At 72.2% G+C, this 54,770-nt stretch carries 57 protein-coding genes (2 of these 57 running past the window's edge); 23 read left to right on the plus strand and 34 right to left on the minus strand.

The features are described from left to right. Positions 1-639 carry the 3' portion of a class I SAM-dependent methyltransferase gene (locus tag ACZ5VC_RS11910; protein ID WP_469119915.1) on the plus strand. The gene continues 207 nt to the left of window position 1, outside the view, so the window shows 639 of its 846 coding nt (coding positions 208-846); the start codon falls outside the window, past its left edge; it ends in the stop codon at positions 637-639. Here ACZ5VC_RS11910 and ACZ5VC_RS11915 read toward each other — a convergent pair. From ACZ5VC_RS11915 to ACZ5VC_RS11930, 4 genes are all read right to left on the minus strand, one after another. After that, a complete protein-coding gene (locus ACZ5VC_RS11915) occupies positions 617-1,054 on the minus strand; it encodes a VOC family protein (RefSeq protein WP_469119916.1) in 438 nt (145 codons plus the stop codon). The genes ACZ5VC_RS11910 and ACZ5VC_RS11915 overlap by 23 nt on opposite strands. A 77-nt stretch (positions 1,055-1,131) precedes the next feature. Beyond that, positions 1,132-2,022, minus strand: coding sequence for an SDR family oxidoreductase (locus tag ACZ5VC_RS11920; RefSeq protein WP_469119917.1), 891 nt, complete (start codon positions 2,020-2,022; stop codon positions 1,132-1,134). 44 nt (positions 2,023-2,066) lie between these two features. Beyond that, a complete protein-coding gene (locus ACZ5VC_RS11925; RefSeq protein WP_468707789.1) occupies positions 2,067-2,390 on the minus strand; it encodes a plasmid stabilization protein in 324 nt (107 codons plus the stop codon). Between the two features lie 151 nt (positions 2,391-2,541). Then, positions 2,542-2,715: a CsbD family protein gene (locus ACZ5VC_RS11930; RefSeq protein ID WP_468707790.1), complete on the minus strand. Its 174-nt coding sequence runs from the start codon at positions 2,713-2,715 to the stop codon at positions 2,542-2,544. A gap of 187 nt (positions 2,716-2,902) precedes the next feature. Here ACZ5VC_RS11930 and ACZ5VC_RS11935 point away from each other — a divergent pair, with 187 nt between their 5' ends. After that, positions 2,903-3,250, plus strand: a complete 348-nt coding sequence (locus ACZ5VC_RS11935) for a DUF3040 domain-containing protein (RefSeq protein WP_469119918.1) — start codon at positions 2,903-2,905, stop codon at positions 3,248-3,250. A 40-nt stretch (positions 3,251-3,290) separates the two neighbouring features. Here the strand turns inward: ACZ5VC_RS11935 and ACZ5VC_RS11940 are convergent, their stop codons facing one another. The 4 genes from ACZ5VC_RS11940 to ACZ5VC_RS11955 form a co-directional block, all read right to left on the minus strand. Next, positions 3,291-5,087: a thiamine pyrophosphate-requiring protein gene (locus ACZ5VC_RS11940; protein WP_469119919.1), complete on the minus strand. Its 1,797-nt coding sequence runs from the start codon at positions 5,085-5,087 to the stop codon at positions 3,291-3,293. 129 nt (positions 5,088-5,216) lie between these two features. Continuing rightward, positions 5,217-5,813: a 3'-5' exonuclease gene (locus ACZ5VC_RS11945; protein WP_469119920.1), complete on the minus strand. Its 597-nt coding sequence runs from the start codon at positions 5,811-5,813 to the stop codon at positions 5,217-5,219. Positions 5,814-5,894: 81 nt separating this feature from the next. Continuing rightward, positions 5,895-6,563, minus strand: coding sequence for a GntR family transcriptional regulator (locus tag ACZ5VC_RS11950; protein WP_469119921.1), 669 nt, complete (start codon positions 6,561-6,563; stop codon positions 5,895-5,897). Between the two features lie 56 nt (positions 6,564-6,619). Then, positions 6,620-7,819 carry a CaiB/BaiF CoA transferase family protein gene (locus ACZ5VC_RS11955; protein ID WP_469119922.1) on the minus strand — a complete coding sequence of 400 codons (1,200 nt, stop codon included), beginning with the start codon at positions 7,817-7,819 and terminating at the stop codon, positions 6,620-6,622. A 198-nt stretch (positions 7,820-8,017) separates the two neighbouring features. Here ACZ5VC_RS11955 and ACZ5VC_RS11960 point away from each other — a divergent pair, with 198 nt between their 5' ends. Continuing rightward, the gene (locus ACZ5VC_RS11960) at positions 8,018-9,193 is read left to right on the plus strand and encodes an acyl-CoA dehydrogenase family protein (protein WP_469119923.1); all 1,176 of its coding nucleotides are present in this window, start codon (positions 8,018-8,020) and stop codon (positions 9,191-9,193) included. 254 nt (positions 9,194-9,447) lie between these two features. Continuing rightward, positions 9,448-9,822 carry an SAV_915 family protein gene (locus tag ACZ5VC_RS11965; protein WP_469119924.1) on the plus strand — a complete coding sequence of 125 codons (375 nt, stop codon included), beginning with the start codon at positions 9,448-9,450 and terminating at the stop codon, positions 9,820-9,822. 104 nt (positions 9,823-9,926) lie between these two features. Here the strand turns inward: ACZ5VC_RS11965 and ACZ5VC_RS11970 are convergent, their stop codons facing one another. The 6 genes from ACZ5VC_RS11970 to ACZ5VC_RS11995 form a co-directional block, all read right to left on the minus strand. Further along, a complete protein-coding gene (locus ACZ5VC_RS11970; protein WP_469119925.1) occupies positions 9,927-11,243 on the minus strand; it encodes a radical SAM protein in 1,317 nt (438 codons plus the stop codon). A gap of 22 nt (positions 11,244-11,265) precedes the next feature. Continuing rightward, complete coding sequence (locus ACZ5VC_RS11975) at positions 11,266-12,372, minus strand: M29 family metallopeptidase (RefSeq protein WP_469119926.1); 1,107 nt, start codon at positions 12,370-12,372, stop codon at positions 11,266-11,268. Between the two features lie 79 nt (positions 12,373-12,451). Next, positions 12,452-12,616, minus strand: coding sequence for a hypothetical protein (locus ACZ5VC_RS11980; RefSeq protein WP_469119927.1), 165 nt, complete (start codon positions 12,614-12,616; stop codon positions 12,452-12,454). Positions 12,617-12,750: 134 nt separating this feature from the next. Further along, on the minus strand, positions 12,751-12,915 hold the full coding sequence (locus ACZ5VC_RS11985) for a hypothetical protein (RefSeq protein WP_469119928.1): 165 nt from the start codon (positions 12,913-12,915) through the stop codon (positions 12,751-12,753). A 93-nt stretch (positions 12,916-13,008) separates the two neighbouring features. After that, positions 13,009-14,229, minus strand: a complete 1,221-nt coding sequence (locus ACZ5VC_RS11990) for an MFS transporter (RefSeq protein WP_469119929.1) — start codon at positions 14,227-14,229, stop codon at positions 13,009-13,011. 80 nt (positions 14,230-14,309) lie between these two features. Further along, positions 14,310-14,807 (minus strand): SRPBCC family protein, encoded by a 498-nt coding sequence (locus ACZ5VC_RS11995; protein ID WP_469119930.1) that lies wholly within the window; start codon positions 14,805-14,807, stop codon positions 14,310-14,312. A gap of 188 nt (positions 14,808-14,995) precedes the next feature. Between ACZ5VC_RS11995 and ACZ5VC_RS12000 the strand changes: the two genes are divergently transcribed. Continuing rightward, complete coding sequence (locus ACZ5VC_RS12000) at positions 14,996-15,976, plus strand: ArsR/SmtB family transcription factor (protein ID WP_469119931.1); 981 nt, start codon at positions 14,996-14,998, stop codon at positions 15,974-15,976. A 61-nt stretch (positions 15,977-16,037) separates the two neighbouring features. Here ACZ5VC_RS12000 and ACZ5VC_RS12005 read toward each other — a convergent pair whose 3' ends face one another. Next, positions 16,038-16,946 (minus strand): UbiA family prenyltransferase, encoded by a 909-nt coding sequence (locus ACZ5VC_RS12005; protein ID WP_469119932.1) that lies wholly within the window; start codon positions 16,944-16,946, stop codon positions 16,038-16,040. A gap of 77 nt (positions 16,947-17,023) precedes the next feature. Here ACZ5VC_RS12005 and ACZ5VC_RS12010 point away from each other — a divergent pair, with 77 nt between their 5' ends. The 6 genes from ACZ5VC_RS12010 (at position 17,024) to ACZ5VC_RS12035 (ending at position 23,078) form a co-directional block, all read left to right on the plus strand. Then, the gene (locus ACZ5VC_RS12010; protein WP_469119933.1) at positions 17,024-18,085 is read left to right on the plus strand and encodes a type III polyketide synthase; all 1,062 of its coding nucleotides are present in this window, start codon (positions 17,024-17,026) and stop codon (positions 18,083-18,085) included. An 8-nt stretch (positions 18,086-18,093) separates the two neighbouring features. Beyond that, on the plus strand, positions 18,094-18,645 hold the full coding sequence (locus ACZ5VC_RS12015; RefSeq protein ID WP_469120221.1) for an isoprenylcysteine carboxyl methyltransferase family protein: 552 nt from the start codon (positions 18,094-18,096) through the stop codon (positions 18,643-18,645). Beyond that, on the plus strand, positions 18,642-19,667 hold the full coding sequence (locus tag ACZ5VC_RS12020; RefSeq protein WP_469119934.1) for an NAD(P)/FAD-dependent oxidoreductase: 1,026 nt from the start codon (positions 18,642-18,644) through the stop codon (positions 19,665-19,667). Before ACZ5VC_RS12015 ends, ACZ5VC_RS12020 begins: the two co-directional genes overlap by 4 nt. A gap of 90 nt (positions 19,668-19,757) precedes the next feature. Beyond that, positions 19,758-21,281, plus strand: coding sequence for an FAD-dependent oxidoreductase (locus ACZ5VC_RS12025; protein ID WP_469119935.1), 1,524 nt, complete (start codon positions 19,758-19,760; stop codon positions 21,279-21,281). Positions 21,282-21,392: 111 nt separating this feature from the next. Continuing rightward, on the plus strand, positions 21,393-22,409 hold the full coding sequence (locus ACZ5VC_RS12030; RefSeq protein ID WP_469119936.1) for a DNA topoisomerase IB: 1,017 nt from the start codon (positions 21,393-21,395) through the stop codon (positions 22,407-22,409). A 129-nt stretch (positions 22,410-22,538) separates the two neighbouring features. After that, positions 22,539-23,078, plus strand: a complete 540-nt coding sequence (locus tag ACZ5VC_RS12035; RefSeq protein WP_469120222.1) for a DUF5709 domain-containing protein — start codon at positions 22,539-22,541, stop codon at positions 23,076-23,078. 110 nt (positions 23,079-23,188) lie between these two features. Here ACZ5VC_RS12035 and ACZ5VC_RS12040 read toward each other — a convergent pair whose 3' ends face one another. From ACZ5VC_RS12040 to ACZ5VC_RS12055, 4 genes are all read right to left on the minus strand, one after another. Continuing rightward, positions 23,189-24,679, minus strand: coding sequence for an aminotransferase class I/II-fold pyridoxal phosphate-dependent enzyme (locus ACZ5VC_RS12040; RefSeq protein ID WP_469119937.1), 1,491 nt, complete (start codon positions 24,677-24,679; stop codon positions 23,189-23,191). 139 nt (positions 24,680-24,818) lie between these two features. Continuing rightward, entirely contained in the window at positions 24,819-25,292 is a 474-nt protein-coding gene (locus ACZ5VC_RS12045; RefSeq protein ID WP_469119938.1) for a hemerythrin domain-containing protein, read from the minus strand. Positions 25,293-25,411: 119 nt separating this feature from the next. Beyond that, positions 25,412-26,449, minus strand: a complete 1,038-nt coding sequence (locus tag ACZ5VC_RS12050; protein ID WP_469119939.1) for an NAD-dependent epimerase/dehydratase family protein — start codon at positions 26,447-26,449, stop codon at positions 25,412-25,414. 40 nt (positions 26,450-26,489) lie between these two features. Beyond that, positions 26,490-27,455: an LLM class F420-dependent oxidoreductase gene (locus tag ACZ5VC_RS12055; protein ID WP_469119940.1), complete on the minus strand. Its 966-nt coding sequence runs from the start codon at positions 27,453-27,455 to the stop codon at positions 26,490-26,492. A gap of 157 nt (positions 27,456-27,612) precedes the next feature. Here ACZ5VC_RS12055 and ACZ5VC_RS12060 point away from each other — a divergent pair, with 157 nt between their 5' ends. The 5 genes from ACZ5VC_RS12060 (at position 27,613) to ACZ5VC_RS12080 (ending at position 31,140) form a co-directional block, all read left to right on the plus strand. Further along, positions 27,613-27,834 (plus strand): DUF6381 family protein, encoded by a 222-nt coding sequence (locus ACZ5VC_RS12060; protein ID WP_469119941.1) that lies wholly within the window; start codon positions 27,613-27,615, stop codon positions 27,832-27,834. 44 nt (positions 27,835-27,878) lie between these two features. After that, positions 27,879-28,313 (plus strand): rho GDP-dissociation inhibitor, encoded by a 435-nt coding sequence (locus ACZ5VC_RS12065; protein WP_469119942.1) that lies wholly within the window; start codon positions 27,879-27,881, stop codon positions 28,311-28,313. A 2-nt stretch (positions 28,314-28,315) separates the two neighbouring features. After that, positions 28,316-29,026: a UdgX family uracil-DNA binding protein gene (locus tag ACZ5VC_RS12070; protein WP_469119943.1), complete on the plus strand. Its 711-nt coding sequence runs from the start codon at positions 28,316-28,318 to the stop codon at positions 29,024-29,026. A gap of 57 nt (positions 29,027-29,083) precedes the next feature. Beyond that, the gene (locus ACZ5VC_RS12075) at positions 29,084-29,746 is read left to right on the plus strand and encodes an HAD family hydrolase (RefSeq protein ID WP_469119944.1); all 663 of its coding nucleotides are present in this window, start codon (positions 29,084-29,086) and stop codon (positions 29,744-29,746) included. 119 nt (positions 29,747-29,865) lie between these two features. After that, positions 29,866-31,140, plus strand: coding sequence for a cytochrome P450 (locus ACZ5VC_RS12080; protein WP_469119945.1), 1,275 nt, complete (start codon positions 29,866-29,868; stop codon positions 31,138-31,140). A gap of 47 nt (positions 31,141-31,187) precedes the next feature. On the opposite strand, the gene ACZ5VC_RS12085 is transcribed toward ACZ5VC_RS12080, so the two are convergent. The 4 genes from ACZ5VC_RS12085 to ACZ5VC_RS12100 form a co-directional block, all read right to left on the minus strand. Continuing rightward, the gene (locus ACZ5VC_RS12085; RefSeq protein WP_469119946.1) at positions 31,188-31,937 is read right to left on the minus strand and encodes a metallophosphoesterase family protein; all 750 of its coding nucleotides are present in this window, start codon (positions 31,935-31,937) and stop codon (positions 31,188-31,190) included. Then, positions 31,934-32,194, minus strand: coding sequence for a BON domain-containing protein (locus tag ACZ5VC_RS12090; protein ID WP_468707819.1), 261 nt, complete (start codon positions 32,192-32,194; stop codon positions 31,934-31,936). Before ACZ5VC_RS12090 ends, ACZ5VC_RS12085 begins: the two co-directional genes overlap by 4 nt. Then, positions 32,191-32,829: a nucleotidyltransferase family protein gene (locus tag ACZ5VC_RS12095; protein WP_469119947.1), complete on the minus strand. Its 639-nt coding sequence runs from the start codon at positions 32,827-32,829 to the stop codon at positions 32,191-32,193. The genes ACZ5VC_RS12090 and ACZ5VC_RS12095 overlap by 4 nt, the downstream gene beginning before the upstream one ends. A 174-nt stretch (positions 32,830-33,003) precedes the next feature. Beyond that, entirely contained in the window at positions 33,004-33,699 is a 696-nt protein-coding gene (locus ACZ5VC_RS12100; RefSeq protein ID WP_469119948.1) for a type 1 glutamine amidotransferase domain-containing protein, read from the minus strand. A 94-nt stretch (positions 33,700-33,793) separates the two neighbouring features. Between ACZ5VC_RS12100 and ACZ5VC_RS12105 the strand changes: the two genes are divergently transcribed. Next, entirely contained in the window at positions 33,794-34,759 is a 966-nt protein-coding gene (locus tag ACZ5VC_RS12105; RefSeq protein WP_469119949.1) for a LysR family transcriptional regulator, read from the plus strand. 117 nt (positions 34,760-34,876) lie between these two features. Continuing rightward, positions 34,877-35,032 (plus strand): hypothetical protein, encoded by a 156-nt coding sequence (locus tag ACZ5VC_RS12110; protein ID WP_469119950.1) that lies wholly within the window; start codon positions 34,877-34,879, stop codon positions 35,030-35,032. 121 nt (positions 35,033-35,153) lie between these two features. Here ACZ5VC_RS12110 and ACZ5VC_RS12115 read toward each other — a convergent pair whose 3' ends face one another. Beyond that, positions 35,154-35,774, minus strand: a complete 621-nt coding sequence (locus ACZ5VC_RS12115) for a TetR/AcrR family transcriptional regulator (protein ID WP_469119951.1) — start codon at positions 35,772-35,774, stop codon at positions 35,154-35,156. 161 nt (positions 35,775-35,935) lie between these two features. Between ACZ5VC_RS12115 and ACZ5VC_RS12120 the strand changes: the two genes are divergently transcribed. Then, on the plus strand, positions 35,936-37,489 hold the full coding sequence (locus tag ACZ5VC_RS12120) for an APC family permease (RefSeq protein ID WP_469119952.1): 1,554 nt from the start codon (positions 35,936-35,938) through the stop codon (positions 37,487-37,489). A 74-nt stretch (positions 37,490-37,563) separates the two neighbouring features. Here the strand turns inward: ACZ5VC_RS12120 and ACZ5VC_RS12125 are convergent, their stop codons facing one another. The 7 genes from ACZ5VC_RS12125 to ACZ5VC_RS12155 form a co-directional block, all read right to left on the minus strand. After that, positions 37,564-38,802: a glycosyltransferase gene (locus ACZ5VC_RS12125; RefSeq protein WP_469119953.1), complete on the minus strand. Its 1,239-nt coding sequence runs from the start codon at positions 38,800-38,802 to the stop codon at positions 37,564-37,566. Positions 38,803-39,071: 269 nt separating this feature from the next. Then, entirely contained in the window at positions 39,072-39,860 is a 789-nt protein-coding gene (locus ACZ5VC_RS12130) for a glucose 1-dehydrogenase (RefSeq protein ID WP_469119954.1), read from the minus strand. Next, positions 39,857-41,914 carry an acetate--CoA ligase family protein gene (locus ACZ5VC_RS12135; RefSeq protein ID WP_469119955.1) on the minus strand — a complete coding sequence of 686 codons (2,058 nt, stop codon included), beginning with the start codon at positions 41,912-41,914 and terminating at the stop codon, positions 39,857-39,859. Before ACZ5VC_RS12135 ends, ACZ5VC_RS12130 begins: the two co-directional genes overlap by 4 nt. Continuing rightward, positions 41,911-43,107 carry a Glu/Leu/Phe/Val dehydrogenase dimerization domain-containing protein gene (locus tag ACZ5VC_RS12140; RefSeq protein WP_469119956.1) on the minus strand — a complete coding sequence of 399 codons (1,197 nt, stop codon included), beginning with the start codon at positions 43,105-43,107 and terminating at the stop codon, positions 41,911-41,913. The genes ACZ5VC_RS12135 and ACZ5VC_RS12140 overlap by 4 nt, the downstream gene beginning before the upstream one ends. Beyond that, positions 43,107-44,735 (minus strand): thiamine pyrophosphate-binding protein, encoded by a 1,629-nt coding sequence (locus ACZ5VC_RS12145; RefSeq protein ID WP_469119957.1) that lies wholly within the window; start codon positions 44,733-44,735, stop codon positions 43,107-43,109. Before ACZ5VC_RS12145 ends, ACZ5VC_RS12140 begins: the two co-directional genes overlap by 1 nt. After that, complete coding sequence (locus ACZ5VC_RS12150) at positions 44,735-45,892, minus strand: acyl-CoA dehydrogenase family protein (protein ID WP_469119958.1); 1,158 nt, start codon at positions 45,890-45,892, stop codon at positions 44,735-44,737. Before ACZ5VC_RS12150 ends, ACZ5VC_RS12145 begins: the two co-directional genes overlap by 1 nt. Positions 45,893-46,013: 121 nt before the next feature. Continuing rightward, on the minus strand, positions 46,014-47,312 hold the full coding sequence (locus ACZ5VC_RS12155) for a DUF6777 domain-containing protein (protein ID WP_469119959.1): 1,299 nt from the start codon (positions 47,310-47,312) through the stop codon (positions 46,014-46,016). A gap of 359 nt (positions 47,313-47,671) precedes the next feature. On the opposite strand from ACZ5VC_RS12155, the gene ACZ5VC_RS12160 reads away from it, so the two are divergent. Then, positions 47,672-48,973, plus strand: coding sequence for a streptophobe family protein (locus tag ACZ5VC_RS12160; protein WP_469119960.1), 1,302 nt, complete (start codon positions 47,672-47,674; stop codon positions 48,971-48,973). Between the two features lie 81 nt (positions 48,974-49,054). Here the strand turns inward: ACZ5VC_RS12160 and ACZ5VC_RS12165 are convergent, their stop codons facing one another. Both ACZ5VC_RS12165 and ACZ5VC_RS12170 read right to left on the minus strand, forming a co-directional pair. Next, positions 49,055-50,611: an oxidoreductase gene (locus ACZ5VC_RS12165; RefSeq protein WP_469119961.1), complete on the minus strand. Its 1,557-nt coding sequence runs from the start codon at positions 50,609-50,611 to the stop codon at positions 49,055-49,057. 510 nt (positions 50,612-51,121) lie between these two features. Continuing rightward, entirely contained in the window at positions 51,122-51,508 is a 387-nt protein-coding gene (locus ACZ5VC_RS12170) for a VOC family protein (protein WP_469119962.1), read from the minus strand. 235 nt (positions 51,509-51,743) lie between these two features. On the opposite strand from ACZ5VC_RS12170, the gene ACZ5VC_RS12175 reads away from it, so the two are divergent. The 3 genes from ACZ5VC_RS12175 to ACZ5VC_RS12185 are packed head-to-tail and all read left to right on the plus strand — an operon-like array spanning position 51,744 to position 53,850. Then, a complete protein-coding gene (locus ACZ5VC_RS12175; protein WP_469119963.1) occupies positions 51,744-52,217 on the plus strand; it encodes an RrF2 family transcriptional regulator in 474 nt (157 codons plus the stop codon). A 41-nt stretch (positions 52,218-52,258) separates the two neighbouring features. Further along, entirely contained in the window at positions 52,259-53,440 is a 1,182-nt protein-coding gene (locus tag ACZ5VC_RS12180; protein ID WP_469119964.1) for an MFS transporter, read from the plus strand. After that, the gene (locus ACZ5VC_RS12185; protein ID WP_469119965.1) at positions 53,437-53,850 is read left to right on the plus strand and encodes a RidA family protein; all 414 of its coding nucleotides are present in this window, start codon (positions 53,437-53,439) and stop codon (positions 53,848-53,850) included. The genes ACZ5VC_RS12180 and ACZ5VC_RS12185 overlap by 4 nt, the downstream gene beginning before the upstream one ends. Before the next feature lie 223 nt (positions 53,851-54,073). Here ACZ5VC_RS12185 and ACZ5VC_RS12190 read toward each other — a convergent pair whose 3' ends face one another. Then, a protein-coding gene (locus tag ACZ5VC_RS12190) for a serine/threonine-protein kinase (RefSeq protein ID WP_469119966.1) crosses the window boundary here: on the minus strand, positions 54,074-54,770 show its 3' portion. 344 nt of this gene lie beyond the right edge of the window; only the last 697 of its 1,041 coding nucleotides appear in the window; the start codon falls outside the window, past its right edge; it ends in the stop codon at positions 54,074-54,076.

Consider the following 54,770-nt stretch of genomic DNA (forward strand, 5'->3'; position numbering starts at 1 on the left):
GTCCGTGGCCGCGCCGTGGGGCTGGACCTCTCGGCGCCGATGCTGGCCCGTGCGCGGGAGTCCGCCGTGCGCGAGGGTGTCGGCAACGTGACCTTCGCGCAGGGGGACGCCCAGGTCCACGCCTTCGAGCCGGACTCCTTCGACGTCGCGATCAGCCGCTTCGGGGTCATGTTCTTCGCGGATCCCGTCGCGGCCTTCACCAACGTCGCGCGAGCCCTGCGTCCCGGCGGGCGCGTGGCCTTCGTCGTCGCCGCCGAGGCCGGGGCGAACGAGTGGCTCCAGGCCCTGGCGTCCCTCGGCGGCATCCTGCCCATCGGTGACTTCGGTGCCCCGGGCAGCCCCGGAATGTTCTCCCTGGCTGCCCCGGACACGGCCGTCGCCGTGCTCTCGGCCGCCGGCCTCGAACACGCCACCGCCGAGCGGGTGGAGGCCGAAGGGATCTGGGGGCGGGACGCGGCCGACGCCGCCGACTTCCTGCTGGGATCCGGCCCAGGACGGCACCTGGCCGGTCAGGTCGACGAGGAGGCCCGGCACCGGGCACGCCTCACCCTCGTCGACGCCCTGCGCGGCCACGAGGCGGGCGGCGCGCTGCGACTGCGCGGCGCCGCCTGGCTGCTCAGCGCTCGGCGGCCGGAGTAGCGTTCCGCTGCGCGCGCGGGCCCGAGGGCCTGTCCGGGCGCGCCGTCATGAACGAGAAGGAGTGGCCGGCGGGGTCCGTGAAGACGCGGACGTCCCGCCGCCCGCCGGGGTCCTCGATGTGCACCGGCCGCGCCCCCAGGCTCACGGCCTCACGCTCCGCCTCGTCCAGGTCGCCCGGCTCGACGACGATGCACAGATGCGCCTGCTGGGAGTCCTCGGGCCGCGGCCAACTGGCGGGCGCGTAGCCGTTGTCCCGGCGGATCGCCACATGGACACCGCTCTGGCCGACCACTTCCACCAGATCGGGATCACTCACCCCCTGGATCTCCGCCCCGAGCAGATCGGCGTAGAACTCCGCCAGAGCCAGCGGCTCGGAGCAGTCCAGGACGAGCACGGCCGTCTTCGTCACAGTCATGCGATGCGGCTACCCGGTTGTGCCCAACCCATACGGCAAGCAGCGCACTTGACCACCTCGAAGACGGCACAAGACCCTCACGGCAAGGGGGTGCCGCCGGTGGCGTTGACGATCTCGCCGGTGATGTAACTCGCCTGCGGCGAGGCGAGAAAGACATAGGCCGGCGCCATCTCGGCCGGCTGCGCGGGGCGCCCCATCGGCGACTGCTTCCCGAACTCGGCCGTGTCCGGCATCGTCGCCGGGATGAGGGGAGTCCAGACCGGACCTGGCGCGACCGCGTTGACCCGGATGCCGTCGGACGCGACCATCTGGGCGAGCCCCTGCGTGAAGTTGACGATGGCGGCCTTCGTCATGGCGTAGTCGAGCAGATGAGGACTCGGCTTGTAGGCCTGCACGGAGGCGGAGTTGACGATCGACCCGCCCGCCGGAATGTGCGCAAGGGCCATCTTGGAGAGCCAGAACATGCCGTAGAGATTGGTGCGCATCACGCGGTCGAACTGTTCGGTGGTGATTTCCGAGATGCCGTCGGGCTGCGCCATCTGATACGCGGCGTTGTTGACCAGGATGTCGATCTTCCCGAACTCCGCGACCGCGCGCTCGATCAGCATCCGGCACTGTTCCTCCTCGCGGATGTCGCAGACCACCGCGAGGGCCCTGCGGCCCGCCTCCTCGACGAGCCGGGCGGTCTCCAGCGCCTCGCCCTCCTCGGACGGCAGATGGGTGAACACGATGTCCGCCCCCTCCCGCGCGTACGCGAGGGCGACCGCGCGCCCGATGCCGGAATCGCCGCCCGTCACCACCGCCTTGAGGCCGAGCAGCTGCCCGGTGCCCCGGTAGGACTCCTCACCGTGGTCCGGCGGCGGGTCCATGGGGCCCGTCCAGCCCGGGTGCGGCTGTTCCTGCGAGGGGAAATCGGGCTGCGGGTACTTGCTCACGGGGTTCTCGGTCCCGCGCTCCTCCTGTGCCATGACTCGCTCTCCCGGGTTGGGCGGCGCCTGACCGTCGCGCCGGCTCAGCGGCCGAGCGACTTCTTCAGCTCGTCCTTGTTCATCGAGGACCGGCCGTGGATGTTGCGGCGCTGTGCCTCCGCGTACAGCTGGTCGTACGTAGGGCCCTTGGCGCCGCTGTGCGAGCGCTGACCACCCCGCTTGGACGACGACATGTCGTCCAGGGAGCTCTTGCTCGCCGTGCGCGACTCGCCTGCTCGGGCCCGCTCCTTGTTCACCGTACGGGCCGCTATCTCCTCCGCCCGCTTCTTGGGCTCGCCCCTGTCCATCGCGCTGTCCTTGATGTGCTCGTACTGCCGTTCCCGCTTGGGACTCGAACCGCGAGGCATGACCGCTCCTTGTCCAAGTGATGTGTGAGGCATGTGGTGTGTGAGGTCTGTCTGTGGTGTCCGGTGGGGGAGAGGCGGGAGCGCGCCCCGGCGACCGCACGGCACATGTGCCCGCTGCGGCCACCGGGACGCGCCTCCCTGGGCCTCGGCCCTACCGGGTGGAGCGCTTGATGTGCTCCGTCGTCTTCTCTCCGACTTCCCGGGTCTTGCCCGAGATCTGCTCACTGCGGCCCTCGGCCTGCGTGCGCTCGTCGTTCATCGCCTTGCCGGCCGTTTCCTTGAGCTTGCCCTTGACCTGCTTGGCCTTCGCCTTCGCCTTGCTCATGCGCGTGTTCTCCTTCGAAAAGGGTGGAACGGACGTGACGTCTCCACGGTGCGTCGCTCACTCAGCGCTCGCAACCGGTGACGGAGAGCGGCACCCGTCGGCCCCCGGTCCCGGTCGCCCCGTCCGTGTCTGAAGCGGCACTGAGGGGGTAACCGCTCTGCACAGGCGCGAGTGGGAGGTGTCGGCAGTGGACGAGGGCCGGCTTTCGCCACGCGAGCGGCAGATACTCGCCGCCATCGAGAACGGCCTGCGCGAGGACGAGGCGCTGGACCGCAAACTCCGCTCCATGCACCGTGTCCCGCACGGCCCCGCCGATCTGGTCCGGGGAGTCCGCCGCCACACCCTCGCGCTGTGTGTCGCCCTGCTGGCCGTCCTGACGACCATCCTGCTCGTGGCCGCCGTTGCGACGAACTCCCCAGGCTTCATATGGGCGTTCGCCGCCGTCTGGGTGCTGACCCTGACCGGGCTGCTGCGGCTCGTCATCCGCTGGACCCAGCGCTGGTGCCAGGACACGCGGCGGCACGAAGACGACTGACCCACGCGCGCGGCCGCGTCGTCCCAGGGGCCGCGGCCCCTCACCGGTCGCTCCGCGACCCCGGCAGGAACTCCTGCACCTTGGCCTTGATCCCCTGCTTGAGCACATGGGCCCGGTTTCCGCCGTCCTTGCCCAGAGCCGCCGCCGTGGCCTCGATCTGCTCCCAGGTCGAGTGCGGCGGAATCGGCGGGACCTCAGGGTCGGTACGGAAGTCCAGTACCGCCGGCTCCTTCGCCGCCAGCGCCGCCCGCCAGGCGTCGGTCACATCGGCCGGGTCCTCCACGCGGATGCCCGTCAGTCCGAGCGAACGGGCGAAGCCCGCGTACGACAGATCGGGCAGGGACTGCGAGGCCTCGAACGGCGGGGCGCCGCCCAGCGCGCGCATCTCCCAGCTCACCTGATTGAGGTCGTGGTTGTTCCACACCGCGACCACCAGCCGCGGATCACGCCACTCGCCCCAGTACTTCGCCGCCGTGACCAGCTCCGCGAGGCCGTTCATCTGCATCGCCCCGTCGCCCACGAGCGCGATGGCGGGCCGGTCCGGATGGGCGAACTTGGCGCCGATCGCGTACGGGACGGCGCAGCCCATGGTGGCGAGCGTGCCCGACAGGGACCCCCGCATCGATCCGCGCATGGTCAGGTGCCGCGCGTACCAGTTGGTGACCGAGCCGGAGTCCGCCGTGATCACCGCGTCGTCGGGAAGGAGCCCGTCCAGGGCGTGGGCGACGTACTCGGGGTTCACCGGATCGGCGCTCAAAAGCGCCCGCCGCCTCATCACCGTCCGCCAGCGCTCGACACCGGAGATGATCCCCCGCTGCCAGGACCGGTCGTCCTCGCGCCGCAGCAGGGGCAGCAGCCGGCGCAGGGTCGCGGCCGCGTCGCCGACGAGATTCACCTCGTACGGATAGCGCATACCGATCAGTTGGGGGTCGATGTCGATCTGGACCGCCCGCGCCTGGTCGAACTCCGGCAGGAACTGGCTGTAGGGGAAGCTCGAGCCGACCGTCAGCAGCGTGTCGCAGTCGCGCATCATCTCGTACGAGGGGCGGGTGCCGAGCAGACCGATCGAACCGGTCACATAAGGGAGTTCATCGCTGAGCGCGTCCTTGCCGAGCAGGGCCTTGGCGACCCCCGCGCCGAGGACGTCGGCCACCTGCTCCACCTCGGCGCGGGCGCCCGCCGCGCCCTGGCCGATCAGGATCGCGACTCGCCGTCCCGCGTTGAGCACCTCCGCGGCCCGCTCGATCGCAGGGTCGTCCGGCACCGGCGCCCAGCCGCTGCGGTCGAGGCTGGACGGCACCATCTTGAACTCGTGGCCGGGCGGTTCGTAGTCCAGTTCCTGTACGTCCGCCGGGATGATGACGGCCGTGGGGGCCCGGCGCGCGTAGGCCGTACGGATGGCCCGGTCCAGCACATTGGGCAGCTGCTCCGGAACGGTGACCGTCTCCAGGAACGCGGACGCCACGTCCTTGAACAGGCTGTGCAGGTCCACTTCCTGCTGGTAGGAACCGCCCATCGCGGTGCGGTGGGTCTGCCCCACCAGAGCCACCACCGGGACATGGTCGAGCTTGGCGTCGTACAGGCCGTTGAGGAGATGGACGGCCCCGGGACCGGACGTCGCGACACACACTCCGACCCGGCCGGAGAACTTGGCGTATCCGACCGCCTCGAACGCGGCCATCTCCTCGTGCCGGGCCTGGATGAAACGGGGGTCGTTCTCGGCGCGGCCCCATGCAGACAGAAGACCGTTGATGCCGTCACCCGGGTAGCCGAAGACATGGCTCACCTCCCAGGCCCGCAGTCGCGCGAGGACATGGTCCGAGACCTTGACCGTCATAGGTTCCGCCTCCGTTTCGGCCGGGGTCGTACGCCTCAGTGGCTCGTGAGGTGCCTGCCCGGACGGAGTCGGATCATGTCGGTTCCTCTGCCGCCCACCATGGGCGAGCGGGATGCGCGGGGCCGGTACTCACCCGGCCGGCCAGGCGCCCTCACCGGCCAGGGCGAGGACCAGGGCGGCGATGTTCCACGCGTCGTCCTCGCCCCGGTGGTGACGGCCCTCCAGCGGCAGGCCCGCGATCCGGAGCGCCTGCGCCATCCCGGGGCGCTTGCGCAGCCCCCGGGCTTCGGTGAAGACGGCCTTGGCGTTGGTGTGCCGTGCGCCGAAGGGGTAAGGGGTGCCCGTCGCGCGGCACTGGCGGGTGAACTGATGCCGGTCGTAGTCGCCCCAGCTGGCCCACGGCCGCGCTCCCGCGCGATGGTCGGCGGCCAGGAGCCGGCACGCCTCGGCGAACCCCACCCCGGTGTCCACCTCCGCCTGGGTGAGTCCGGTCAGCTCGGTGCAGAAGGCGCTGACCTCCGACCGTGCCGGCCGTACGAGCACACGGTGACGGGCGATCCGCTCGCCCGCCCGGCGGTCGACGACGGTCAGGCCGATCTCGATGATCTCGCTGACGGCCCCGGCGGGAGGCTCCTTCTCCCAGCAGGTCGCTTCGACGTCGACGACGTTGAGGAGACGCTCCCCGGCGTACCCGTGTCCTGCGTCCCCCGTGTCCCCGTGGCTCATGGCGCCGAGCGTAGGGAGCCGGCTCCCGCCGGGCACCCGGTTTTCGGCGGAGGGCTCCGGTTTTCGGGGGAGAGCTCGTCGTCAGGCGAGGTCCAGGACGTCCCTGAGCGCGGTGACCGCGTGCGCTCGGTGCTCGTCGAGCCACCGCACGACGGCGTCCGCGTCGCCGTTCCGCAGGGCGTCGATGACCGCACGGTGTTCGGCCACCACACGGGCACGGTTGGGCTGCTGGGCGTAGTAGAGCGACCGGTAGGCGTCGGTGGAGTCCCACAGCGTGCCGATCAGCCGGACCAGACGGGGCATCCCGGACGCCTCGATCAGCGCGAAGTGGAACCGCCGGTTGGCCGCCGCCATGTCCCCGACGTCCCCGTCCGCGCCCGCGCGTTCGACCTCCGCCTGCGCCTCCTCCAGGACGGCGATCAGCTCGGGTCCCGTCCGGGTGACGGCCTGGCGGACGGCCTCCGTCTCCAGGAGCTCCCGGATGCGGTAGATCTCCTCCAGGTCCGCCAGGGACAGCTCGGTCACGAAGTAGCCCCGGTGGGCCAGGTGAACGACCAGGCCCTCGCCCTCCAGCATCTTGAGGGCCTCGCGCAGCGGCACCCGGCTCACGTCGAGCCGTGCGGCCAGGGCGTCCTGCCTGATCGGCTCGCCCGGACGGAGCTCCCCGCTGGTGATGGCGCGCCGCAGCTCCTCCAGGACGAACTGCTGAGCGGTCGGCGGGCGCCGCTTCTGCCGCACAGCGCTGCTCATCGCGTCATCGCCTCATCGCCCCTGACCTCTCCGTCTCGCCGGTGGGGTACATCTTCCTACGGGGCCGACCCGCGGGGCGCTGCCGGGAGGCCGAGTTCGGCGAGGAGGGCCTCGGTGTGTTCGCCGAGCCGTGGGGGAGCGGTCCGGTAGGTGGCCGGAGTGGCGGCGAGGGTGATGGGGTTGGCGACCTGGTCGACGGGCGTGTCGCGGGCCGGGTCGGTGATCCGCACCCTGGCGCCCAGCCCGAGACGCTCGGCGAGACCGAAGGCGGCGGCCAGGTCGTTGATCGGACCGCATGGCACCCCCGCCGCGGTGAGTTCGTCGAACCAGCGGTCGGCGGTCCGCTCCGACAGCGGGCCGGCCAGCTCGTCGATCAGCGGGCCCCGGTTGGCGACCCGGGCGGGGTTGGTCGCGAAGCGCTCGTCCATTGCGAGCTCCGGGCGTCCGATCCGCTCGCACAGGACCGCGAACTGCCGGTCGTTGCCGACCGCCAGCACCAGGGGCCGGTCCTCGGCGTCGAAGACCTCGTACGGCGCGATGCTCGGATGCCGGTTGCCCATCGCCCGCGGAACGACTCCGGCGCCGACGTACGCCGACGCCTGGTTGGTGAGCGCCGACAGGAGCGAGGTGAGCAGCGACACCTCGATCCGCTGGCCCTCGCCCGTACGGTCGCGGTGGCGCAGCGCGGCGAGCACTCCCAGGCCCGCGTGCAGACCGGTGATGACGTCGACGAGGGCGACCCCCGTCTTGGTCCCCGCGCCGCCGGGCTCGCCGGTCACGCTCATCAGCCCGCCCATCGCCTGGACCAGCAGGTCGTATCCGGGGAGGGCGGCCCCCTCGGCGGCGCCGAAACCGGTCACCGAGCAGTAGACGAGCCCGGGGTTGAGCGCCCGGGTCTCCTCGTACCCGAGGCCCAGCCGGTCCATGGTGCCGGGCCGGAAGTTCTCCACCAGGACGTCGGCCCGGGACACGATCGCCCGGGCGGCCTCCCGCCCCCGGTCGTCCGTCAGGTCGAGGGCGATGGAGCGCTTGTTGCGGTTGACGCCCAGGAAGTAGGTGGCCTCGCCGTCGGCGAAGGGCGGACCCCAGGCGCGGGTGTCGTCACCCGCCCCCGGTCGCTCGATCTTGATGACGTCGGCGCCGAGGTCGGCCAGCAGCATCGTCATGTACGGCCCGGCGAGCACCCGCCCGAAGTCGGCGACGACGATCCCGGAGAGCGCCCCGGCTCCCTGAGGAGCTCCCTGCTGGTCTGGCATCCCGATGTCCTTTCGCGGGTCGCGGGTCGCGGTCGCGGTCGCACGGCCGGTCCGTTCCCGGCCCCGGTCCGTTCCCAGGGAACCTACGCATCCCGCCGACCGAAATTCAATACTGGATCCAAAATCCGATCGGGGCCTAGGGTGCGGTTCGTGCCGGGTCGCCGTGGAACCCCGCACCGCCGAAGCCTGGAGGCCGCCATGAAGTCGTCGCCCGTCCACCCCTTCGACCTGCTCGCGATCGACGGGCTGCTGACCGACGAGGAGCGGGAGATCCGCCGGACCGTGCGGGCCATGGCGGAGCGTGAACTGCGCCCGCACGTCGCCGGCTGGTTCGAGCGGGGCGCCGTCCCCGCCCGCGAACTGGCCCTGCGCCTCGGTGGGATCGGTGTCCTCGGCATGCACCTGGAGGGCTACGGCTGCGCCGGCACCAACGCCGTCTCCTACGGGCTCGCCTGCCTGGAGCTGGAGGCGGTCGACTCCGGACTGCGCAGTCTCGTCTCCGTGCAGGGATCCCTCGCGATGTACGCCATCCGGGCGTACGGCTCCGAGGACCAGAAGCGGGAGTGGCTGCCCGGCATGGCCGCGGGCGAGAGGATCGGCTGCTTCGGGCTCACCGAGCCGGACGCCGGGTCCGACCCCGGCTCGATGCGCACCCATGCCCGGCGGGAGGGCTCCGACTGGGTGCTCAACGGCACCAAGATGTGGATCACCAACGGCTCGGTGGCGGATGTGGCGGTCGTCTGGGCCCGTACCGACGAGGGAGTTCGCGGCTTCCTGGTGCCGGCCGGCACCCCCGGCTTCAGCGCTCCCGAGATCAAGCAGAAGCTTTCCCTGCGGGCCAGCGTGACCAGCGAACTCGTCCTCGAAGGCGTCCGCTTGCCCGCCGACGCGATGCTGCCGGGCGCGCGCGGTCTCGCCGGTCCGCTCGGCTGTCTGAACGAGGCCCGGTTCGGCATCGTCTTCGGCGCCCTGGGAGCCGCCCGCGACTGCCTGGAGACGGCGATCTCGTACGCGGGGGACCGGGTCGTCTTCGCCCGCTCCCTCGCTTCGTACCAACTCACCCAGCAGAAGCTCGCCGACATGTCGCTGGAGCTCGGCAAGGGCATGCTGCTCGCCCTGCACCTCGGGCGCCTCAAGGACGCGGGCCGGCTCACCCCCGAACAGGTCAGCGCCGGCAAGCTCAACAACGTGCGCGAGGCGATCGGGATCGCCCGCCAGTGCCGCACGATCCTCGGCGCCAGCGGCGTCACGCTGGAGTACCCGGTGATGCGCCACGCCAACAACCTGGAGTCCGTCCTGACCTACGAGGGCACCAGCGAGGTCCACAGCCTCGTCGTCGGCAAGGCCCTCACGGGCGAGGCCGCGTTCCGCTGAGGACCCCACGACCGTCGCGACCCGGCCGGGGGAGTGAACCGCGGGACCCGGCCGGGGGAGTGAACCGCGGGACCCGGCCGGGCGAGTGAACCGCCACGAGCCTTTGTCGCCGCTCCCGGCGCGGCGCCGCGGCAAGGAGCCGCAGGGCCCGCAGGACGTGATCGCGCCCCGGGGTTAGCGTCGTCATCGTGCTCCGGTATGCCTTTCCCGCACCCCGGGGCCGCTCCCCGTCCGAGGCGCCCCAAGGAGTCGCGATGGCCGAGTTCACCGGCGACGACCATCCGCACCCCGACCCTCCGCCCCCCGACGCCGAGCACCCCGACCTCCTGCCCGTCGACGTCCCCAGGGCCGACGCCTCGCAGCCCTCTCGCCCGGCCCCCGCGGGGCCGCTGTACGTACCGGTCCGCGTGGGGCCCGCGGGCTGCGCCGTTCGGCTGTTCCGCACTCCCCTGGGCGAGCGGACGGTCGTCGGCTTCACCACCGAGCGGCTGCTGCTCGCGGTGCTCGGCGAGGAGCAGGCATGGATCCGGCTCTCGGAGCCCGCGCTGCGTTCCCTCGGCCGGCCCCTCGGCATCGACCGGGTGATGGTCGACGCCCACCCCGTCCTGGACGTACCTCCTTCCGGGTGACGCGGGCCCCCGGCAGCGGCCCCCACCGGGCGGAGGCCCGCCTCATGGACCCGAAGGCCACCTCGCGGCCGGAGCGAGACTTCCGCTTCCGCCGCGGCGGTTCCTCACCGCGGCAGCAGCCCCTGCCGCCGGGCCAGCAGGTCGAGTCGGTACCGCATGTTGTGCTTGTAGCTCGGGCAGGGGACCATCCCCTCCGTCCACAGCTTGGGGCAGGAGCCCCCGCACACGGGGAGCATCGGGCAGTCGGCGCACGGGACTTCGCGCTGTTGGATGCGGTCGTGCCAGCCGTCGTAGGGACCCGCGGGCCGTGTGCCGGCAAGGGACGGATCGGTGATGCGCGCCAGTGCCTGCTCCGCTTCGGCGAGGGGGACGAGCGGCTGCTCGCTGCACGAGAAGATGGCTCCGGTGCTGCTGATGATCTCCGACCTCGCGGAAACCGCCGCGCATACGACGGGCTTGGAGGCGGCGGGCAGCGCCATGAAACGCAGCCCGGCGTCCGACATCCTGGTCAGCCACGCCTCCTCACGCCTGGCGTAGGACGGTCCGTCCAGCTCGATGGACGACACGTCGTTGGACCAGGAGTGGACTCTCTCCAAGGTGAAGGAGACGCGCGGGTGCGCGAAGCCGTGACCGGCCATCCAGTCGAGGTACGCGTCCACGTGATCCGCGTTGCCGGTACTGACGTTGGTACGCAGTTCGAAGGCGAGCCCGTGCAGGTCCTCCGTGGCCAGTGCCCGCATCACGACATCGGTGATGTGGTGGAAGGAGCCGCCGCCGGACTTGAGTGGCCGGGACCCGTCGTGGATCTCGGGCGGACCGTCGAGAGTGATCACGATCTTTCCTATGCGGGCCTCGTGGTGCAGCCGGCGCAGCTTGGCCAGGGTGAGCAGGGACCCGTTCGTGATGATCGTCGCGCTGTAGGCCACACCGGCGCGCTGAGCGGCACTGACGAATCCCCGGCTGAGGGTGAGGATGACGGCGTATCCCATCAGGGGCTCGCCTCCGAACCACCGCACCGCGACCGCGTCCGTCGCCTCCGCGCCGATGGCGCCTTCCACGCGGGCGGCGATCGCCTCCCGGTGGGTCATGGGGAGCGCCCCCTTGGTGTGGGCCTGACCGCAGTAGGCGCATCCCATGTTGCAGTAGGACGTCGGCATGAGGGTGAAGGACCGGTGGGAATGGTCCGCCGCGGCTCGTCTGGAGCGGTCGAGCAACGTGTCGAGTTCCTCCACGGCGGCCGGGACGACGAGTTCCAGATCGACCAGGCGCTGGAAGAGGACGGGGTCACCGTACGGAACGACACCTGTCATCAGGCCCTCGGCGATGTCTTCGGGCAGGGCGACGGCCACGGCGCGGCGCGTTCCGTACACCACGCGCAGACGCTCACCCCGCGCGTTGACGTACGACCTGTCGCTGTGCACGCGGTAGCGGCTGGCCCGCCACTCAGTTGTAGGGGATTCGGGAGCCGCAGCAGTCACCGTCGATGTCCTCATCGTTCACATGGGTGGGGTGGGGCAGGCTGCTCGGGACGAGCAGACGGGAGTCGACGGGCACCGGGTCGCCATCGATGTGGACGACGGCGTCCGAGGTGATCAGGTCGATGTGCACGTCCGCCAAATAGTCCACCGCCTCGAGCAGTTGCCCGTGCTGGCCGAAGCCGACGTGGACGCCGGGATGCCGTTCGTTGATGTGCGAGTTCATGGGGATGAAGCCGTCGATGCCCGTGTTGGTGCCGAAGCCCAGTTCGCCCACGCGATCGCCGTACTCCATGCGGACGCAGCGGGCGAAGAGTTCGGCGACCCTCTCGTCGGCGCACCGATGGGAGACGGCCTTGCTGTCCTTGATCTCGACCGTCAACGGGTGCTCGGCCAGACGGGCGTCCAGATCGACCGCCTTGTTGACGTTGAAGGCGCCGTCCGCGACCAGTCGGCCGGTGACCGAGGCGGGGTAGGTCGCGACCTCACCGGCAGGCAGCACCACGAAGGACCCCGGCCGCCACACGCCCCTATTGCTGAGCCATCTGTAGCGGTCGTTGTCCAGACGTATCTCCAGCTCCGTGCCCGAGCTGGTGGTGACGGCCAGGTGCCGGGCCTCGAGGAACCGGTGCAGGAGTCCGGAGTTGATGGCACTGAGTTCGGCCGGTGAGGGTCCGAGGGCGAAGCGGAAGAAGTCCCAGCTGCCGTTGATGATGCGAATCGGCAGGACGCGGTCTCCGTAGCAGGCGATCTCCCTCCGTATGACGGCGGCGTGCGACATCGTGTCGCGTTCGATCGTGATCAGGACGAGCCGGCGACGGAGGGCACCCGGCGCGGGAAGCGCCGCCTTGATCCGCTGAGGGAGGTCACCGTCGGAAATGGCCGCCATGGCGACCACGAGGGGATCGAACCCCCGGTCCCGGGCCACCAGAAGGAGCAGTGACGCCTGTTCTCTGCAATCCGGGGTGTAGAACACGGCGAGAGTGTCGTCGGGATGAAGGGAGGCGTAGTCGTCGAGAAGGGTGTCGACGCCCCGCATGACGCGGTCGTCGATCTGGGATCCGGAAGAGGTCATGGGGATCTCCTGGTACGCGCGGAGGGAAGGGCGAGGAGGGGCGCCGGAGCAGGCAGCGCTCCGGCACCCGGTGAGTCGGCTACGCGCAGCCGGAGTTGAGGATGTTCCAGAGGCCGGGAAGGTCGTCGTCTGCGGACAGCAGGTCGCCTGCGGTGATGATCTCGCTGTCACGGATCATCACCGGCTCCCCCTGGAGGAGCTCTTCCTGTACGGAGTGCAGGCGGACGGACATGGCGTGCGACATGGTGTCTCCCTGTTCGGATCGGTTCGAGAAATGAGACGGGCCTGGGGTCGCGGCGGAGAACCGCCGCGACCCGATGGGGACCTCCGCCCCCCGTCGGGTCGAACGCGGTGCCCAAAACGGAGGTCCCGATCTGCTTACATGCAGCCGGCGTTGAGGATGTTCCAGAGGCCGGGAAGGTCGTCGTCTGCGGACAGCAGGTCGCCTGCGGTGATGATCTCGCTGTCACGGATCATCACCGGCTCCCCCTGGAGGAGCTCGTCCTGCACGGACTGCAGGCGGACGGACATCGCATGCGACATGGTTGTTCTTCCTTTCGTGGAGGTGGTGAATGCGGTGGAGCTGCTTACGGAGCGGTGCTCGTAAGCGGTGATCCGGCGTCGAAGGACAACGGATCAGATCGTGGGTGCGGACGACCCCGCCCCTGACGAGGGGTGCGGGGAGTCGCACATCGTGGTGGCCCATAGGCGAGGCCACCACCGCGTGGAGATCGGAAGCGCGGCAAGGACGACCAGCGCACCGGCAGCCGCGAAGAGGGCCTGCGGCGGGGCGGCGGTGCCGACGACGCCCGCGCTGCCGAGGGCTGCCACCGTGGCGGTGTTGGCCAGCGCGTTCCAGGCGGCGACCGCGCTGCCGCGGCTGCCGCGGGGCACGGAGAGCGCCAGGGCGGTTTGCCGGCCCACGCCGAAGCTGCCGTTGGCGATCCCGTAGAGCGCGGTCAGGGCGAAGAGGAAGAGCACGTGGTGGAGGAGGGCGATGCCGACCAGCGCGGATCCGATGACGAGAGCGCTCAGAGTGCCGAGGGGGCCCACCGGGTGCCGCGCCAGGAGATTCCCCGCCAGCCATGCGCCGAGCAGCTGGCCCGCGGCCACCACCACCGTCAGCATGCCGAAGACCGTCCCGCTGGCTCCGTACACATCACGGACCAGGTAGATCTCGGCGACGTTGGTGAACTGCAGGGCGAAGGTGATCGCCGAGCCGAGCAGGACCGTGCGCGCGGTGAGAGGTTGTGCCATCAGGGCCCGGAGCCCCGATGCGAGACCCGGCCCGTGGGAGCGTCGGGGTGAGCCTGCGTCCCCCGATGACGCCTTCGCCACCGGCGGCGCCGCACGAGGGAATCGTGCCAGGGCCGCGACCGCGGGTAGCGCGAGGTAGGTGACGGCGTTGACGAGGAGAACTCCGCGCAGTCCCACGCCGTCCAGCAGTGGTCCAGCGGCTGCCGGCCCGATGAGGTATCCGGCGCCGGATCCCATGGAGACCCGTGCCGCGGCCCGGTTGACCTGGTCGGACGCGGTGGCGTCCAGTACCGATCTGGTCAGCACCGGCCCGGTGACTGCCATCAGACACGACAACAGTGCCAGCAGGCCGACGAGAACCGGGACGGACTCGGTGCAGGCCATGATCGCGGAGACCACGACCATGGCGGAACCGGTCAGGGCGACAACGGGCCGGAAGGAGAGCCGGTCCGCAACGCGTCCCGCGGCACCCGCACATGCGATCCCCGGCACCGCGAGTGCGGCGAACAGAGCGGCCATCCCCGAACTGCCCACGCCACTTTGGTGAAAGTGCAGCATCAGGGCCGTGATGGCCACACCGTCCCCGAGGCAGGAGATCATGAGAGCGGCGGCTGTCGCACTGACCTCACGAGGTAGGGGCGGTGGCCCCGCGGGGTGATGGGCCGCCGCCGTCGCACCGATCACTGGAGTGACGGGTGGGACCGGATGAACCCCGGTTCCGGTGGTGGGCCGCCCGGCAGGACCGCTTGGTCGCCCGGCCCGGGCCGCGCTCCGCCGCCGGCTTCCAGCGTCCTCTTGAAGGCGATCAACGCCGTTTCCATGCGGGAGGCGAAGGGCCCGGCGAGTTCGTCGGGCAGGATGTCGTGGATCCACACGAACCGGCTTCGGCCCTGATCCAGAGGGACGACCTGCATCGACGAGCTGTCGTGCAGTGGCGTCACGGTCCCCCCGACGACCGAGAAGACGAGGCGGCGACCGACATGGTCGACGCCGACGAGTCTTTCGACCGCCACAGCGCCGTCTTCGAAGGTGACGACCCTGGTGTCCGGGGCCTCACCCCGGCTCTCCCGGACCAGACCGGGCGCGAGTCGCCGAGGGCCTGTGACGAAGTCCCGGACCACCTCCCACACCTCAGCGGCATCGGCTTCCATCATGATTTGTCTGCGTACAGTCGCCATTGGATGTTCCTCCTTTTCACCACGTGCGCCCGGTCGGGGCAGGTGAGATCCGGCCTGGCAGGCCGGGACCAGTGGGCCTGGGAGCCGCTCGCTGCGCTTGCGGCCCCGACCGGTGGCAAGAAGGTCGCACGACAGCCGGTGGGGCCGACACCATTTCGCTGTGGCTTAATCGGCACTAGCCTGGCGGCGTGATCGAGATTCTGCTGGGCCCGGCGGACCTGGCCGCCACACGATTCGCCTACTCGCCGATGGAAGAGCTCGTCCACAGCGTGCGCGTCGTCGCCGGACGGCAGGAACAGGCCCTGAACCGGCCGTGGTTGACGCGGATGAAGCCGCGACTGGCCGGCATCGATCTCGGTCTGCTGATCGCCCTGATGGCCGACGCGCGCTGCATCCCCGACTTCCTCGCGCCTCCCATGGAGCGGATGCGCGGAAACTTCGAGGAGGAACTCGAGGCCGTCCGCAGCGCATCGGACGACGCCGTCCGCGACGCCCTGGACGACCTGCGCGGCGACCGGCCCCTCCCGCGCGAGCTCGTGTCCCTCTACGAGCGCCCCCAGAAGGAACTCGGCACCCTGGCCGCCCGCATCTCGGCCTACTGGAAGGCCGTCATCGAGCCGGTGTGGCCGCGACTGCGTGCGGTGCTCGACGCCGACATCAGCCATCGCATGGACCAGCTCGCCACCGGCGGGTTCGCGAAGGTCTTCAGCGATCTGCACCAGGACGTCGAGTACGCGGGCGATCGCCTGCGCATCGACAAGCCGCACCGCAGCGCCGTCCGCAGCGGGGACGGGGGAGGCCTGCTGCTGGTCCCCTGTGTCTTCGCATGGCCCGGTATGGTCGTGCTGTACAACGAGCCGTACCAGCCGGCTCTGACCTATCCGCCGCGCGGCACCGGCCAGGTCTGGGCCGATTCCCAGGGCGCCGGCGGCGCGCCCATCGCGGAGCTCGTCGGTCGCAACCGGGCGCTCGTGCTCGCCCATCTCGACATGCCGCTGTCCACCAGCCAGCTCGCCGCCTACCTCGGGATGACGCCGCCGGCGGTCAGCCAGCACCTGGCGATTCTGCGACGGTGCCGTCTGGTGTCGTCGCGAAGGGCCGGAAGATGGGTGCTGTACCAGCGGACGCCGTTGGGGACGCATCTGTTGGAGGCGGCGCACGCCGCGTGACGCCGCCGTGCTTCGTGGCCGGGCCGCCGCCCGCGCTGCTCCTCCGGTCGGCGGCGGACTCCTAGCGGGGAGCAGCCAACTCGGCGCCCCGCACCAGCAGCTGGACGACATCGGCGGCCGCGATCACCATCGTGGCCCGGAACGGAATGTGCCCTCCGGCGAATGAGGCCGGCAGCGGGGCAGCCGCGAGGAGCGCGAGGAGCGCCGTCGCCGTCAGAACCACCCCTCCCGCCACGCCGACCGGGCCCGGCGGGCCGACGGCCAGGACGATCGAGGAACCGACGACGAGGAGCGCCGCCAGCGCCGCCGAGCGCCGTCGGCCCAGCCGCTGCGGCAGCCCGAGCACGCCCGTCGCGACATCGTCCTCGATGTCGGGAAGGACGTTGGCGAAGTGGGCCCCGGCGCCGAGCAGCGCGGCGGCGGCCGTCAGCCACGGCGGCGGCAGCGGCGCGCCCGGCAGGCCGAGGGTGACGACCGACGGAAGCAGTCCGAAGGCCAGGGCGTACGGGAGCCAGGAAGCGGCAGTGCTCTTCAGGCGGAGGTTGTACGCCCAGGCAGCCGCCACCGCCAACAGATGCGCGGCGCCCGGGAGCAGCCCATAGGCCAACGACAGCGGCACGCAGGCCGCGAGGGCCGCGACGGCGGCGCGGGTCACCGTGCCGGGCCGGACCTCGCCCGTCACCAGCGGCTTGTCACGACGCCCCGACGCCCGGTCCCTCCGCAGGTCGACCCGGTCATTGCACCAGCCGACCGACAACTGCCCGGCGGCCACCGCGCCGGCCACGAGGGCCACCGGGGCGAGGTCCAGCCCCATGGCGGCGGCGAGGGCGGTGGCGAGGACGGTGACGGCCGCGGCCGGGAGCGGGTGACAGGCCTTCAGGAGCCCCACCCCGCCCCTCAGTACCCCGCCCGGCGCGGCAGGCGTGGCGGGGGTGGCGTTCCGACGGCCGTCGGACGTGGTGCTCGGCACGGCGCCACGCTATGCCACGCCGCGCCCGGTATGACCAATTTCATGGGCTTGTGTCAAATATTTTCTATGTTGGGTCCATGACGCGTGTCCTGGCAGTGAGCATGGTGTTCCCACCCCACCGCTACCGGCAACGGGACATCACGGAAGCGCTCGTCCGCTGCCTGCCTCCGGGCATCGACCCGGGCCTGCTGCGCCGGGTGCACGCCTCCGTGCGGGTCGACACACGCCATCTCGCCCAGCCACTGGAGCGCTACGGCGAACCGGGCGGCTTCGGCCGCTCCAACACCACCTTCATCGAGACCGCGCTCGGGCTGGGGGAGCGGGCCGTCGCCCTCGCCGTCGCGGCCTCGGGCCTCGCCGCCGAAGGGATCGACCTCGTCATGTCGACGACGGTGACCGGTCTCGCGACTCCGTCCCTCGAAGCCCGCCTCGCCGACCGGGCCGGACTGCGTCCCGACATCAAGCGGGTCCCCCTCTTCGGCCTCGGATGCGCGGGCGGCGCGGCCGGCGTGGCCCGCCTCCACGACTACCTCACCGGCCGGCCCGCCCACGCCGCCCTCCTCCTGTCCACCGAACTGTGCTCGCTCACCCTGCAGCACGCCGATGTGTCAATGGCGAACCTCGTCGCCGGCGCCCTGTTCGGCGACGGCGCGGCGGCCCTGCTGGCCGTCGGCGAGGACCACCCGCTGCACGCCGGCGCGAGCGGCCCCACCGTGGTGGCGGCCCGCAGCCGCCTCTACCCGGGCACCGGACACCTCCTGGGCTGGGACATCGGCGACTGGGGATTCCGTATGGTCATGGGCCGCGAACTCCCCGAACTGGTCCGGCTCCACGTCGCCGAGGAGGTCGAGTCGTTCCTCTCCGACCACGACCTCAAACCGGCCGACGTGACGACCTGGATCTGCCACCCCGGCGGGCCGAAGATCCTCGACGTGCTGGCCGACGCGCTGGCCCTGCCCGCCGACGCGTTCCGGGCCAGCCGGCGTTCGCTCGCCGCCGCGGGGAACCTGTCCTCGGCATCCGTACTGCACATCCTCAGCGACTTCCACACCGCGGGCCCGCCCCCGCCCGGCTCGGTCGGCGTGATGCTCGCGCTGGGACCGGGCTTCTCCTCCGAACTCGTCCTCCTGCGCTGGTGAGCCACGACGTGATCCCCTACCTGGTCCTGATCCTCCTGGTCGCCCTCGAACGGCTCGCGGAACTGGTCACCGCCCGGCGCAACACGGCCTGGAGCCTGGCGCGCGGAGGCCGGGAGTACGGCCGCGGCCACTATCCGGCGATGGTCGCTCTCCACACCGCGCTGCTGGCCGGCTGCGCGCTCGAACCCTGGGCGGCGGACCGCCCGTTCATCCCCTTGCTCGGCTGGACCGCGCTCGCCCTGGCCCTGGCCGCCCAAGGGCTGCGCTGGTGGTGCATCGCCACCCTCGGCCCCCGCTGGAACACCCGGGTCGTCGTCGTCCCCGGCCTGCCGCTGGTCACGGCCGGGCCCTACCGGCTGATGCGCCACCCCAACTACGTGGCGGTCGTCGTCGAGGGAGCGGCCCTGCCGCTCGTCCACACGGCCTGGCTCACCGCCCTCACCTTCACCGCCCTGAACGCCGCGCTGCTGACCGTACGCATCCGCTGCGAGGAGACCGCTCTCGGCGAGCCCGGCCCGGCCGCCGGCCGTCTCCCCACCGCACCGGGGGTCACGCCGTGATCGACGTGCTCATCGCCGGCGGCGGTCCCGCCGGTCTCGCCACCGCCATCCACGGCGCCCTCGCCGGACTCGAGATGGTGGTCCTCGAACCGCGCCCCACCCCGATCGACAAGGCGTGCGGCGAGGGCCTGATGCCGGCCGGTGTACGAGAACTGCGGGAGCTGGGGGTGGCCGTCGACGGGCGGCCGTTCCACGGCATCCGCTACCTCGACGGCGCCGGGGGCCACCGCGCCGAAGCCCTCTTCCGCACCGGCTCCGGCCTCGGCGTCCGCCGCACCGCCCTCCACGCGGCGCTGGCGGCGCGCGCCGCCGACCTGGGCGTACGGGTCGTGCCGCGCCGCATCGACCACCTGAGCCAGGACGTCACCCGGGTCACCGCCGCCGGCCTGACCGCCCGGTACCTCGTCGCCGCCGACGGCCTGCACTCACCCGTGCGGCGCCTGCTCGGCCTGTGCGCGCCGGCGAGGCGCCGCACCGCGCGCTACGGCCTGCGGTGCCACTACGACATCGAGCCCTGGAGCGAGCTCGTCGAGGTGTACTGGTCGGCCCACTCGGAGGCGTACATCACCCCGCTCGCCCCCCACCGGGTCGGGGTCGCCGTCCTGACCAGCGAACACGCCCCCTTCGAGGAACAGCTTGCCCGCTTCCCGCACCTGATGGACCGGCTGCCGCCCAATGCCCGGCGCACACCGGTCCGCGGCGCCGGGCCCCTGCGGCAGCAGGCCCGCACGCGGGTCGTCGGCCGTGTGCTGTTCGTCGGTGACGCGGCCGGATACGTCGACGCCCTGACCGGCGAGGGCCTCACGCTCGCCCTGAACGGGGCCAGGGAACTGGTGCGTTGCGTGGGTGCGGGCAGGCCCGACACCTACGAGCAGGCCTGGCGCAAGGTCTCGCGCAGCTACCGCCTGCTCACCGGATCCCTGCTCTGGGCCCGCCACCAGCCACGCCTCGCGCCGCGCATCGTCCCCCTCGCCGCACGCCTGCCCGGCACCTTCACCCGGGCGGTGAACCTCCTGGCCTGACGCTCGACCCGGCCGGCTGGGCCCGGACGCCGCACGAGCGCGGCGCGGCCTCCGGCGCATCGAACGGCGATTTCTGGAAACCCGCCGTGTATGACGCCCCTTCCCGGCACGTACGCCTCGCACTGGATGGAAACCGCCCGGTCCGCGCCGTGGCCGCCGCTCGCCGACGACATCGAGGCCGATGTCGTCGTCATCGGCGCCGGCATCGCCGGGCTGAGCACCGCCTGGGAGCTGTCCCGCAAGGGCCACGCCGTCGTCGTGCTCGAAGCCGGCCGGGTCGCGGCGGGCGTCTCCGGCTACACCACGGCGAAGGTCAGCGCCCTGCACACCCTCGTCTACGCCCGGCTGCGGCGGACCAGGGGCGCCGAGGGGGCCGAACTGTACGCGCGGTCACAGAGCGACGCCGTCGCCCACGTCGCCGACGTCACCCGGGAGCTGGGCATCGACTGCGAACTGGAGCGTCGGCCGGCGTTCACCTACTGCGAGGACCCCGGCGCGGCCGACGGTCTGCGCGCCGAGGCGGACGCCGCCGCGCAGGCGGGACTCGCCGCCTCCTACGTCACCGACACGGGCCTGCCCTTCCCCGTCGCCGGTGCCGTGAGGGTCGAGGACCAGGCGCAGTTCCACCCCCGGAAGTACCTGCTCGCCCTCGCCCACGACATCGAGGCGCGCGGCGGCCGGATCCACGAGCAGACGCGCGTCACCGAACTCGATCACGGCGAGCCCTGCCGGATCGCCACGGCCGCGGGATTCACGGTCACCGCCCGGGACGTCGTCGTGGCCACGCACTACCCGATCTTCGACCGGGCGATGCTCTTCACCAGGCTCTCGCCGAGCCGTGAGCTCGTCGTCGCCGGTCCGCTTCCGGCCGAACGCGATCCCGCCGGGATGTACATCACAGCGGAGGGCAACAAGCGCTCGGTGCGCACCGCGCCCGACGCGGACGGCCGGCGCCTCCTGATCGTGACGGGTGAGTCGTTCACCCCCGGCACCGGCGACACGGCCGAACGCTACGAACGGCTCGCGTCCTGGGCCCGCGAACGCTTCCCCGGCATCGAGCTCACGCGCCGATGGGCGGCCCAGGACAACGGGCCCACCGACACCGTGCCGCTGGTGGGCCGGATGCACCCGGGCGCCGACCACCTCTTCGTCGCGACCGGCTTCGGAGGCTGGGGCATGAGCGGCGGAGTGATGTCGGGCCGGCTGCTCGCCACGCTCATCGACGGCGGCAGCTCCCCCTGGGCGGAGCTGTACGACCCGCGCAGGCTTCGCAGCACCGTGCGCGAGGCGACCGGGTTCCTCAAGCACCAGGCAGTCGTCGGCAAGCACTTCGTGGGCGACCGGCTGCGCACCCCCGGCCCCTCGTCGGCCGAGGAACTGGAGCCGGGCCAGGGCGCCGTCGTACAGGTCCGGGGCGAGCGCTGCGCGGTCTACCGCGACGACGAAGGCACCGCGCACGCCCTCTCGGCGCGCTGTACCCATCTGGGCTGCCTCGTCGCCTTCAACAACGCGGAGAGGACCTGGGAGTGCCCCTGCCACGGCTCGCGTTTCTCCGTGGACGGCGACGTCCTGCAGGGACCGGCGGTCCGTCCCCTCGACAAGAAGGACATCTGAGCGCCGTCGTCGGGCCGAAGGGAGCACGGATGCCCACCCAGCAGGCATCGAGCCGGGGACCGGCGCCGCGCCCCGGCCCGGCCCACGGGCAGGGCGGTCCCGGAGGGCGTCATGCGGCTGCGCACCAGTGAGCCCCTCCGCCCCGGCTTCACCAGGGTCAAAAGCGGCCGCGGTTTCCGCTACCGGGACGCCTCGGGCAACCCGCTCCCCGACACCGGGGAGCTCGCCCGCATCCGGTCGCTGGTCATCCCCCCGGCCTGGCGCGACGTGTGGATCTGCCCCTGGTCCAACGGGCATCTGCAGGCCGTCGGCACCGACGACGCCGGGCGGCGCCAGTACCTCTACCACGAGGAGTTCCGGGCCCGTCAGGACCGTGCGAAGCACGAGCACGTCCGAGAGGTGGCCGCGTCGCTGACCGGACTGCGCAAGCAGGTCACCAGGGACCTCGACAGCCGCGGGCTGAACCGCGAGCGCGTGACGGCCTGCGCGGTGCGCCTCCTCGATCTGGGCTTCTTCCGGGTCGGCTCGGAGAGCTACGCCAAGAAGAACCACACCTTCGGACTGACCACGATGCAGCGCGAGCACGCCTCCTGCGACGACGGCGAGATCACCTTCAGCTACCCGGCCAAGGGCGGCAAGCGGCTGGTCCGCGCGGTGGTGGACGACCCCGCGCAGGCCGTCGTCAGGGCGCTGCTGCGCAGGCCCCGCGGCGGGCCCCGGCTGTTCTCGTACTGGGAGGCCAAGGCCTGGCACGATCTGACCAGCCAGGACCTGAACGAGGCGCTGCGCCGTCTCTCGGGCGTGGACATCACGGCCAAGGACTTCCGCACCTGGCACGCGACCGTGCTCGCCGCGGTCGCGGTCGCCGTTCCCACCGACGAGGCGCGTGCCGCCCGTGCCGCGCGGCGCCGCATCGAGGCGCGGGCGGTGAAGGAGGTCAGCCGCTATCTCGGCAACACGCCGGCGGTGTGCCGTGCCTCCTACATCGACCCCCGCGTGTTCGAACTCTTCGAGGAGGGCGTCACGATCGCGCCCGCGCTCGGCCGCCTCGGCGAACACGGGACGTTCGGCCGCCCGGCGACCCAGGGACCCGTGGAAAAGGCCGTCCTGGACCTGCTGGACCGCTGAGCGGACCCGTGGCGTCCGCTGACCTCAAAGATCCTCGGGTCCGGATTGCCGAGGGCGAGCCGGGGAACCCGCCGGGTGCGGAACCGAGCCTTCGGCCCCCACGGGGCGCGGCCCCTATGAAAGGAGCGGATCATGTCCGAAGCACGCGGCGACGACGTCTACCAGCCCGAGAACTCCGACGTGGACAACCGGCCCACCGACGACCTCGACCTGGAGAACGCCATCGGCGAGGCCGAACTGGACGACATGCTGGACCAGGGCTACTCCCCGCCGGAACGGCCCCTCGGCGTCACCAAGTACGGCACCACGGGCCGGGAACAGCGCGAGGGCGAATCCCTCGACCAGAGGCTGGCTCAGGAGACGCCCGACACCGGGGCGCCGGAGGGCGACGGGATCGGAGATCTCCCCGACGGCGAGGGCGAGCCGGTGGACCAGCAGGCGGGCGCGACCCGTGCGGGGCGCCTGACCTCGGTGGACGAGCCGTCCCCGCCCCGGCACATCGACGTGCTGGCCCGGGACGTGGGCATCGACGGAGGGGCGGCGTCCGCCGAGGAGGCCGCGATGCACGTCGACTCCGCCGCCGACCTGCCCGACGAGACCGACATGGAGCCCGACGTCGAGCCCGACATCGACATGGACGACCTCGGCGGCGGTCGGGCGCGCCGCTGACGCATCCGCGAGGCCGGACGGGGCGCACCCACCGGGGCATGTGTGGGGGCGGACGCCATCGCGTCCGCCCCCACACGTGCCCCGCGGCCGCTACCGGCCCAGGACGGCGGTCATCCGGCCCCCGGTCCCGTCTCCGCATGCACCCGCACACTGCCCAGGCCCGGATCGGCGGCGTCCGGCACCAGCATCCCGGCGGCGACACCGCTGCGCAGATATTCGAGGACCGGCGCGGTCATCCGCTCGCCGGGCAGCACGGCGGGGATGCCGGGCGGGTACGGGGTGAGCATCTCGGCGGCGACGCGGCCGGCCGCCTTGTGCAGCGGTACCTGCTCGGTCGCGCCGAAGTACGCGTCCCGGGGCAGCATCGCCTGTTCCAGGCGGAGTTCCTCGGGTGAGGGCACATGGACCGTGGGCGCGGGACGCAGCTCGGGCGCGTGACGGACCAGGGCCCCGAGGGCGGTCAGCAGCCGCTCGGCCGTGTCCTCCCCGTCGGCGTACGTGATCTGGGTACTGATCCTGCGGTGATCGGCGAGATGCGCGTTGACGCGGTGGTGCTCCCGCAGCCAGTCGGCGGCCGTGTAGCCGCCCACGCCGAGCCCGTGGAGATCGATGACGACGGGCAGCGGGTCCAGGCCGGCCGCGCGGCCGGGGACCAGATACTCGGGACCGTCCACATGGAGCCCGTCGACGGCTTCGATCCGCTCGCGCACGTGCCGGGCCAGGCCGAGCGCGTTCCCCAGCAGGACTTCGCCGTGCTCGGCCATCTGCCTGCGCCAGGCGTCGAGCCCGGCGTAGATGAGGACGGACGGGCTGGTCGTACCGAGCAGATCCTCACGGGACTTGAGGACGGCGGGGTCGACGAGATCGCCTTGCAGATGGAAGACCGACCCCTGTTCGAGCCCGCCGCCCATCTTGTGGACCGAGGTGACACAGAGGTCCGCGCCCGCGTCCATGGCCCAGGTCGGCAGATCCGGGTGGAACGGCAGATGCGCCCCCCACGCCTCGTCGACGATCAGCGGACGGCCCCGGCGGTGGCAGACCTCCGCCAGACCGGCGATGTCGGCGCAGCTGCCGTACGGCGTCGGGCTGGTGACGAGCGCGCCCTTCGCGTCGGGATGGGCCTCGAACGCCTCCTCGAAGGCCGCCACCGAGGGCGGGTGGGCGAGATGCCGATCGGGGTCCCACTGCGGGTCGACCCACACGGGACTCATGCCGGACAGGATCAGCCCGGCGACCACCGACTTGTGGGCGTCCCGCCCGACGAGGAGCTTCTCGCCGGGACCGGCGACCGCCAGCATGGAGCTCTTGACGGACAGTGAGCTGCCGCAGGTGGAGAAGAAGGTGTGGTCGGCGCCGACCGCGTCGGCCATGAGTTCCTGGGCGCGTTCCAGGACGCGCCGGGAGGTCCTGCGGTCGTCCAGACCGGCGTTGGCGAGGACGTCGGAACCGTAGACGCCCGGACCCAGGACGGCCTCGGCGCGGGGGTCCGCTCCTCTGCCCTGTTTGTGGCCCGGCGGGGTGAACGGGGTCTGGCCCCGCCGGTGATAGGCGTCGAGTGCTTCCAGGACAGGTGCGCGGGAGTGGTCCCTCGCCGTGCCCATGCGGTACCTCCCGGTGGCCGGATGCGCGGGCCGTGTGCGGCATTGCTGGTGGGCCCCGAGATCATCTCGGGGCCCACCGATGCCTCTGCCCGCCGCCGCCCGGATCATGCGCTCCGGCGGGCCGGCTCCCGGGGCGCGATCACTCCTTGGCGCTCGGCACCCCGAGGGGGTGATCGGGCCGCTGGGACTTGGCGGCCTCCATCTGTTCCCCCAGCTCCTTGAGCCGGTTACGGCCCATCGCCTTGCGCACGTCGGGAAACCATTCCTTCTCCTCCTCCTCGACGTGGTGGCGCACGTTCTCGATGAGGACGGTCATCTTGGCGTCGAAGCGTTCGTCGGAGGCGGCCATGTTCGCGAGTTCGGCGCACATCCACACCACGACGTGGTGCTCCTCCACGCTCTCGAGGACGTGGTCCTTCATGTCGGAGTCCGCCTCCCGCGCCGCGGGATAGAAGATCTCCTCCTCGATGTACGTGTGGGTGGTGAGCTCTTCGATGATCTTGTCGGCGAGTTCACGCTTCTCCGCGACCGCGTCATCGCCTGCCTTCTCGAACTGCTTGAACAGTTTCTCGACCGTCTTGTGATCTTCCTTCAGCAGCACGATGCCGTCCATGCGTCCTCTTTCTCGTGTCCCCGGCAACAGTCTTGCGGCGCGCGCCCGCGGACGCACCAAGTGCGCGTCCATCCCGGCCGTTCGGGGCAGGGACGGACGCGGGGTCCTTGCGCAGCGGCTCAGCCGACCCGGTGGCCGGCCAGCGGCGCGGTCCGGTCCCCGCTGCCCTCGCGGACCCCGGTGAGGAACGCGGAGAGCGCATCGCGGGACGTCTTCTCCGGCCGCCAGCCGAGTTCGCGGTGAGCACGGCCGGCGTCGAGGATCGGCAGTCGCAGCACCGCGTCGAACAGATCCGGCGAGGCCGGTGCCACCCGCAGGTGCCAGGCCGCCGCCAGCGCGCCGTGCACGGCGCTCCGAGGCACCCGTACGACCCGGGCGTCGAGGAGTTCGGCGAGCTGCTCCGCGTCGATCACGGGGTCGGCGGCGAGGTTGAACGCGCCGCGCACATCGCTCAGTACGGCCATCACATAGGCCCGGGCCGCGTCGTCGGTGTGCAGCGCCTGGAAGCGCAGCCCTTCGAGATCGGGTACGACCGGCAGCAGGCCGGGCCGCAGCAGGGCGCCGGGGAAGAACCGTCCGGCGAAGATCCGGCGCTGCTCGCTCGCGGACTCCTCCTTGAAGAGGAAACCGGGCCGCATCCGCACCACCCGGATCCCGGGATGGTCGCGCTCGTAGGTGTCCAGTACCCGCTCCAGATAGGCCTTCTCGCGGCAGTACGCCGCCGCCGGCCAGCCGTTGGTCGGCCACGACTCGTCCACGCCGGGCTCCGTCTTGGGCCCGGGGGAGTACGCGCCGACGGACGAGGCGTGCACCAGGGCGGGTACCCCCGCCGTAGCGGCCGCGTCGAAGACCCGCAGCGACCCGAGCACGTTCGTCTCCCAGGTGACGGCGGGATCGTGGGTCGGCTGGAACCGCCACGCGAGATGCACGACGGCATCCGCCCCGCGGAAGCACTCCAGCAGGCGGTCACGGGCGGATTGCGCCGCGAGATCGACCTCCTCCCAGGTGGTCCGGGGCAGGACGAGATCGGGACGCCTGCGGGCGATGCCCAGGATCGAGCCGATCCCCGGCTCCTCGCCGAGCGCCCTGACGACGCTCGTGCCGACGTTTCCGGTGGCGCCGGTGACGACCACCCGAAGTTCCTGGTCCGCGGCCATGAAGTGCTCCCTGTGGGTGCCGGGCTCGGTCGGGCTGGATTCAGAGTTCGCGCAGAGCGGGCAGCAGGCTCTTCTCGGCCCAGTCGATGAAGGGCTGCTGCTGGTCGCCGCCGATCTGGACCAGGGCGACCTCCGAGAAGCCGGCGTCCACGAAGGGCCGCACGGCGTCGACGAAGGCGTCCACGTCGGAGCCGCAGGGGATGGCCTCCGCGACGTCCTCGGGCCGTACGAACTGCGTGGCTCCGGCGAATCCGGCCGGTCCCGGCAGCTCCGCGTTCACCTTCCAGCCGCCCCCGAACCAGCGGAACTGGTCGTGGGCACGCGCGACGGCCGCGTCCTTGTCGGTGTCGTAGCAGACGGGCAGCTGGCCGACGCGGGGCTTGCCCGTTCCGCCGTGCCGGTTGAAGGCGTCCAGCAGCTCGCTCTTCGGCTCCGTGGCGATGACCAGGTCGGCCAGCTTGCCGGCGAGCTCGCAGGACCGGTCCCCGGAGACCGCGACACCGATCGGCGGCGGCGCGTCGGGGAGATCCCAGAGCTTCGCGTTCTCGACGTCGAAATAGGTGCCGTGATGGCTCACGTCGCCGCCGTCGAAGAGCGCCCGGATGATCTCGACCGCCTCTTCCAGCATGTCCAGCCGGACGTGAGCGGCGGGCCAGCCGGCCCCCACGACGTGCTCGTTGAGGTTCTCGCCGGAGCCGAGGCCGAGCCGGAAGCGTCCCTCGGACAGGAGCTGCATCGTCGCGGCCTTCTGGGCGACGACCGCGGGGTGGTAGCGGACCGTCGGACAGGTCACGTACGTCATCAGCGGGATCCGCGAGGTGGCCTGCGCGGCGGCGCCGAGGACGCTCCAGGCGTACGGGGCGTGCCCCTGCGACTCCAGCCACGGAAAGTAGTGGTCGGACGTCACCGAGAAGTCGAAGCCGGCGTCCTCCGCCCGCACCACGTGCTCGACGAGCTCACGAGGGGCTGCCTGCTCGGTCATCATTGTGTATCCGATGTGCACCATGACCCGCGCGTTGCCGCTGCACGGGCCGCGAAACATGAGGCATGATCGCCTGCCGTGTTTCCACCCGTTCGGCCGGGGCAGCCGCACCAGTGGCCGGGGCGCTCCCGCGCGCGACGACGTGCGGGAGCAGGCGCCCGGGGACCGACGGGAGGCCACTGTGAGCGACCAGTACAGCGCACGCGACGGCGATCGCGCGCGGGCGGAGCATCAGCGGGACAAGTCCGAGCACCTGCTGCACCGGGCCCGGCTCTCCACGGATCCGGCGGAGTCCGAACGGCTCCGCGCCAAGGGCGAGCAGCTAAAGGAGCAGAGCGAACGGGCCCTGCGGGAGGAACCCGAGACGGAGCGGGGAGACCAGCACGAGGACTACCCCGGGTAGCCGCGCCAGGCGACGCGGTCCACGGTCGGAAGCCGGTTCGTACGATGAACGCGATCAAGGCAACACCCCTCACGGATCCCGGTGACGCCACCCTCGGCTTCACGCTCATCAGCGTGATCCTGCACGCCGAGGGCCATGCCGACGTCCCCGTCCCGCTGCCCGCGCCCCACACGGCGCCGTTCGACATGAAGGAAGGCGCGGAGATCCGTATCGAACTCAGTTTCCGGCTGCGGAGGGCCGTCGAGGGCCTCAGATTCGTGGATGTGAGAAAGCGGCAGGGTGTGGTGGTCGGGACCTCGGAGACCGTACTGGGGAGTTACCGCCCCGGCGGCCCGTACAGCGTCGTCCTGCCGCCCGAACGGCTGCCTACGGGCCATCTGGCCCGGGACACGTACACGGTGACCGGGACGTTCTTCGACGCGCACGGCACGATCCTCGGCGACGAGACCCACTACTTCAGGATCACCAAGGACTGGTGACGATGAACCGCACGGCCGAACGGACGGAAAGCCCGCGCAGCGGGGAGAGCGAGCACGGCGAGGCGTACGACGCGCGACCGTACCTGCCCTCGCGCGGAGGGCTTCCCGCGTACCGCCGTGCCGCCGCCGACTGCCGGGGGTGCCCCCTCTTCGAGGACGCCACCCGGACAGTCTTCGGCGCGGGTGACCCACGGGCAAGGGTCGTCCTGGTCGGGGAGCAGCCGGGGGACCAGGAGGACGTCCAGGGCGAGCCGTTCGTCGGGCCCGCCGGACGACTGCTGCGCAAGGCGCTGCACGAGGCCGGCATCGACGAGGAGACGGCGTATCTGACGAACGCGGTGAAGCATTTCAAGTTCACCGTGGCGGAACGGGGCAAGCGCCGCATTCACAAGGCCCCGAGCCTCCGGGAGATGACGGCCTGTCATCCGTGGCTGGAGGCGGAGCTGCGGCTGGTCGGCCCCGAACTGGTGGTGGCTCTGGGCGCGACCGCGGGCAAGGCCCTGCTGGGTCCGTCGTTCCAGGTGAGCAAGGAGCGCGGCGCGCTGCTCCCGTTGCCCGATGGGGAGCCCTACCAGCAGGTACTGGCCACCCTCCACCCCTCGGCGGTCCTGCGCTCCAAGGACCGGGAAGCGGCGTACGCGGGGCTCGTGGCCGATCTCAAGGTGGCCGCACGGGCCCTGGACGGGGACCGTGCGAAAAGAGCCGCCGATTGACGACGAACCGACTGACGACGAACCGACCGGGACTCCGGGGGAGAACGAGGTGGAGCCATGAGCCGAGCAGCTCTGTTCGACGTCGACGGAACGCTCGTCGACACCAACCATCTGCACGTGATGTGCTGGTGGGAGGCGTTCCGGCAGGCCGGACACCAGGTCGCGACTCATGCCATCCACCGTGCCGTGGGGCGTCCCAGTGAGGATCTGATCGCGCATCTTCTCGGCGAGGACCGGGACAAGGGCCACGACGCTTCCCTCAGTGCCGCGCACAAGACCCTCTACGCCCAGTACTTCGAGCGGCTCTGTGCCCTGGACTCCGCCGGAAAGCTGCTGGAGACCCTGGCGGGCAGCGGATGGAAGGTCGTGCTCGTCACCTCGGCGGGAGGCGCCGAACTCGCCGCTCTGCGCAAGGCCATCGACGCGGACGACGCCATCACCGCCGCCGGCAGCGCCGACGACGTGGAGGAGGGCAAGCCCGCCCCCGAGCCCGTGGAACGGGCCCTCGAACAGGTGGGGGTGGCCGCGGCGGACGCCGTGTTCGTCGGCGACACCGTGTGGGACATGAAGGCGGCGACCAGGGCCGGCGTCCGCTGTATCGGGCTGCTCTGCGGGGGCATCCCCCGCGCCGACCTGGAAGAGGCCGGCGCGTCGGTCGTGTTCGGCGATCCGGCCGATCTGCTGGAGCACCTCGACAAGAGCCCCCTGGGCGGCCGGTAGGGGAGCGGGGCCCCCGGACACCGGGGCCGTTGGGCCATCCGACGGTCGTGTCGTGGCAGCCGGGGGAACCCGAGTGTGCCCAGGAGTGAAAGGGGTATCGGGGGCATATGCCCTCATATATGCGCGACAGTACCGCGTCCCTGCTGATCAACGGCTACGCCTGGCTTCCGGACCTGCGCCGCCGCAGCGAAGGTGCCCCCGTGCGGACCCGGCTGCTGGGAAAGCCCGTGATTGCGCTCCACGGGCCGGAGGCAGTCGGGTTCTTCTACGACGAGCAGCATGTGCGGCGCGCCGGAGCGCTCCCCGGCCCGGTGCTGGACACCCTCTTCGGCAGGGGAGCGGTGCACACCCTGGACGGTGAGGCCCACCGGGCGCGCAAGGCGATGTTCATGTCGCGGCTCACCGACGCCGACGGCGTCGCCGCGCTGGTGGAGCGCGTACGGGCGGAATGGAAGCACCACCTGACGGGACGGCAGGGCAGGGAGATCGTCCTCTTCGACGAGGCGGCGCTCGTCCTGTCCCGTGCGGTCTGCGCCTGGGCGGGCATTCCGCTCTCCGACGCGCAGACACGGCGCATGGCCGAGGACGCGGTGGCCATGGTCGACGGATTCGCCACCCCCGGGCCCCGCCACCTGCGGGCCCGGCGGGCGCGGACCCGTCAGGAGGAGACGCTGCGGCGCCTGGTCGAGGACGAGCGCGCCGCCCACGGGGCGACCGGGCCCTCCGGCCCGACGGGCCTGGCCGGCGCGGCGACGGGGCACGGCCTGCCGGACGACGAGACCGCCTCGGGGCCGGTGATGGAGGCGGTGACCTGGCACCGCGAGGCGGACGGCGCGCTGCTCGATGCCCATACGGCCGCCGTGGAGCTGCTCAACGTCGTCCGGCCCACCGTCGCCATCGCCTGGTTCACGGCCTTCGCCGCCCACGCCATGCACCGCTGGCCCGAACACCGCGAGCGGCTCCGCGAGGGCGACTCCACCTACGCGGAGGCGTTCGCCCACGAGGTGCGCCGGTTCTATCCGTTCACTCCGTTCGTCGGCGGCCTCGCCGCCGGTGAACTCGAGTGGGACGGCGCGACCATTCCGGCCGGCGCCGTGGTGCTGCTGGACGTCTACGGCCAGAACCACGACCCGGACCTGTGGCCGGCTCCCTACCGTTTCGATCCGGGCCGCTTCGTCGGCAGTGCGCCCTCCCGCGACGAACTGATCCCGCAGGGCGGCGGTGACGCCCACACCGGCCACCGCTGCCCCGGCGAGGACATCACCGTCGCCGTGCTCGCCGCGCTGGCGACGGAACTGGCCCAGCTGGACTTCACCGTTCCGCAGCAGGACCTGCGGATCTCGCTGCGGCGGATTCCGGCCCGCCCGCGCAGCGGCTTCCGGCTGGTGCTCTGACGGACCCGCCGCCCGCCGCGGCAGGCCGGCCGCGACCGGCCGGGGGCTCACTCGCCCCCGGCCGGGCCCTGCCCGTCCATGGGAACCCGGTACACCGCGAAGGCGCGGTCGATCACGGGCTGGGCGACGTTGCGGACGCGCACACCACCGACGGTCATGCCGTGCTCGGCCCCCATATGGGCGTGGCCGTGCACGATCAGATCGGCTCCCGCCGTGTCCACGGCCTCCGCGAGCAGGTAACTGCCGAGGAACGGATAGATCTCCAGCGGCTCACCGGCCAGCGTGTCCGGCACCGGTGCGAAATGGGTGAGGGCGATCCGCACGGTGCAGCCGTCGTCGGCCAGGCCCTCCAGGGCCTTGCGCAGCCCTTCGGCGCAGCGCCGCGAGTAGCGGACGAACGACTTCATCTCCTCCTCGCCGAACTCGCCCCCCGAGCGCCCGGCGAACCCGCCGCCGAACCCCTTGGTGCCGGCGATGCCGACCCGGACTCCGCCGATGTCGAGCCGTACGCCCTCGCCCTCCAGGACCGTCGTCCCGGCATCGGACAGTACGGCCGTGATGGAGGCCTCCTGGCCGCTGTGGTAGTCGTGGTTGCCCAGCACGGCGACCACCGGCACGGGCAGGTCGGCCACCTCGGCGGCGACGACCCGGGCCTCCTCGACCGTTCCGTGGCGGGTGAGGTCACCGGCGAGCAGCAGCAGGTCGGCGCACTCCGCCAGGGTGTCGAACGCGGGCCTGAGCAGGCCTCCGTCGTTCTCACCGAGATGAATGTCCCCGACCGCGGCGACGCGGATCATGCCGCTCCCTCCGGCTGCTCGTGCCCCGGAGGGCTGTAGTGGACGACCAGCAGGTCGGACAGGACACGCAGGCCGTCGAGCTCGGCCCTCGCGAGCGCCAGGATCTCGTCCCGGCGCTGCGCCGTGGACACCGTGCCGGAGAGCAGCACCGCGTCGCCGTGCACCTCGATCCGGATCCCCATCTCGGCGATGTCGCCGCGGGCGAGCTTGTCCTCCAGATGGGCGATGCGGTACTCCGGGCTTTCCGCTCCGGTCACGGCTTCTCCTCACGGCGTTCGATGACTCCGAGGCGTTCGAGCAGATAGATGAACGCGTCGGGCATGGGCTTGTTCTCGTACATGTGCCTGAGCGCGTCCCAGTCGATCCGCTCCCGCAGCGTGCGCGCCACCGGGAGCAGGGCGCCGAAGTCGCAGTGGTGTTCGGAGAGGGAGGAGAGCAGCCCGCACATGAGGTCGTCGGGCGCCAGAACGGGCATGTGGACCGAGTCGACGGGCAGGGTGTGCGCCCGCCCGAGCATGTCCGAGGTGACGGGCCCCTGCGCGGGCTCGAAGATCAGGTCGATCTCCTCGCCGCCGCACCGGGCCTTGAAGAGCCAGTCCTCGGGCGGCTGGCGAATGTCCAGCCCGGCCTGCTTGAGGACGCCGGCGACCGCCTCGGCGTCCTCACGTCTGATGTAGAAGTCGGTGTCGTGCTGAAGGTGCGCGGGCACCCCGTACGCGTGCGCGGCCACACTTCCCGCCAGCGCGAACGGGCACTCGGCCTCCTTCAGGAGAGCCGCCACATGCTTCGTCGTCTCGAGGATGGCCTGGGTGTGGTCCACCGGCAGTGGATCGTCCGGCAGCGCCACACCGCGCCCGCGATCCCGGGCCACCTCGTCGGTCCGGTTATTCACAGAGCTTCTGGTACCCATTTCATCTGAAATGATCCCAATCTTGCCTGGACGGCCGCCGTCCTGGCTGTGCGTCTTGCCCGTCGCGGCCCTGTCATGCCTGGGCGTGCCGCGTGGCGGACGCGGCGGTGGGCGGGCGGCCCGGGGAGGGGCTCCCGGGCCGCCCCCGGCGCTCGATCAGGCCAGCCTCTTCAGGAGCTCCTGGGCGAGCGGCGCCGAGGAGGCGGGGTTCTGGCCGGTGATCAGGTTGCGGTCGACGACCACCTTCGGGGCCCACGGCTCGCCCTCCTGGTAGTCGGCGCCCATCTCCACCAGGCGGTCCTGGAGCAGCCACTTCGCCTTCCCGGCGAGACCGGCCAGGGTCTCCTCCGCGTTGCTGAAGCCGGTGAGCCGGTACCCGGCGAACGGCGACGTTCCGTCCTCCTCCCGCGCGGCCAGCAGGGCGGCGGGAGCGTGGCAGACCACGCCGAGCGGCTTGCCGGACCGCAGGGCCCGGGAGAGCAGGCGCCCCGACTCGGCGTGCACGGCCAGATCCTCCATCGGGCCGTGGCCGCCCGGGTAGAAGACGGCGTCGCAGGAGTCGAGGTGGACGTTCTCCAGGACGAGAGGCTTGCGGAGCTCGTCGATCGAGGCGAGGGCGGCCCCGATCCGGTCGGCCGCCTCCTGCCCGCCGTTGGCCTCGGGCGCCAGGCTCGCCGTGTCCACGGTCGGTACGACACCGCCGGGTGTCGCCACGACGACCTCGTGGTCCGCCGCCTTGAAGACCTCGTACGGCGCGACGACCTCCTCGGCCCAGAAGCCGGTGGGGTGCTTCGTGCCGTCGGCCAGCGTCCAGTGGTCGGCGCCGGTCACAACGAAAAGGATCCTTGCCATGTCACATCTCTCCGGGGGTGTGGGCGGTCATCGGCTTGGCGATGTCCTCGACCGTAGGACGGGTTGCCCAGGAGAATCCAATAGGATCGCCACTATGACCGATAGGGATCCCAATGGGTCGACGGGAATAGGCCGACCGGGTCAGGCCGCCGCCGGCCCGCCGGATCTCCAGCTGCTGCGCACGTTCCTCGCCGTTCACCGGTCCGGGTCCTTCACCGCCGGGGCGCGGCTGCTGGGCCTGTCGCAGCCCACCGTCACCACCCAGATCCGTGCCCTGGAGCGGCAGCTCGGGCGCGAGCTGTTCGAGCGCCTGCCGCGCGGCGTGGCCCCCTCGCCGTACGCGGACGAACTCGCCTCCAGGATCGCCGCGCCCCTCGACGCCCTGGCCGCCGTCGTGGGCCCGTCCGGACCCGGAGAGGGCGGTCCGGCCGACCCCGTCCACCTGGCCGGCCCCGCCGAGCTGCTCTGCGTACGCGCGCTGCCGGCCCTCGCCCCCCTGGTCGCCTCGGGCGTGCGCCTGCGCGTCACCACCGGCCTCACCGAGCCGCTCCTCGACGAGCTCCGCGCGGGCCGGCACGACCTGGTCATCGCCACGAACCGGCCGCGCGGCCGGGCCCTGGCCGCCGTCCCGCTGACCGACGAGGAGTTCGTCCTGGTCGCTTCCCCCGCCGTCGCCGAACGGATCGGCGGACCGGAGCGGGTCGCCGCCGACGGTCCCGCGGCCCTGCACGGCGTGCCTCTCGTCAGCTATGCCGAGGACCTGCCCATCGCCCGGCGCTACTGGCGGCACGTCTTCGGCCGCCGCCTCGGCGGCGAGGCCGCCGTCACCGTCCCGGACCTGCGGGGAGTGCTGTCCCTGGTCACGGCGGGCAGCGGTTTCACCGTGCTGCCCCGCTATCTGTGCCTCGACGGCCTCGCGTCGGGGGCGCTGGTGCTCCTCCACGACCCCGAGGACCCGCCGATCAACACCGGCTATCTCGTCCAGCGCCCCGGAGCGTCGGCCAATCCTCACTTCGCCGTCGTACGGGACCGGCTGCTGCGGGCCGCACGCGGCTGGTGAACCGCCCCCCGGCGCAGGGAGGCGAAGACTCGGGTGAAGAGGCGTGAACCGGTGCCCTTCGGGCAGACGCGCCACACAGTCAGGCAGACGGAGCGCCCACGAAAGGAGGCGAAGGCGATGACCACCGAGCCGACACCCGAAGGCCCCGGGCCCGTGCCCACCCGGCCGGACCCCGTCCCGCACGAGCCGCGGCCCCCGGAGCCCGCCACGGACCCGGCGCCGGCGCCGGACCCCGAGCCCGGGGACCGTCCGGAGCCCGAACCCCCGGACTGATCCGCGACCCGGTTGCCCCGGACCGCGCCGCGACCGCTGCCCCTCCGCGACGCGACCCGCGGTGACGGGCTGACACCCCGGCCCCGGCCGGGGCCCGAAAGCGGCCTCGGACCGGGCCCGCTCAGCGAGAGGGAGCCGTCAGTGCCGCGCGGTCGAAGCCCAGCTCCCGCGCGAGCGCGTCGTCCGTCCACTCGAGCATCCGCGCCCGGGTGAGACCGCCGGCGTAAGAGGTCATCTGTACGGCCAGTCCGTCGAGCAGGGCGGTGAGCCGCCAGGCCGCCGCGGCCGGATCCTCGCACCGGAACTCGCCCGTCGCCGCGCCCTCCGCGATGACGCCGGTCAGCGCCGCCTTCCACTGCTGGTCCAACTCCCGGGTCACTTCACGCAGTCCCGGTTCCCGCAGCGCCGCCGCCCAGCCCTCGATCCACAGGCGCCAGCCCTTGGCCTGACCGGTGGGGGCGTACCAGCGCACCGCGGCGTGCAGCCGCCGCACCGCGGTGGTGCGGCGGCCGAGCAGTTTGCGCAGATGGGCCAGGTCGCTCTCGGCGGCATGGGCGAAGGCCGCCGCGACGAGCTTCTCCTTGGACGAGAAGTGGTAGAGCACCAGCGCGTTGCTCACGCCGAGGGCGGACGCGACATCGGCGATACGCACGGCCGTCACCCCACGCGCCTCGATCTGTTCGACTGCGGCGCGCAGCATGTCCTCGCGCCGTTCCTCCACGCTCAACCGGACTCTTGCCACGCCGTCACCCTACACAGGGCTCCCAACGGGCGGTCGCCGAACTCTTGACACTGTCCTGTGGCCCGGGCCACAGTCGCTCTACTGACTGGCCATTCAGTCAGTTCCAGCGCTGCGTCCGTACGTCCCCGTGTCGTCACCCCGTGCCGCCGTAGGAGTCCGCCGTGACCCAAGCACCGCCCGATCAGGCCGCCCAGACCGCCCGACGGACCCCCGATCTGTCCAATGGATGGGGCGAACAGCGCACCCGGCTCCGCAAGGACCTGCGCCGCCTCGATGTGCTGTTCTTCCTCATCTGCACCCTGGTCGGCCTCGACACCATCGGCTCGGTCGCCGCGCACGGCCCCCAGGGCCTCACCTGGATGGCGATCCTCGCGCTCGCCTTCTTCCTGCCGTACGGGCTGCTCGTCGCCGAGCTGGGCTCCGCCTTCCCCGTGCAGGGCGGCCCCTACGCCTGGACCAGGCTGGCCTTCGGCCGGCTCACGGCCGGAATCAACCAGATCCTCTACTGGATATCCAATCCCGTCTGGGTCGGCGGCAGTCTGTGCATCATCGCCCTCACGACCTGGGAACAGTTCTTCACGCCGCTGCCGGGCCTGTGGAAGTACGCCGCCGGTCTCGTCTTCATCTGGGGCGGCGCGCTCGCCGTCGTCCAGTCCGTCAGGGTCGGCAAGTGGGTCCCCACAGCCGGGGCCGTCGCCAGGATCGTGCTGCTCGGCTTCTTCCTCGTCTCCGTCGTCCTGTTCGCCGTCCGGCACGGGGTCCACGCCCTCCCGGCCGGCGAGTTCGCCCCCACCTATGCCGGGTTCATCGCCCTCGTACCCGTACTGATCTTCAACTACGTCGGCTTCGAACTGCCGAGCTCGGCCGCCGAGGAGATGACCAACCCCCGCCGCGACATCCCCCTCGCCATCCTCCGCTCGGGCCTCGCCTCGCTCGTCCTGTACGGCGGCCCCATCCTCGGCATCCTCTTCGTCCTCCCCGCCGACAGGATCGGCAGCCTCGGCGGGTTCATCGACGCCTGCAAGGCCGTGTTCACCGTCTACGGAGGCCATGTCGCCGCAGACGGCACCGTCACCCTCAGCGGGGCGGGCACCGTCTTCGGCGGCGTCGCCGCGGCCGGTCTGATCGTCGGGCTGCTGACGTCAGGGGTCACCTGGGCCATGGGAGCCCACCGTGCCCAGGCGGTGGCCTGCGCGGACGGCGCGGGACCCACCTGGCTCGGCGCCATCTCGGAGAAGCACGGCACGCCGGTCCGCGTCAATGTGCTCTCGGCGGTGCTCGCGTCCCTCCTCTTCGTCGTCGCGCTCAACCTGACCGGGGGTGACGGGGAGAAGTACTTCGCCGCGGGGCTCGGCCTGACGATCTGCACGACCTTCATCTCGTACGTGATCACCTTTCCGAGCCTGGTGGTCCTGCGCCGCAAGTACCCCGACGCGCCGCGCCCGTACGCCGTCCCCGGCGGCCGCGCGGGCGCTTGGACGGTCACCGTCCTCGCCACCGGGCTGGTCGCGTTCACCGTGGTCGTCCTCATCTGGCCGGGCTTCGGCGTCGGCTGGTTCGGCACCGGGGGATCGGCGGCCGACTCCCTCCCCGAGTCCTTCGCCGGCCAGCGCCTCGCGTACACACTGAGCCAGGTCGTACCACTGGCGCTGTTCCTGGTCATCGGGCTGGTCTTCTACGGCCTCGGGACCAAGACGCGCCGCGCCAAGGGGTAGGCACGCGAAGGGGAAGGGGGAGGCGGCCGAGGCCGCCTCCCCCTTCCCCTTCGCGCCGGGGGATTCCGCGTGCTTCACACGGACATGGGCGGCCTCTCCCGGCCGGCCGAGCCGAGCAGCCTTGTCGCGGCCACGGTCGTCCCGTCGGTGCGGATCGTGCCGGCCACGGCCTGCGCGCGGACGCGGGTCTCGGGGGTCAGGGCCGTCTTGAGCGCGATCGACAGGGACTCGGTGGTCGCGGTCGGACCGTCGTGTGCCACACCGATGCCCAGGTCGGTTACCCGGCCGGCCCAGTAGGGCTGGTCCGCCCCCTGGGGGAGCACCACTTGGGGCGCACCGGCCCGGGCGGCCGTCGTCGTGGTGCCCGCGCTGCCGTGGTGCACGACGGCAGCCACCCGGGAGAACAGTGCCTGGTGGTTGGCCTCGCCGACAGAGAAGCAGTCGTCCCGGTCGTCGATCAGGTCCAAGTCGGCCCAGCCGCGGGAGACGATCGCACGGTGGCCCTGCGTGCGGATCGCCTCGACGGCCACCCGGGCCACGTCCTTCGAGGCCGTCATGGGCATGCTGCCGAAGCCCACGTACACCGGCGGTGTGCCGGCGTCCAGGAACGCCACCAGCTCGGGCGCGAGCGGGCGTTCGTCCGGCCGGAACCACGCGCCGGTCTGCACGACGTCGAGGTCCGTCGGCTGCCACGGGCTCAGGGACGGGTCCGTCGCCAGCCACGGCTGGTCGGTGAAGGCGTAGTCGCGGACGTTGTCCACCGGCGGCAGGCCGATCGACGCCCGCTGGGTGTTGAGCAGCTCGCCGAACATCTCGTTCGCGTTCCGGGCGTCCACGTCCCACAGCTCCCGGTTGTCGGTCACCCCCGGGGGCAAGGGCCGGCCCCGCCGCGCGGGCGGCGGCTGGTGCGGCGACGGCAGGCTGATCGGCTGATGGCTCACGTGCACGAAGCGGATGCCCAGCTTCTCGGCCACCGAGCGTCCTCCGGCCGTGACCGGCAACGGGCCGGTCGCCACCAGCGCGTCACATCCCTCGGCCGTCGCGGCGACGGTGCCGAACTGCGCGGCGATCAAGTCGGCCGCACGCTGCGCCAGGCCCGCTGCCGACCCCGGCGTCACCGATTTCACCAGCGGTCGCACCGGCTCACCGACCGGCACCAGCGGCACACCGACACCGGCGAGCAGCTCCGCGAACTCCTCGTCCGGCGGCGCGCATACGCGCACCTCCGCGCCGAGTTCCCGCAATCGCACCGCGAGTCCGACCATCGGTTCGACGCTCCCGCGCGCCCCATACGTCGACAACAGCACACGCATTTCGCGGCTCCCGTTATTCCAGGTTCTGGTTCAGGCCGGTCATTCTGCGGCACGACCCGGATCTTGCCGCAAGCCCCCCGTGGGCCATAAGTTGATCATGGACAGGGGGGAGGCGCCGACCTCGCCCTTCATCGTCGTCGCGCCTCTCCCAGTGGATGCGCAAGCGGCGGAACCCAGTGCGGGTGGTTGAACACCCTCTCCACGGCGAGGCGTTGGGCGTCCGGACCGGGGCCCTGCTCGGTACGTACCCCTGATCGCGATCGCCGGCCTCACACCGTTGTGCGGCCGTACACCTGCTTCCCCAGCCACTGGCCGCCGTCGACCGTCAGGCATTCACCGGTCAGGTACGAGGCCCGCTCGCCGAGCAGGAACAGCGACGCGTCGGCGATCTCCGCCGGGTCGGCGAACCGGCCCGCCGGCACCGTCGCCAGCACCTCGGCGCGGGCTTCGTCCGTCGCCCACAGCGCCGCGCCCGCGCCCTCCGTCTCGGTCGGGCCCGGGGCGACGCAGTTCAACCGGATCCCCAGCGGCGCGAGTTCGACGGCGAGCGTACGCGTCATGGCGAGCACGCCCGCCTTGGCGGCCGCCGAGTGGACCGTGCCGGGGTGCCCGTGCCACGCGTAGGTGGCGATCACGGAGAGGATCGAGCCGCCGGCGCCCTGGGCGCGCAGCTGCCGGGCCACGGCCCTGGTGCAGTAGTACGAACCATTGAGGACGATGTCGATGACGGCGCGCCAGCCGCCCGGGCTGAGGTCGACACCCGGGACGACGAAGTTGCCCGCCGCGTTGTTGACCAGCCCGTCGAGCCGCCCGAAGCGGTCCACCGCGGCGGCCACCAGGGCGTCGACGGCCTCAGGGTCCCGTACGTCCGTCGGTACGGCGAGCGCCTGCGCGCCGTCCCTCCGGAGGAGGACGACCGTCTCGTCCAGCCGCTCGGGCGTACGGCCCGCGACGACGACCCGCGCGCCCTCCGCGCCCAGGGCCCGCGCGATGGCGCGGCCGATGCCGCTGCCCCCGCCCGTCACGATGTAGGTGCGACCGGTGAACTGCTTGGTCATATGAGGACTCCATGGGCGTCGAGGGCGAGGGCGCCACCCGGGTGGACGAGCAGCGGGTTGACTTCGAGCTCGGCGAGCTCGGGGTGTTCGGCAGCGGCTCCGGCGAGGGCGCACAGGGCGGCCGCAGCGGCTTCGAGATGGGCGCCGGGAGCGCCCCGCCATCCGGTCAGCAGCGGCGCGTGCCGTAGGGAGAGCAACAGGTCGTGCGCGCGCCCGGGGGTGAGCGGGGCCGCGGACAGGGCCGTGTCGGCGAGGAGTTCGGCGGTGACCCCGCCGATGCCGACCATGGCCACGGGCCCGAACGCCCGGTCGCGCCGCACGCCCGCGATGAGTTCCACGGCGTACGGGGGAGTGGCCATCGCCTCCACCGCGTAGCGGGCGGCTCCGGTCGACCCCTTCATCCGGCCGAACGCGGCCCGCAGAGCCGCCTCGTCGGAGAGACCCAGTGCGACCCCGCCCGCCTCCGTCTTGTGCGCCAGGCCCATCGCCTTGAGGACGAGCGGGTACCCGACGCGGCCGGCCGCCGCCACGGCCTCGTCCGCCGTGGTGACGAACGCGGCGGCGGGAAAGCCGAGTCCGTACGAAAACAGCAGCTCACGAACCGTCTCGTAGCCGCCGTCGGTGAGCCGGGGCGAGGCGGCGGGCGGCAACGCGGCGGGCTCGGACGGCCGGGCCCTTCGGACGGCGTCCGCCGCCGCCAGGGCGCCCGCCGCCTGCTCGATCCGCTCGTACACGGGGATCCCCCGGTCGCGCAGGACCGCGAGCGCGGGAGTGTCCCTCGCCATGGTGTGCACGACAAGGACGCGGCCGGACTCCCGCGCGGTGTCCGCCAGTTCGCGGGCCACCTCGCACTCACGCGGCCCCTGTGCCGGATGCGCGGTCGCGTAGTCCCCGAAGTAGCCGGTGAGGAGGGTGGCGTCGGTGTCCCCGGACAGGAGCATCGTCCGCGCGATCCGGGCGTACGTACCGAGGTCCGCCTCGCCTGCCCCGGCGAGGTCGACCGGGTTGCCGTACCCGCCCCCGGCGGGCAACTGGCCTCCGAGGGCCACCCGCGTCGCCTCCCCGAGCACCGGCACGTCGACCCCGCGCCCGGCCAGCGCGTCGGCGGCGAGCGCCCCCTGCCCGCCGCTGTCCCCGACGACGGCGACCCGCAGGGGGCGCTCGCCCGACGGTCCGGACACCGAAGGGGTGCCCCGGGGGGCCAGGAGGCACAGGGCCGTGTCCACCAGTTCGCCCGCCGTGTCCAGGAGGAGCCCACCCGCGTCGCGGCAGATCGCCGCCACCACCGCCCGGGCGCTCACCAGGGCACCGGTGTGGGAGGCGGCCGCGCGGCCGGAGGCCTCGCCGCGGCCCACCGTGAGCAGCAGGACCGGCTTGCCGGCCGCGTGGGCCGCGGCGAGGGTGCGCGCGAACCGGCGCCCGTCCCGGAAGTCCTCGACGTACGCGGCGATCACGCGGGTCGCCTCGTGGGCGACCAGCGCGTCGAGGGCGTCCACCGCGTCGATGTCCCGCTGGTTGCCCAGGGAGACGAAGCGGGAGAAGCCCTGCCCCGCGCGCGACAGCAGCCGTCCGATCTCCAGCGCGAGATTGCCGCTCTGGGACACCAGCCCCACCGACCCGGCGGGGAAGTCCCCCCAGCTCAGGCGCAGTTGCGTGGTGGTGTCGACGACACCCATGCAGTTGGGGCCGAGCAGCCGGGCCCCGTGCGCGGTGACCAGCGAGGCCAGTTCGCGCTCGGCACCGGCGCCCTCGCCTCCGGAGGTGATGACCGTGAAGCAGCGGGCGCCGGCCGCGAGGCCTTCGGCGACGACGGGCCGGACGTGCGGGGGCGGGACGGCGACCACGATGTGCTCGGGGGCATCGGGCAGGGCGGCGAGACTCGGACGGAACGGGACGCCGTCGAGTTCCCCGCCGCGCCGGTTGACCAGGTGCACGGTGCGGCGGTGGCGCCCGGCGAGAGCGCCGGAGGCCAGCCAGTACCCCCACTTCTCCGGATTGCCGGACGCGCCGACGACAGCGACCGACGCCGGGTCGAACAGCGCGTCCAGGCTCATCCGTACCACCCGAAGCGCTCGGCGATCACGGGCAGCCGGTCGGCGACGAGGGCGTGCGCCGCCGCCCGGGGGGTCGACGCGTCGGCCTCGGCGCGCGCGAGCATCTCGTCGATGAGGGACCGCATCGACCGCCGGATGTGCGCGAACGCCTCCTCCGCGTCGGCGCCGATGTCCCCGAAGAGGGTCCACCACCACCACGCGTTGGTCGCGGAGTTGACGACGACGTCCGGCAGGACGGTGATCCCTCGCGCCGCCAGCAGCTCCTCCGCCTCGGCCAGTACCGGCATATTGGCGGCCTCGACGATCCAACGGGCCGTCACCGAAGCCTGGTTGGCGGCGTCGATCGCGTACGAAACGGCCGCCGGCACCAGTACGTCGGCGTCGGCGGACAGCCAGGCGTCGCCGGGCAGTTCGCGGTCGCCCTCGCGCAGGACGGACCGGTCCACCGTGCCGTAGGCGTCGCGGGCGCCGAGCAGCGCCTCGACGTCCAGGCCGTCCGGGTTGGCGACGGTGCCCTTGACGTCGGCCACGGCGACCACCTTCAGCCCGGCCGAAGCCAGGAACCGGGCGGTCGCGCCGCCCATGGTGCCCAGGCCCTGTACGGAGACCCGCGTGCCCCGGTACGCCACCCCGGCCCGGTCCAGTGCCGCGAGGACGGACTCGGCGACTCCGCAGCCGCCGGCCAGTTCGTCGAGGCCGATGCCGTCGACGTCGACGGCGAACGCGTCGGCGAGCCGGCTGCGCGCGGCCGCCTCGTCGTCGAGGAGCCGATAGACGGCCTGGACCGACGAGACCAGACCCGCCTCGGCGGCGGCCCGGTCGACGACGTCCTGGGTGAGACCCAGGTCCTCCCCGGTGGTCCAGAAGTGCTCGATGTACGGCCGCATCGCCCGCAGATAGCGGACGAGGAGCCCGTACGCCCCGGGGTCGCGGGGGTCGCAGTCGATACCGCCCTTGGCTCCCCCGAGCGGGATGTACCGCGCGTCGGGGCTGTAGTGCAGGGCCTCCTTCATCGTCATGCCGCGCGCCAGCCCGGCGACCTCGTCGAGGGTGCACCCCTCGCGCATCCGCAGCCCGCCGCTGGCCACGCCGCGTACGAGCCGGTCGATCACCAAGTGCCCCTGGCGACCGGTGACATGGTCCGTCCAGGTGAGGGAGACCAGGGGAGTGGCCGGCGGAGAAGTGGTCGTCATCAGGAGGTCTCCTCGGGAACGGTGATGAGGGTGGGGCCAGGGGTGGCCAGTGCCCGCGCGAAGGCCTCGCCGAACTGCCTCGCGGAGCGCACCCGCTCCCCGCCGCCGCCGTAGGCGCGGGCGAGCCCGGGCAGGTCGACGGGCGCCAGGTCCACGGCGGCCGGGACGTCCCCGCGTGCCGTCATCTCGTCGCGGATCTCGCCGTAGCCGCCGTTGTCGAAGACCACGACGGGCAGCGGCAGCCGCAGCTGCGCGGCCGTCGCCAGCTCCTGCACGGAGAACTGCAGCCCGCCGTCTCCGCTGAGCGCGACGACCTGCCGGTCGGGGAACGCGGCCTTGGCGCCGATCGCGGCGGGCAGGGCGTAGCCGAGTGTGCCGAAGCCGGTGGGGTGCAGATACCGGCCGCCCGGACCGACGGGCAGATGCGGAAGCGCGCCGTAGTAGCAGCACTGGGCGCTGTCCGAGGTGATGACGGCGTCCTCGGCGAGCAGGGACCGCATGACCCGCAGATACGGAATCCAGCGCGCGTCCCGTTCGCGGGTCTCGGCGTCCCGCGCGGCGACCAGCGCGGCGGCCTCCTCCCCGGCTCCGGGGGCGTCGCCCCCCGCGGCCGGTCCGAGCGCCGCCAGCAGCCCCCACAGCGCCCCGAGCGCTTCCCGCGCGTCACCCACGAGTCCCACATCGGCGGGACGCGGCCCCGCGTAGATCTGCGCCGGGTCCACATCGACCCGTATCAGCGCGCCGTTCAGCTCCGGCAGGGGCGCCCACAGGTCCGACTCGGCCAGTTCCGTGCCGACGGCGAGCACGGCGTCGCGGTCCACGAGCCACTTCTGGACGGCGGGGCTGTGCAGCGACACCCCGACGGAGAGCGGATGGGTCTCCGCGACCACACCCTTGCCGTTCGCCGTGGTGACCACCGGCGCGCCCACCAGTTCGGCGACGGCGAGGCATTCGGCGGCCGCTCCCCGGGCGCCCCCGCCGAGCACAAGGGCGGGGCGTCGCGCTCTGCGCAGGACGTCCGCGGCGCGCCGCACATCGGTGGGGTGGGGCGCCGGTACGACGGGGGACGGGGCGTGCCGCGCCGGGCCCACCGGTTCCGCGGCCTCCAGCAGGTCGAGCGGCACCTCGATGTGCGCCGGGCGGGGCCGGCCCGTACGGAACAGGGTGAACGCCCGGGCCACCGCCTCACCGATCTCCCCGACCGACGACACCCGGTGACTGAACGCGGCGACCGAGCGCATCGCCTCCGTCTGACCGCGCGTCTCGTGCAGCAGCCCGGTGGACAGCCGGGGATGCCGCAGCGGCATACCGGGCGAGACGACCAGCATCGGCACACTGTCCGAGTACGCCTGCCCCACCGCCGCCGCGATGTTCAGCAGGGCGGGCCCGGTGGTGGTGAGGGCGACTCCGGGACGACCGCTCACCCGTGCGTAGGCGTCGGCCGCGTACCCCGCGCCCTGTTCATGACGGGGTGTCACATGACCTATGCCGTAAGGCCGCAGATGCCGGTAGATCTCAAGATTGTGCGTACCCGGAATGCCGAAGGCGGTCGTGACGCCGTGCGCCGCCAGGGCGCGGACCACCGCCTCGCCACCCGTCGCGGCTCCCGTGCGCGCGGACCGGCTCATCACATGCTCCGCGAGATCAGGAGGCGCATGATGTCCGAGGTGCCTTCCTCGATCTCCTCCAGCTTCGCGTCCCGCATCCACTGCTCCACCGGGTACTCCCGTGAGTACCCCCAGCCGCCCAGTGTCTGCACGGCCGCCCAGGTGCAGTACGCCGCCGTCTCCGACGCCGTCAGCTTGGCCATCGCCGCCTCGGTCGTCGCGTCGAGGCCCGCGTCGAGCCGCTTGGCCGCGCGCCAGGTCATCAGCCGCGCCTGCTCGACGCGGGTGCGCATGTCGGCCAGGCGGAAGGCCACCGCCTGGTGCTCGACGATCGGCCTGCCGAACTGCTGACGGGTCTTGGCGTAGTCGCGGGCGTACTCGTACGCGGCCCTGGCCACCCCGGTCGCCGCCGCGCCCAGCACCGCGCGCGAGATGTCGAAGGTCCGCATGAGGCCGTGGAAGCCCTGGCCCTCGTCGCCGAGCCGATCGGCCTCCGGGACGAAGGCGTCGGTGAAGAAGATCTCCCGGCAGACGATCGCCCGCTGGCCCATCTTGCGCATCGGTTCCCCGAAGGTGACCCCGCTCGCGCCCTTGCGGAAAAGGAACGCCGTCACGCCCCGGGAGCGCAGCGCCGGATCCGTCTTCGCGAAGACGACGTACTGCTCGGCCTCTCCCGCGTTGGAGATCCAGGCCTTCTGGCCGTTCAGCAGATAGCCGCCGTCCGTGCGGGTCGCCGTCGTCACGATGGACGCGGCGTCGGAGCCCGCGCCCGGCTCGGTGGTGGCGAGCGAGGTCATCGGGGTGTCCGGACCGGTCAGCGGGGCGAGCCAGGCCTCCTGCTGCTCCTTGGTGCCGAGCGCCAGCAGCGGGTCGGCGTAGAAGCCGTTGGAGCACAGGAGGTTGCCGATGCCGAGGTCACCGACGCACAGCTCCTCCTGCACCAGGCACTGGGTGAAGACATCGGTGAAGCCGCCGCCTCCGTACTCCTCGGGAAGCATGAAGCCGGTGATGCCGACCCGCGCCGCCTTGCGCCACAGATCCCAGGGGGTCTCGATGTCGGCCTCGTCCACGGCGCGCGCTCGCGGGCGAATCTCGTCGCGTGCGAAGGCGCGGGTGAGCTCGATGATGTCGCGCTGCTCGGGGGCGAGCGGGACCAGCTCGGTGGGGAGGTCGGACATGGTGCCTCCAGATACGGCGACGGCGTCAATCAACTGAACCGTCAGTCAGTATCTGGAGGCGCGGCGGAGCCTGTCAACGACTCGGGCTACTGAATCGTGAATCAGTATGTGTGGGTGGTTGTCACCCCGCCGGAGAGGCGGGCGGGGGCGGCGGTTCCGGCACTCCGTGCGGCGAGACCTCCGCGGAGCTCAGGGACTCCGACGGAGGCGATCCGTCCTCCGTCCGCGGCTCGTTTCCCGTCTCGTTCCCGGGCCCGGTCGGCGTGCCGGTGTCCGGCGACGTCTCGGGGGCGGGTGACTCGGGCGATTCGGAGCGGGCCGACGGGCAGGCGCTCGGACCACCGGGCGGGACGGCCCCACCCGTCACCGTGACGCAGGGCAGCGGCGACCTCGGGCCCGTGGAGTCGGACTTCGACGCGGGCTTCGACGGCGATCCCGAGGGCGAGTCGGAGAATGAGGCCGACGGAGGGTGCTTCGGAGGGGCGGTCACCTTGTCCTTCTTGCCCTCCGTGTCGCCGCGCCGGCGTGCGATCCAGTCGCCGTTCTTGGGGTCGAAGATGACGAAGACGTTGACGACCTTCACCGACGGCGCGACCAACACGACGTTCGACGCCCGGAAGCCGGGCCACGGGTCACCGGTCGTCCGGGGCGGAGTCCGCTGGGCCACCGGCGGCGTCAGCGGATTCCCGCAGGCGCAGCGCACCCTGGGCACTCCCCGGTTGTCGACGAGCACGGCCGTGCCCGTCTGGAGGATGGCCTGGTAGGTGGTGGCGGAGCCGTCGCGGTACCCGTGGTTGGTGACCTGGGTGTCCACGCGCAGCTGAAGCGGTGTGAGCGAGCGCAGATACCCGGCGACGGTGTTCGGCTGGATGCCGAGGACCGACGCGAAGGACGCGTTCTTGGCCGGTACCGCGCTCAGGTAGTCGATCTGCTTCTCGACATCGCAGCTGGCGACCTTCATGGTCCCCCCGTACAGACCCGGCGCCGAACCGTTCACACTGCGGGTGGCATTGGTCGGGCCGGGGGTGGTCGGGCTCGGCAGCGCGGCCGGGGACTGGGGCGCCGCGGTCTTCGCGGCCGTGGACGGTGTGAACGGATTGGGGCCCGTGGCGGCCGCGGGCTGGAGGGTCACCTCGCCGCCCGCGCCGCTGCCGCCCCCGTCCGGACGGGTGAGGACGATGGTCAGCGCCACCGCAGCGACGACCACCGCGGTGAGGGCCGCGATCTTCGGGACCGAGCGCCACCAAGGGCCGCCGGCTCCTCCCTCCCGGCCACCGCGGCCGCGGCCTCCGCCACCGCCCGTACCGCCGGGTGGCCCGGGCGGGGGCGGCGGACCGCCCGACTCCGGGCTGGAGGAGGGCCCTGAGAGGGGACCCGAAGGGGGGCCTGTGGGCGGGCCGGAGGGCGGGTGCGAAGTCACGGTTTGTCCCTTCTTCCGTTCCGCGCCCCATTGTGTGGGCCGCACGGTGACTCCGCACCGCGACCGGGGGGCCGTCGGGCGGTCGCGGTCGCCGTCGCGGCCCCGGTCTCCGGCTCCCGGCGGACTCCGGCACCCGACAGTCCGACCGTCTTCGTCGCCGGGTACGTCCCCCCAACCGGACCGCCGCCCCCGGCTTCGAGTACCTCTCTTCCGACACCGGACCGCCGCCCCCGCTTCGAGTACCCGTCTCCGACCCCGGACCGCCGCCCCCGCTTCGAGTACCCGTCTCCGACCCCGGACCGCCCCCGACCGGACCCTCCAGGGGGGCGCGCGCCCGGGGTCCGGCCTAGCGTGGCAGCGTGAGCCGTCAGGGACCCACCGCGCGCAGCGGCGCCCAGCGCGCCCTTCACGACTGGGGCGACGCTCTCCTCGCCGTCGTGGCAGGACTGGCCGCCATGGTCGTCGTCGCCGCCCTCGGGCTGTGGGCGGCCGGCGCCGGAGACCTGCCCGGCGGCGGCTTCCCGAGCGTCGTCGCGGCCGTCGTCGTGATGGCGGCCGGCGGCGACGTGGGCATCGCCGGAGACGCCGGCCCCCTCGCCGGAACCGACGCCGAACTCACCGCGATGCCGCTCTCGGTGGCCCTTGCGGGAGCGCTCACCACCGGCGTCTGCTTCCTGCGGCCGCTGCGCCACCGGGCTGTCGCCGGCACCGGCGAACTCCTCGGCAGGGTCGCTCGTACGACCGTGCTCTGGCTGGCCGCCCTCGCGGGCCTGACCGCCCTCGCCCGGCACACCTTCGACGTCACTCCGGACCTCGGGCAGGACGCGGCGGCGGACATCTTCGGCGAGCTCCTGGGGGGCGCCGTCACCGTCGGCTTCCGCGCCGATCTCGGCCCCACCCTGCTCTACGGCCTGCTCTGGATCCTCGGCGTGCTCGCCATGGCCCTGCTGGTCTCGCGCCGGGCCCCGCTCCCGGCCCGGCTGGTCCGCTATCAGGAACCCGTGCGGCCCGCGGCGTTCGCGATGCTGCTCCTGTTGCTGGTGTACGTCGTGCTCGCCCTGGTCGTCGGCGTCGTGGTGGCGGCGACCCGGGGCCACGCCGCCTCCACCTTCGCCGTCATCCTCCTGGGCCTGCCGAACGTCGCCTGGCTGGCCCTCGGGCTCGGTATCGGCGGCTCCTGGGAGGGGAAGATCGAGGGGCCCTTCGGGCTGCCGATGCCGCATGTCCTCGACGAGGTCCTGCGAGGCCGCGAGACCACGACCCTCGATGTGTCCGCCCTCGCCTCCGCCGACGAGCGTGCCTGGTGGCTCGTACCGGTCGCCGCCCTTCTGCTCCTGGCGGCGGCGTTCGCCATGGCGGTCCGCTCCCCGGCCCGGATGCGGCTTTGGCAACACGCCCTCCACATGGGCGTCGCCTTCGCCCTGACCATGCTGGTCGTCTGCCCCATCACCCGGCTCTTCGCCCGCTACGGCCTGTCGCTCCTGGGAATCGGGGACGTCGGCGCGCTCGGCGGCCAGGTCGCCCTCCGGCCGCATCTGTGGACCACGGTCGGCCTGGCCCTGCTGTGGGGCCTGGTCGCGGGTCTCATCGGCGGCCTGCTCGCCTCGCACGTCCACCGGCGGGGCGAGGTCGACCAGGCGGACGGCGCCGGTCCCGCCTAGGACGGCGCCCTTGAGGAGACGGGAGACGCGCCCGTGTGGAACGGCCGCATCCGGCGATCGAGGTGCACTGGTTCCGCGCCGCTAGTTCTTCTGCAGGGCGCGAGTGACACCCGCGATGACGGCAGTCGTCAGCACCCAGCCCAAGGCGATCAACAGGTAGGCCAACCCCTGAAGGCTGTCGTTCGACCAGTACCAGGACGTGCGCTGACCCAGACCACCGATGGGAATCAGGAGGTCGAGTGTGTAGACGAGGGGCTGGAACGGGGCGCCTTCGCCTGGTTTGACCTGGGTGGGGGAGTGAGTGCCGAAGGACAGGGTGCCCAGTAAGGTCAGCGCGAGGAGCCATACGCCGGCCTGCCAGGGGCGGTAGCCGTACCCGACGGTCGCGTCGAGCAGGTGCCCCCACACGCGCGCGGCCGGGTGAAGGGTTTGACGCCGATGGCGCTGTTTGGCCAGGAGTACGCGGCGGGCGTCGTCGTCGTGGCCGGCCTTCCGGTACCAGCTCGCCAACTGCTCATAGGGCTGGGGGCTGTAGCCGGGACTGCGCCGTATCCATGCCAGGCGGTGGACGACGGAGTTCCGCCGCCCCACTGCTTCCCGCCGCTCGCCTGCTTCGTCCATCTTGATGGAGCCGTAGGTGAAGCCGTCCAGCTCCACCACGTCCGGCCAGCTGTGCTCGCTGTCGTGGAGGTAGGACACCTGCGCGCCCCGCAGGTCAACGGTGCCGGACGGTGGCCGGGCGAGGGTGAAGTCGAAGTCGACGGCCTGCATGAGCAAGGCGACCAAAGACGGGCCGTGGCCGTCGGCCGCCCCGTTCAGGACGGCTCCTTCAAAGGTCAGGTTGTCCGTGATCCGGGCGCCCCTCAGCCGTACGGTGCCGTTCGCGATGAACCCGTCGGACAAGTCGAGCGTCGAGGCCACGGCGTTGTCCAGGGTGAGCGTCACCCCGTGCCGGCCGGGGCCCACCAGGTGTGCGCCCCGCATGAACAAACCTCCCGGCAACTGCGCACCCAGTAGCCGTACTTGACCGCGCGCGATGAACCCGTCGTTACAGAACACACCGCCTTCCATGACCAGGCCGCCGGCGGCCACGGCCCATCCTCCGGGCGCTCTGATCTCGGCCCCGTTGAGGAGCAGGCCGCCGGTCACCCGGGCGTCGCTCAGCGACAGGGCGGTGCTCACGTGGTTGAAGGGTGAGGAAGCGAGGCTGTCGACGACGGAGCCCCGCAGGTCGAGGATTCCCTCGATGCGGGCCGAATCGGCTTCGATGCCCGGCACTTGGCTGCCCGTCATCACGAGCGTCCGGGTCGACGCTCCGAGAAGGTCCACCGACTCCTCGAACCAGCAGTCCTCGAGCCACAGGGCGTGAGCGATCTGCGCGCCGGCCAGGTTGAGGCCCCCCGATATCCGCGCCCCGGCGAGCCTCAGGCATGCGACGGCGCCCGGTTGCGTGGTGTTCGCGCCCAGGAGGAGTGTCATGATCACGGCGGCCCGAACCGTCCGTCCGGGGCCCCACTGCCCACCCTCGGCCACCCGGTCGTCCTCGGGCACGCCTGTGCGCAGGTCCACGCGGCGTCCCTCGGGGAACGCATCCCACAGCTCACGTTCCGGAGAAGTCAACTCGTCGTATGAGAGCACTCGTGCAGGGTAGTGCTCAGCCGCAGGCGGACCAGCGTGGCCGCGAGACGATCGGTGAATACCAGGCGCTGCTCGGGCCCCGCCCCGGCGGCCCGCCGACGGTCCCGGCCGCGGCGCTCGTGGAGTGCCGACTCCCGGGCCGCTTTCCGCTTCGGAGCGAGTCCTTCGAGCAACTCGCCGAAGTTGTGCGCGAGAGATGCCGGACAGGGCCGGATGGGAACGGGCCGCACGGGCCAAGGCTTGCGTCACGACTTGCCAAGCCGTGTGCGGCCCTTCTCACGTCACCGCCCGGGACCAGGCGCGATACTCGACCAGTGGACTCGATCTACCGCGGTACGACGGGCAAGGAGCTCATCCGAGGCTGGTGCCTCGACCAGCTCGCCGCGTGGCCGGTGCCGCACGAACCATGCCCCCATGGGGTAGCCGACCTCCGAGTGCCGTGTCCGCCGACCACCCAGGACCCGGGCCCACACGCGGCGGGGCGGGGCACGCCTATCGCTCCCCAAGTCGTCAGTCGCGGTGCGCGATCTGGATCAGATTGCCGCAGGTGTCGTCCAGGACCGCCGTGGTGACCGGCCCCATCTCCCGTGGCTCCTGCGTGAAGCGCACCCCGAGCCCGCTCAGCCGGTTGAATTCCGCCTGTACGTCCTCCACGGCGAAGGAGGCGGCCGGGATGCCGTCCCGGACCAGCGCCGCCTTGTACGGCTTCACCGCGGGATGGCTGTCGGGCTCCAGCAGCAGCTCGGTCCCGTCGGGATCCTCCGGCGAAACCACGGTCAGCCACCGGTCCTTGCCCAACGGAACCTCGGTCTTCTTCACGAAGCCCAGCGTGTCCGTGTAGAAGCGCAGAGCCTTGTCCTGGTCATCGACGAAGACGCTGGACAGGTGGATTCTCATGAGGTGCTCTCCCATGCGTTCGGATGGCCGGTAGGGCCGGGTGCCGGCTGATCGCCCTGCGGGACAGCCCAGACCATGCTCGGCCACCAGTCGTACGGACAAAACTCGATTCAGCCACCTGGCTCAGGTGAACGGACGCCGCGTTCGACGCCGGGGAGGTGCCCGCAGTGATGCGCACTTACCGAAGCCGCTTGCGCCCCTGCATTCTGGATGTCTAATATCCAGGATCATGAGGATGAGCGAGGGCGTGGAGTGGGCGCTGCACAGCTGCCTCAACCTGGCCTGGATCGGCGGGGAGCGGGCGGTCACCGCCGCCCGGCTCGCGGCGTACCACGAGCTGCCCGCCGCCTATCTGAACAAGCAGCTCCAGGCGCTCTCCCGGGCCGGGATCGTCTCCTCGGTCTCCGGCCCCAAGGGTGGGTTCCGGCTGGCCAGGCCGCTGGACCGGATCACGCTGATGGATGTGGTCGCGGCGATCGAGGGCCCGGAGGACGCCTTCCGCTGCACCGAGATCCGGCAGCAGGGGCCGGGTGCGGCGCCGGCCGGTCCCGGGCTCGCCGACTGTGCGATCGCCGCGGCGATGAGCCGGGCCGAACTGGCCTGGCGCCGCGAACTGGCCGCGCAGACGCTTGACACCGTACGGAAGCGGGCGGAGGAGCAGGCGCCGGGGGCGCCCGATCGTATCCGCCGCTGGTTCGCGAACAACTGACCGAAAGCCCCGCGGGGCCATTTCCAAGGAGGTGATTCTGGATGTTAGATGTCCAGATTGAGGGAGGGGGAGTCCGGCCCTCCACGGGGGGACGGCCGGCCGTCGCCGCCGTCACGCTGGGCATCTTCACCGTGATGACCGCCGAGCTGCTGCCCGTGGGGCTGCTCACCCCGGTCGGCTCCGCGCTCGGCGTCTCCGCCGGCACGGCGGGCCTCATGGTCACCGTCCCCGGCCTCGTCGCGGCGGCCGCCGCGCCGCTGATCGCCGCCCGCGCCCGGTCCGTCGACCGCCGGACGGTCCTCGGCGTGCTGATGGCCCTGGTCGTCGCCGCGCAACTGGCCTCGGCCGTGGCCGGACACTTCGCGGTCGTCCTCGGCGCGCGGGTCCTCCTCGGAATCGCCATCGGCGGCTTCTGGGCCGTCGCGGGCGGGCTCGCCCCGCGTCTCGTCGCGGCCGACCGGGTGGGGCGGGCCACCGCCGTGATCTTCGGAGGGGTCTCGGCCGCCTCGGTCCTCGGCGTCCCGGCGGCCACGGTCGCCGCCGACATCGGGGGCTGGCGCTGGGCGTTCGCCGGGGTGGGCGCGCTGGGGGCGCTCGCGCTGGCGGGGCTGGCCGTGCTGCTGCCCCCACTGCCCGGGACCCCCGGCCCGGCGCGTGTGTTCGGGCCGGTGGGGCGCAACAGCCGAGTACGGGCCGGGCTCGCGCTGACGTTCCTGCTGGTCACCGGGCACTTCGCCGCGTACACCTTCGTACGCCCGATCCTCGCCGAACTCTCCGGTGTGTCCGCCGGACTGATCGGCCCGCTGCTCCTCGGATACGGACTCGCGGGCCTCGTCGGCAACTTCCTCGCAGGACACCGCGCCTCGCGCGCTCCCCGCCGCACCCTCGTCCTCATCGGCGGCGCGCTCACCCTCGCCCTCACCGCCCTCGCCCTGCTGGGCGGCGCCACTCTCCCCGGGGCCGGACTGGTCCTGGCCTGGGGGCTCGCCTACGGCGGGGTCTCGGTCGGCCTCCAGTCCTGGTTCCTGGCCGCCGCCCCGGACGCGGTCGAGGCCGCCACCGGGCTCTACGTCAGCGTCTTCTGCCTCTCCCTCGCGCTGGGCGCCCTCCTCGGCGGGCTGCTCGTCGACACGTACGCCGTCGCCGCCGTCCTGTGGGCCGGCGCGGCACTCACCCTGGCCGCCGCCCTGGTGGCCGCCCTCTCGGGAAGGACACGTTCATGACCGACCACCGCACCCTCACCAACCCCGCCGGGCTGCACGACCCCGCGCCCTTCGGCTACAGCCACGCGGCCTCCCTCCCCGGCGAACTCGTCTTCATCGCCGGGCAGTACGCCTCCGACGGGACCGGCCAGGTCGTCTCGGACGACTTCGCGACCCAGGTCGAGCGGTCCCTCGCGAACCTGCGGACCGCGCTGGAGGCCGTCGGTCTCGGCTTCGAGGACGTCGTACGCCTCGGTTCCTTCATCGTCGACCACGATCTGACGAAGCTGGAGATCCTCGGCAAGGCGCTCCACGCGGCCTGGGGCGAACGCCTGCCGGCGCAGACGCTGAGCGGAGTGGCCGCGCTCGCCCTGCCCGACATGCTCTTCGAGATCGACGCGATCGCCGTCCGCCGCCCGGTCTCCGGCTGATCCACTTGCGCGGGCGCCGTCGGCTCAGTGCCGTGGAGAGACGAGAAGGAGCGGGAGTCCCGGCGAGGTGTCGTCAAGGCGACGAGTGGCAACGCCCGTCATTGAGGAGCCACTTCTTCGCGACCGGGCGGGAGCAGCGACGCGCTCAGCTGCTTCATGCACTCGTCGCTCCAGCCGCGAACCGCGAGTCCACATCCTCTGGTTCCTGATCGCCCGACATTCCCTAGTACCGGGGTGCCCGTACGGACGGAGGGGGCCACCGGACCCCGGCGGCGCGGGTGAACACCGGGAGCGCCCAGGCGGGCGGCTCGGGCGGCGGCCCCGGCTCGGGGTCCGGATCACGGGGCGGCGCCGGTTCCGGACCCCGCTTCCACGGCCTCTCCATCGCCACGCGCAGCCTCGCCACGAACTCCAGACAGGTGCCGTACCGCTCGTCGGGCGTCTTCGCGAGCGCCTTGCCCATCACCTCGTCGACCGCGCCCGGCAGATCGGGCCGTTCACCGGTGAGGGGAGGCGGCGGATCGTACTGATGGGCCCAGAGCAGCGCCATGTCGTCGTCCCGGCGGAAGGGCGGTACGCCCGCCAGCGTCTCGTAGACCACGCAGGCCAGGCTGTAGACGTCGCAGCGGGCGTCCACCGGCTTGCCCGAGATCTGCTCCGGCGCCACGTAGTCGAGTGTGCCGACGAACTGTCCGACCGTCGTGAACCCGGTCAGGGACAGCGACTTCTTCGTCAGACCGAAGTCGGTGAGATACACATGCTCCGGGTGGTCGCTGTCGGTGCCCTCGGCGACCAGGATGTTGCCCGGCTTGACGTCCCGGTGCACCAGATCGTGCGCGTGCGCCGCGTCGAGCGCGGAGGCCACCTGCACGGCGATCCGACCCGCCTTGTCGGGCGGCAGCGGGCCCTCCCGGTCCAGC

The organism is Streptomyces sp. NPDC033174 (assembly GCF_055577795.1).

Excerpts from the sequence above, each read along its gene's own strand:
- ACZ5VC_RS11915 (WP_469119916.1), bottom strand. The coding sequence starts at position 1,054 with ATGACTGTGACGAAGACGGCCGTGCTCGTCCTGGACTGCTCCGAGCCG.
- ACZ5VC_RS11920 (WP_469119917.1), bottom strand. The coding sequence starts at position 2,022 with ATGGCACAGGAGGAGCGCGGGACCGAGAACCCCGTGAGCAAGTACCCG.
- ACZ5VC_RS11925 (WP_468707789.1), bottom strand. The coding sequence starts at position 2,390 with ATGCCTCGCGGTTCGAGTCCCAAGCGGGAACGGCAGTACGAGCACATC.
- ACZ5VC_RS11930 (WP_468707790.1), bottom strand. The coding sequence starts at position 2,715 with ATGAGCAAGGCGAAGGCGAAGGCCAAGCAGGTCAAGGGCAAGCTCAAG.
- ACZ5VC_RS11940 (WP_469119919.1), bottom strand. The coding sequence starts at position 5,087 with ATGACGGTCAAGGTCTCGGACCATGTCCTCGCGCGACTGCGGGCCTGG.
- ACZ5VC_RS11945 (WP_469119920.1), bottom strand. The coding sequence starts at position 5,813 with ATGAGCCACGGGGACACGGGGGACGCAGGACACGGGTACGCCGGGGAG.
- ACZ5VC_RS11950 (WP_469119921.1), bottom strand. The coding sequence starts at position 6,563 with ATGAGCAGCGCTGTGCGGCAGAAGCGGCGCCCGCCGACCGCTCAGCAG.
- ACZ5VC_RS11955 (WP_469119922.1), bottom strand. The coding sequence starts at position 7,819 with ATGCCAGACCAGCAGGGAGCTCCTCAGGGAGCCGGGGCGCTCTCCGGG.
- ACZ5VC_RS11960 (WP_469119923.1), top strand. The coding sequence starts at position 8,018 with ATGAAGTCGTCGCCCGTCCACCCCTTCGACCTGCTCGCGATCGACGGG.
- ACZ5VC_RS11965 (WP_469119924.1), top strand. The coding sequence starts at position 9,448 with ATGGCCGAGTTCACCGGCGACGACCATCCGCACCCCGACCCTCCGCCC.
- ACZ5VC_RS11975 (WP_469119926.1), bottom strand. The coding sequence starts at position 12,372 with ATGACCTCTTCCGGATCCCAGATCGACGACCGCGTCATGCGGGGCGTC.
- ACZ5VC_RS11980 (WP_469119927.1), bottom strand. The coding sequence starts at position 12,616 with ATGTCGCACGCCATGTCCGTCCGCCTGCACTCCGTACAGGAAGAGCTC.
- ACZ5VC_RS11985 (WP_469119928.1), bottom strand. The coding sequence starts at position 12,915 with ATGTCGCATGCGATGTCCGTCCGCCTGCAGTCCGTGCAGGACGAGCTC.
- ACZ5VC_RS11990 (WP_469119929.1), bottom strand. The coding sequence starts at position 14,229 with ATGATCTCCTGCCTCGGGGACGGTGTGGCCATCACGGCCCTGATGCTG.
- ACZ5VC_RS11995 (WP_469119930.1), bottom strand. The coding sequence starts at position 14,807 with ATGGCGACTGTACGCAGACAAATCATGATGGAAGCCGATGCCGCTGAG.
- ACZ5VC_RS12010 (WP_469119933.1), top strand. The coding sequence starts at position 17,024 with ATGACGCGTGTCCTGGCAGTGAGCATGGTGTTCCCACCCCACCGCTAC.
- ACZ5VC_RS12025 (WP_469119935.1), top strand. The coding sequence starts at position 19,758 with ATGACGCCCCTTCCCGGCACGTACGCCTCGCACTGGATGGAAACCGCC.
- ACZ5VC_RS12030 (WP_469119936.1), top strand. The coding sequence starts at position 21,393 with ATGCGGCTGCGCACCAGTGAGCCCCTCCGCCCCGGCTTCACCAGGGTC.
- ACZ5VC_RS12040 (WP_469119937.1), bottom strand. The coding sequence starts at position 24,679 with ATGGGCACGGCGAGGGACCACTCCCGCGCACCTGTCCTGGAAGCACTC.
- ACZ5VC_RS12045 (WP_469119938.1), bottom strand. The coding sequence starts at position 25,292 with ATGGACGGCATCGTGCTGCTGAAGGAAGATCACAAGACGGTCGAGAAA.
- ACZ5VC_RS12050 (WP_469119939.1), bottom strand. The coding sequence starts at position 26,449 with ATGGCCGCGGACCAGGAACTTCGGGTGGTCGTCACCGGCGCCACCGGA.
- ACZ5VC_RS12055 (WP_469119940.1), bottom strand. The coding sequence starts at position 27,455 with ATGGTGCACATCGGATACACAATGATGACCGAGCAGGCAGCCCCTCGT.
- ACZ5VC_RS12065 (WP_469119942.1), top strand. The coding sequence starts at position 27,879 with ATGAACGCGATCAAGGCAACACCCCTCACGGATCCCGGTGACGCCACC.
- ACZ5VC_RS12070 (WP_469119943.1), top strand. The coding sequence starts at position 28,316 with ATGAACCGCACGGCCGAACGGACGGAAAGCCCGCGCAGCGGGGAGAGC.
- ACZ5VC_RS12075 (WP_469119944.1), top strand. The coding sequence starts at position 29,084 with ATGAGCCGAGCAGCTCTGTTCGACGTCGACGGAACGCTCGTCGACACC.
- ACZ5VC_RS12080 (WP_469119945.1), top strand. The coding sequence starts at position 29,866 with ATGCGCGACAGTACCGCGTCCCTGCTGATCAACGGCTACGCCTGGCTT.
- ACZ5VC_RS12085 (WP_469119946.1), bottom strand. The coding sequence starts at position 31,937 with ATGATCCGCGTCGCCGCGGTCGGGGACATTCATCTCGGTGAGAACGAC.
- ACZ5VC_RS12100 (WP_469119948.1), bottom strand. The coding sequence starts at position 33,699 with ATGGCAAGGATCCTTTTCGTTGTGACCGGCGCCGACCACTGGACGCTG.
- ACZ5VC_RS12105 (WP_469119949.1), top strand. The coding sequence starts at position 33,794 with ATGACCGATAGGGATCCCAATGGGTCGACGGGAATAGGCCGACCGGGT.
- ACZ5VC_RS12110 (WP_469119950.1), top strand. The coding sequence starts at position 34,877 with ATGACCACCGAGCCGACACCCGAAGGCCCCGGGCCCGTGCCCACCCGG.
- ACZ5VC_RS12125 (WP_469119953.1), bottom strand. The coding sequence starts at position 38,802 with ATGCGTGTGCTGTTGTCGACGTATGGGGCGCGCGGGAGCGTCGAACCG.
- ACZ5VC_RS12130 (WP_469119954.1), bottom strand. The coding sequence starts at position 39,860 with ATGACCAAGCAGTTCACCGGTCGCACCTACATCGTGACGGGCGGGGGC.
- ACZ5VC_RS12135 (WP_469119955.1), bottom strand. The coding sequence starts at position 41,914 with ATGAGCCTGGACGCGCTGTTCGACCCGGCGTCGGTCGCTGTCGTCGGC.
- ACZ5VC_RS12140 (WP_469119956.1), bottom strand. The coding sequence starts at position 43,107 with ATGACGACCACTTCTCCGCCGGCCACTCCCCTGGTCTCCCTCACCTGG.
- ACZ5VC_RS12145 (WP_469119957.1), bottom strand. The coding sequence starts at position 44,735 with ATGAGCCGGTCCGCGCGCACGGGAGCCGCGACGGGTGGCGAGGCGGTG.
- ACZ5VC_RS12150 (WP_469119958.1), bottom strand. The coding sequence starts at position 45,892 with ATGTCCGACCTCCCCACCGAGCTGGTCCCGCTCGCCCCCGAGCAGCGC.
- ACZ5VC_RS12170 (WP_469119962.1), bottom strand. The coding sequence starts at position 51,508 with ATGAGAATCCACCTGTCCAGCGTCTTCGTCGATGACCAGGACAAGGCT.
- ACZ5VC_RS12175 (WP_469119963.1), top strand. The coding sequence starts at position 51,744 with ATGAGCGAGGGCGTGGAGTGGGCGCTGCACAGCTGCCTCAACCTGGCC.
- ACZ5VC_RS12180 (WP_469119964.1), top strand. The coding sequence starts at position 52,259 with ATGTTAGATGTCCAGATTGAGGGAGGGGGAGTCCGGCCCTCCACGGGG.
- ACZ5VC_RS12185 (WP_469119965.1), top strand. The coding sequence starts at position 53,437 with ATGACCGACCACCGCACCCTCACCAACCCCGCCGGGCTGCACGACCCC.